Source organism: Streptomyces sp. x-80 (assembly GCF_046549095.1).
GTDB classification, from domain to species: Bacteria; Actinomycetota; Actinomycetes; order Streptomycetales; family Streptomycetaceae; genus Streptomyces; species Streptomyces celluloflavus.
This window is the reverse complement of record NZ_JAJPWM010000009.1, coordinates 223463-280509: the sequence shown is the minus strand read 5'-3', so window position 1 is coordinate 280509 and position 57047 is coordinate 223463. Positions and strand designations below refer to the sequence as shown.

The window sequence follows — 57047 nt, the reverse complement described above, 5'->3', positions numbered from 1 at the left end:
GCATCTGCCCGCCGGGCCCTCGGCCACGCTCCCCGTGGTACCGCCCGACGCCCAGCCGGCCGAGCCGCCCGCGGAGTACACGCCCACCGAGCGCGACCTCCCGGTCATCGGCGCGGGCCGTACGGACACCCTCATCGACCGCCCGGCCGCCGGCCTCGTACCGGCGCCGGAGACGGAACCCGAGGTGCCCGACGGGCCGGGCCCGCTGTATGTCGTCGGCGATGTGCACGGCTTCTACGAGGAGCTGCGCGAGGCCCTGGCCGCCGAAGGGCTGATCGACGCCGACGGCGACTGGTCGGCCGGCAACGCCCGGCTGTGGTTCCTCGGCGACTTCACCGACCGCGGCCCGGACGGCATCGGCGTCATCGATCTCGTCATGCAGCTCTCCGCCCAGGCCGCGGCGGCCGGCGGCTACTGCAAGGCCCTGATGGGCAACCACGAACTGCTGTTGCTGGGGGCCAAGCGGTTCGGCGACACCCCCGTCCAGTCCGGCGCCGGTACCGCCTCCTTCCAGGCCGCCTGGCTGCTCAACGGTGGCCAGAAGACCGATATGGACCGCCTGGAGGACCACCACCTCCAGTGGATGGCCCGGCTGGATGCCGTGATGGAGGAGGACGGGCATCTGCTCGTGCACTCCGACACCACCGCCTACCTTGAGTACGGCGACTCCATCGAGGACGTCAACGACACCGTCCACGAGGTGCTGACGCGCAGCGAGGCCGACGAAGTCTGGGAGCTCTTCCGCAAGTTCACCAAGCGGTTCGCCTTCCGTGACGACGCCGGGGCGCAGGCCGCCCGGGAACTCCTGGACGCCTACGGTGGCGAGCGCGTCGTCCACGGCCACAGCCCGATCCCGTATCTGCTGGGCGAGGTCGGCACGGAGGACAGCGAGAACGAGGGCGTCGCCGTCGACGGTCCGCATGTCTACGCCGACGGGCTGGCCATCGCGATGGACGGCGGAGTGACGATGGCCGGAAAGCTGCTGGTCGTTCAACTCCCCCTGAATGACTGAGCGTTACCGGGGCAGGTATACGCAAGGTCGGCAGGTGATCGGCCGGGTGCGCGGTGAGGCGAAAACCGGTCGTGGCCGGTACTGATTTCCCCACTCCCTGTCGCCCCGTGCCGGAGGCGCTCTACCATCGGTCCATCCGTAGCAGGCTCTCCGCCCATTCCGCCCAGTGCCGGCCGCTGTCGGCCGGCATGGCCCTACGGAGCATCGGGGGATGCAGATGAACAGCGCTTCACACCTGCTGAGCGAGGATCGCGAGGAATTCGCACGCATCCTCGATGACGCGCTGCGTACCGCCGAATACCGGCCGGAGGGCGTGCTCTCCGACGCGGGTCAGCACCTCAGTACCGAACAACTGCGCGCGATGGCCCTCGATGCGACGGCCACCATCGCCGCCTGCGCGGCGGCCGAATACCAACGCTACGTACAGCTCCGTGCCGAGCTGCGCGATCCGGCGTCCGGACCGGAGTGCGCCGGAGTGCGCCCAGGCCGCGAGGAAAGAGACCAGCCATCCGGTGGCCCGGCCGGTCCGGCCACGGCGACCGCCACCACCACGGCGACCGGGACGGCCGGCGCGGGGGTGGGCGCCATGGTCTCCGTCCTCGCCCCGGTCCTCGCGGGCATCGCCGCCGTCCTCTTCCTCCTCTTCGGCTACCTCCTGCGCGCCCTCGGCCCTGGACACACCATGGCCCAGCCGCTGATCAGCGTCGGCTGGATCTTCGCGGCGCTGGCCGCCGTGGGCTCCCTCCTCGCGATGGGCGGCCTGGTCGTCACGGCCCTGCGCAACGGCTCCGCACAGCCCGCCGCGCAGGACGGACCGGCGGCGGACCTCGACCGCGCCCGGGACGCCTGGCGGCGCGCCCTCCTGGTACGCGGTCTGCTGCCGTTCCTCCGCCGGGCGCTCACCGGTCCGGCCCCCGGCCCGGTCCCCTCCGGCTCACGCCGCGGACCTGGTCAAGGGGCAACCGGGAGCCGCATCCCGACCCTCGGCTACTCCCGCCCCGACTTCACCAGCCCGGACAGCGGCCCGGCCGGACCACACCCCCGTTACGCCAGCCCGGACTTCACCAGCCCGGACTACGGGGGCCCTGACCACCGGCCCGAGTAGCGCCCGAAGACGCCGGACGGCCCGACGTCGCCGCGCGGGACGGTGACGTCGGGCGGGACGGTGACGTCGGGCGGGTCCCCGGCGTGGCGGTGGGTCAGTCCGCGATCGGCAGATAGACGCGGTTGCCGGCCGCCGCGAACTCCTTCGACTTCTCGGCCATACCGGCCTCGGGGTCGATCGCCAGGTCGCCGCCGTGTTCGCGGCGGATGTCCTGGGAGATCTTCATCGAGCAGAACTTCGGCCCGCACATCGAGCAGAAGTGCGCCGTCTTCGCCGGTTCGGCCGGGAGCGTCTGGTCGTGGAAGGAGCGGGCCGTGTCCGGGTCGAGGGCCAGGTTGAACTGGTCCTCCCAACGGAATTCGAAGCGGGCGTCGGAGAGGGCGTCGTCCCAGTCCTGGGCGCCCGGGTGCCCCTTGGCCAGGTCCGCCGCATGGGCCGCGATCTTGTACGTGATGACGCCGGTCTTGACGTCGTCGCGGTCGGGAAGTCCCAGGTGCTCCTTGGGCGTGACGTAGCAGAGCATCGCCGTACCCCACCAGGCGATCATCGCGGCGCCGATACCGGAGGTGATGTGGTCGTAGGCGGGCGCGATGTCGGTGGTCAGCGGGCCGAGCGTGTAGAACGGGGCCTCTTCGCAGATCTCCTGCTGAAGGTCGATGTTCTCCTTGATCTTGTGCATCGGGACGTGTCCCGGGCCCTCGATCATCGTCTGGACGCCGTGCCGCTTGGCGATGGTGTTCAGCTCACCGAGCGTACGCAGCTCCGCGAACTGCGCCTCGTCGTTGGCGTCCGCGATGGAACCGGGGCGCAGGCCGTCGCCGAGGGAGTAGGTGACGTCGTAGGAGGCGAGGATCTCGCTGAGCTCCTCGAAGTGCGTGTAGAGGAACGACTCCTTGTGGTGTGCCAGGCACCAGGCGGCCATGATCGAGCCACCGCGCGAGACGATGCCGGTCTTGCGGCGGGCGGTGAGCGGGACGTAGCGCAGCAGCACGCCGGCGTGCACCGTCATGTAGTCGACGCCCTGTTCGGCCTGCTCGATGACGGTGTCCTTGTAGATCTCCCAGGTCAGCTCCTCGGCCTTGCCGTCGACCTTCTCCAGGGCCTGGTAGAGGGGGACGGTGCCGATGGGGACGGGAGAGTTGCGCAGCACCCACTCGCGGGTGGTGTGGATGTTGCGGCCGGTGGACAGGTCCATGACCGTGTCGGCGCCCCACCGGGTGGCCCAGGTCATCTTGTCCACCTCCTCCTCGATGGAGGAAGTGACCGCGGAGTTGCCGATGTTGGCGTTCACCTTCACCAGGAAGTTCTTGCCGATGATCATCGGCTCGATCTCCGGGTGGTTGACGTTGGCGGGGAGCACGGCACGGCCGGCCGCGATCTCGTCACGTACGAACTCGGGCCGGACGTTCTCGCGGAGGGCCACGTACTCCATCTCCGTGGTGATCTCGCCGCGTTGGGCGTACGCGAGCTGGCTGACCGCGGCGCCGTGCCGGCCGCGGCGCGGCTGGCGGGGGCGGCCGGGGAAGACCGCGTCGAGGTTCTTGAGGCCGCCGCGCGGTGAGGTGTGCTTGAGTCCGTCGTCCTCCGGGCGCGGCGGGCGGCCCGCGTACTCCTCGGTGTCGCCTCGGGCGATGATCCAGTTCTCCCGCAGCGGGGCGAGTCCGCGGCGTACATCGGTGTCGATCTGGGGGTCGGTGTACGGCCCGGATGTGTCATAGAGCGTCACATCCTTGCCGTTGGTGAGGTGCACCCGCCGGACCGGGACCCGGAGGTCGGGGCGCGATCCGGCGAGATAGCCCTTGTGCCAGCCGATCCTCGCTCCGGTGCCGTCGGCGGCGCTTTCGGGCGTGCGTGCATCCTTCAGAGTCATGAGACCCAACTCCCTACGCCGGCATTACCCGGTAACAGGTTCGGCGGTCGACGCAGCGGCTTCCGTGGGTGGCGTACCGGCGTCGGCCGGACGTCCCCGCGGAGGTCAGCGCCCTCTCAGCCCGGTGCTCCGAGCTCCCGCGATTGCAAAGGTGCCACCCACCGTAGCGGCCGGTGCGGCACGATGAACAGGGGGCCCCATGAGTTCTTGCGATGATCGGGCGGTGAGCAGTCCTGAGCCCCCGTCCCACTCCCCCGCGCATTCTCATGCGCACGGCCACGCGCCCGCCGCGCCTGTTTCCCGGCATCTGCGCAAGGTGATCGCGGCGGTGCTGATCCCGTTCGCGGCGGCGGTGGTGGTCGGTCTGGTCGTGCTGTGGCCGGGCGGCGCGCCGGCGCACAAGCCGTCCGGCGTCGGCTTCGACCAGCCCCTGGAGAAGGCCAGAGTGGTCAAGGTGGACGAGGTGAACTGCGCGGACGTCCACGCCGAGCAGCAGCAACGGCCGGCGTCGCCGGGCGGACAGCCGCCGGGCACGGGCGGCGAGCGGGACACGAAGTGCGAGCGGGCGACGATCAAGGTCACGACCGGCGACAACACCGGGCGCACCTTCCAGACGGTGGTGACGCCGGACGCCTTGCGGCACTACACGGCCGGGCAGGACGTGGTGGTCGCGTACTCCCCCAAGGCGCCGAAGGATCTCCAGTACGCGGTCAGCGATGTCGACCGGACCGTTCCGATGTGGGTACTGGCCGGGATCTTCGCGTTCGCGGTCGTGCTCGTCGGCCGGCTGCGCGGGGTGCTCGCGCTGGTGGCGCTGGTGGCAAGCTTCGGGGTGCTGACGCTGTTCATCCTCCCGGCGGTCCTCAAGGGCTCCGATCCGCTGGTGGTGGCGGTCATCGGCGGCAGCGCGATCATGCTGATCGCGCTCTATCTGTGCCACGGGCCGACGGCCCGGACGTCGGTGGCGGTGCTCGGCACCCTGGCATCGCTGCTGCTGATCGGTCTGCTCGGGTCGGTGTTCATCGACTGGGCGCTGCTGACCGGCAACACGGACGACCTGACCGGGCTGGTGCACAGCCTGTACCCGGGTATCGAGATCCACGGTCTGCTGCTGGCGGGGATCATCATCGGGTCGCTGGGGGTGCTGGACGATGTGACCGTCACCCAGACCGCGGCGGTGTGGGAGCTGAAGGAAGCGGACCCGACGGCGGGTTGGCGCAAGCTCTACGGAGCGGCTATGCGGATCGGGCGCGATCACATCGCGTCCGTCGTGAACACCCTGGTGATGGCCTACGCGGGCGCCGCACTGCCCTTGCTTTTGCTGTTCTCGATCGCACAGAGCGGTATCGGTACGGCCGCCACGAGCGAGGTGGTCGCGGAGGAGATCGTGCGCACGCTGGTGGGCAGCATCGGACTGGTCGCGTCGGTGCCGCTGACGACGCTGCTCGCGGCGCTGGTCGTCTCGGCGGACCGCACGGCGCCGGGCGGTCCGGGCCCCACGGAGATACCGGGTCCGCCGGCGGAAGCCGTGGGCGCCGTGGCTGGACGGTCCGGGCGGCGCGGAGCACGCGGCAAGCGCCGTAAGCGGTGAGTGCCGTACGGGAGTGTGTGCCGTACGGGAGTGACGTGACCGGCTGGGCCGGCCGTTGCGGAGGGATCAGCCGGCCGGGGCCTCCGTAAGGATGCGGTCCAGTACGGCGTCCAGGGTGTCGCACACCTCCTCCTCGCCGAGCGGGACCAGCCGGTCCGTACGGTCCAGGAAGGCGACCAGTGGTGGCGCGCTGACCCTGAACAGCGCGCGCTCGGCACCGACTTGGAGACTGATGAAGACATCACTGAGGTACTCGGCGGAGGACGGTTCGATGCGCACATCGCCCTCACCGGACGGCCGACTCAGCCCGTCCAGCAGCAGTTCGCGACTGAAAGTCCAGGTCACGGGCACATCGCCGGGGAGATCGAAGGTTAGACGGATGGCGTACGGATCAGCACTGTCGAAGTCCAGCTCCACCGGGATCCGGAACGCGAGCTCCTCCGAGACGAGGAAGCTCATGATCACTTCTGCCTGAACTGTGTCGTTCATCAACCACTGCCCCGCACTTGAAATCGGAGATGGCCGGGAATCGTCCCCCGAAGGCCCATTGACGCCATCGTCTGTCACGTGCAAGCAGATCACAAGGAGTGAGTTTTCAGATACTGATAGAGAAGGCGAGTGTCGTTAGCGTCTTCTCCGCCATTCTTCGTAGTCGATTTGTGACGGAACGCAACCGGTGCGCCTCGTCCACGGGCAGCGAAACCGCCAATGTGGCGGCGGCCGCGCCGACTTGGATGGGTATGGCGGAGCACACCGTGCCCAGCGCGTATTCCTGGTACTCGTAGGCGACGTTCCCACGGCGTACCGCGTCCAGGCGGTGCAGCAGATCGTCCTCCGACCGCACGGAGAACGGCGTTATGGACTGCACGGGATGGCGCGCCAGATGCTCCTTCCTGGACGCGTCGTCGAGCTGCGCGAGCAGGCACTGCCCCATCGCATGGGCGTGTGCGGTGGTGCGGAAGTCCACCCACTCCTCGACCGGTGGCCGCTCCGGGTCGTCGGACACCGCCACCACCTCCACCTCGCCCGCGCGGTAGACCGCGAAGTAGACCGCGGCGTCCAGTTTCCGGCCCGCCACGGCCAACACCTCGGCGATATGGGCGCGTTGCCTGCGCAGAGCGCCGGCCTGACCGATGGAGTCGGCCGCCTCGCCGAAGACGAAGACGCCGTTCTCGCGGCGCAGATAGCCCTCGTGGGTCAGGGTCCGCAGCAGGTGATAGGTGGTCGGGAGGGGCAGGCCGGCTTCTCTCGCGAGCTGCTTGGCGGGCGCCCCGTCGGCATGCGCGCCCACCGCCTCCAGCAGGCGGAGCGCGCGCTGCACCGATCCGATCAGAGTGGGAGGGGAAGTGGATTCGCCGTTCACGTCTGCCAACGCCAACCCCCAGGTCCGATCGCCGCGGGGCACGGGACCCCCGGCGCGGGAACTGCTCCCGCACCGCGCGCGTCTCCCAGGCCCCCATCGACGACGTCCGCCCGGCCTCGCCACACTCGCTATTTTCCGGAATGTCAGCATCCGGAAGACACCGCGAACCGCACTCTAACTCGGCTGGTCGAGGCAGTAGGCCGAATGGCTTGCGAGTTAACTCACCTGGCTCATTTCTTGGCATCCGGTGACTTGGTGGAGCATCGCGTACGCACTCGGTGATCAATTGGCGGCCCGCGGAGAGCGCCGGCGGCCCCGTCCGGAACGCCGGCCGGCTCCGCGAGGACCCCCAACAGCGGTCGTACGGAGCGCCGGACGGCCCGCCGGGAACGCCGATGCCCCGCTCCGGAGGCGGAGCGGGGCATCGGTCGGGATCCGGACAGTGTCGGTCGGACGGTGTCCGTCAGGCGGCGTGCACCGGACGGCGCCGGCCGGCGTCGCGGCTCACCAGTCGCTCTTCGACGAGGACGAGGAGGAGCCGGTGAACCGACGCACCAGATAGATCACTCCGGCGATCAGCGCCGCCGCGATCAGCACCTTGAACAGCACGCTGATCAGAAAGCCGAGCGCGGTGGCGAGCAGGCCGCCGAAGACGACGATCAAGATGACGGGCACCACGACCCACGTGACCCACCACGGAAGCCCTGCGAATATCCCCTTACCAGCCACTGCTCTGCCCTGCTTTCTCTGTCAGTCGCGTCGATGCCGCCGACCGCGTCCCTGCGCGTTGGCCGCGTCGTCTGTCCGGTTCCCCCTTCACCATCGATGCTAGGGCGCCGCGAGCCGCTTCGGGGCCCGCGCAGCCCCGGCCCGCCCCTGACCCTTCCCCTACGGGTCCCGGGGCCGGCCCTCATTTCTCGGGCGGAGAGAAGACCACCAGGACCCGCAGATCCTCGCTGATGTGGTGGAACTTGTGGGCCACGCCGGCCGGCACATAGACGACGCTGCCGCGCGCCACCGACTGCGTCTCCATCCCGACGGTGATCGCCGCCCGGCCGCTGACCACGAGATACACCTCGTCCTGGGCATGCGGCTGTTGCGGATCGGTGCCGCCCGCGTCCAGCGCGTACAGCCCGACCGACATGTTCCGCTCCCGGAGGAACTGGAGATACGCGCCGTCGTTGGCGGCCCGCTCCGCCTCCAGCTCGTCCAGCCTGAAAGCCTTCATCCGTTCGTTCTCCTCGAAGTGTCCGTCGCGTCTGGGACGATCTCACCATGAAGCATTTTCTGGTCAAGACGCTGGCCAACGCCGCGGCGCTCGCCGTGGCCATCTGGCTGCTCAAGAACATCACGCTGACCGGTGACAACACTGGCCGCAAGGTGCTGACGCTGATCGTCGTCGCGCTGATCTTCGGGCTGGTCAACTTCATCGTCAAGCCCGTGGTCAAACTACTGGCCTTGCCCCTGTTCATCCTCACGCTCGGCCTGATCACGCTCGTCATCAACGCCCTGATGCTGCTGCTGACGTCCTGGCTCGCGGACAAATTCCACCTCGCGTTCCATGTACAGGGCTTCTGGACCGCGGTGCTCGGCGGTGTGATCATCTCGGTCGTCTCGTGGGCGCTACACATGATCCTTCCCGACCAGGACTGAGCAGGACTGAGCAGATGAGCCCCTCCTTCCGCGTCTGCTTCGTCTGCACCGGCAACATCTGCCGCTCGCCGATGGCCGAGTCCGTCTTCCGCGCCCGGATCGCGGACGCCGGGCTCGGCGATCTCGTCGAGGTCGGCAGTGCGGGCACCGGCGGCTGGCACGAGGGGGAGGGAGCCGACCCGCGCACAGTCGCCGTACTGCGCGCGGGTGGCTACGAACACACCCATACCGCCCGGCAGTTCCGGGCCTCCTGGTTCGACCGGCTGGATCTGGTCATCGCGCTGGACTCCGGACATCTGCGCACCCTGCGCCGCCTGGCCCCCACCGCTTCGGACGCCGCCAAGGTCCGTCTGCTGCGCTCCTACCGGGCGGGCGGGGCACCGGCGGGCGACCCGGACGTGCCGGACCCGTACTACGGCGGGTCCGCGGACTTCGAGGAGTGCCTGGAGATGATCGAGGCGGCGAGCGACGGCCTCCTGGCGGCGGTCCGCGCCGCGGTCACCACCGGAGAGCCAGCGCCCGGAAGGCCGGTATCCGGGGACACGCAGCACCCGCCGCACGGCGCACCACCCACAGAAGACGCAGGATGAGCAGGAGCAGCACCGTTCAACGGGCTCAACAGGTTCAACCGGCTCAACAGATTCACCAAGTTCACCAGGTTCACCAGGAGCGAGGAGAGCGCATGACGGGCGACGGCACGCGTGTCGTACGGGCCGGGCTTCCGGAGCCCGCCGCCTACGAACCGGCCCTCCCCGGGCCGGTCTTCGCGGCCCACTTCCACCTCCCGGGCGACGCCGTCGGCCCGTATACGTACGGCCGCGATGGCAACCCCACCTGGACCCGGCTGGAACAAGCCATCGGTGAGCTCGAATCGCCGGACGAGGCCGCGCACACCGTCGCCTTCGCCTCCGGGATGGCGGCGATCACCGCCGTCCTCTTCTCCCAGCTGCGCTCCGGCGACATGGTGGTGCTCCCCAACGACGGCTACCAGCTGCTGCCGGCCGTCCGCACCCGCCTGGAGAGCTACGAAATCGAGGTCCGTACGGCGCCCACCGCGCACGACGCACAGCTCGATGTGCTGGACGGCGCCCGGCTGCTGTGGATCGAAACGCCCTCCAACCCCGGTCTGGACGTCTGCGACATCCGCCGGCTGGCCGAGGCCGCGCACGCCCGCGGCATCCTGGTCGCCGTCGACAACACCCTCGCCACCCCGCTCGGCCAACGCCCCCTCGACCTCGGCGCCGACTTCTCGGTCGCCAGCGGCACCAAGGCGCTGACCGGCCACGGTGATGTCCTGCTGGGCTATGTCAGCACCCGCGACGCCGCGCTGGCCGATTCCGTACGGCTGTGGCGCAAGACGGTCGGCGCGATCCCCGGCCCCATGGAGAGCTGGCTCGCGCACCGCTCGCTCGCCACCCTGGCGCTGCGGGTCCGCCAGCAGGCGGTCGGCGCGCTGGCGCTCGCCGAGGCGCTGCGCGACCGCCCCGAGATCACCGGTCTGCGCCACCCCGGTCTGCCCACCGACCCCGCCCACCCACTCGCCGTACGGCAGATGCGCCCCGGCCGCTTCGGCTGCGTGGTGTCCTTCGCACTCCCCGACCATGCGCATGCGGAGCGGTTCCTGGCCGCGCTGACGCTGGTGGACGACGCGACGAGCTTCGGCGGTGTCCGGTCCACCGCCGAGCGGCGGGCCCGCTGGGGCGGCGACGCCGTACCGGAGGGCTTCATCCGCTTCTCGGTCGGCGTCGAGGATCCGGCGGATCTGGTCGCGGATGTCATCAACGCGCTGGACTCGGCAGCACGGAACGGGTGACTCCGGCGGAACGGACTGGTTCGGGCCGGAAGGTTCGTCCGGGCCGGAACAGCTGATCCGGGCCGGAAGAGTCGTTCAGGCCGGCACGACTTGTCCGGGTCGGAATGGCCGATCCGGGCCGGAATGGCTGGTCCGCCCTGAACGACTGCCGGGGTATCGGGCTCCGGCCGAAACTCACCGGCGCCGGCCGGAGTGGCTGCTGGAATGTCCGGATCCGGCTCCGACTGCCCGGCGGACGGCCTCGTCACCGCACGAATCCGGCCGGCAGGGTATCCCCCCTCGTCACCCTGCCGGCCGCGGTTCACGGTGCAACGAACCGCTCAACAAAGGCTAGTTGACTCAGCGTCAGTGTCCAATCACGCTAGCGACACAGCCCTATCGACAAATTTATGGCGGCCGCGGCCAGGCTTCCGAGGGGCGCAGGAGGTACGCAATGGATCTGGCTCTGCTGCGCACCTTCCTCACGGTGCACCGGGCCGGCTCCCTCACCCGCGCCGCGGTGCTGCTCGGCCTCTCCCAGCCCGCGGTGACCAGCCAGATCCGGACACTGGAGCGCCGGCTGGGGCGCCCGCTCTTCCTGCGCAACGCCCGCGGTGTCACCCCCACCACCCTCGGCGACGAACTGGCCCACAAGGTGGCGCCGCATCTCGACGCCCTCACCGAGATCACCGAGGCCGGTCTGGACGAGGGGTCCGCCACCCGCACCCTGCATCTGGCCGGGCCGCCGGAGTTCACCGCCGAGCGCGCACTGCCCGCGCTGTCCCCGCTCATCGCCCAGGGCCTGTCCATACGTACCGCGTTCGGGCCCGCCGAGGAGTTGCTGACCGGCCTCGCCGCCGGTCACCACGATCTGACCGTCACCACCGCCCGGCCGCGTGGCGGGCTGCTCAGCGCCACCCCGCTGTGCGACGAGGAGCATGTACTGATCGCCGCCCCGCACTGGGCGGACCGGCTGGGCGGACCGGACGCGCTCCGGGCCGGAGGGGTCCGCCTGCTGGATCCCGTACCGCTCGTCGAGGTCCACGAGAGCCTGCCGCTGATCGCCCGCTACTGGTCGGCGGTCTTCGATGCCCGGCCCGCCGCCTCCGCCGCCGTCATCGCCACCGACCTCCGGGCGGTGCTGGCCTGCGTCGCGGCGGGCGCCGGGCTCGGCGTGCTGCCCCGCTATCTGTGCACCGAGGCGCTGGGCAGCGGCCAGGTAGTCGCCCTTCTCGACCCGCCGGTCCCCCCGCTGCGCACGTATTTCCTGGTCGTACGGACCGGGACGCTCGGCCGGCCGCACATCGCGCGGGCACACGACTGGCTGCTGCGGACGGCCGCCGACTGGTGAACCGGGGTGCGAAGGGGGAGCCGCGAAGGGCACGGAGGGCGCGAAACAATATGCGGCACGGTGTAGTGGTGTGTGGCGATATGGCGTGGGTCGTGGGTTTCGTAGGGTCCTGACTGCGGCATCTGTCCCGTATGACCGTACGGCCAGTCGTAAAACGTACCGCCCGCGCGATTCTGCTCGACGGCGCGGACCTCGTACTGATCAAGCGCACCAAGCCGGGCCGGGCACCGTACTGGATCACCCCGGGCGGCGGGGTGGAGCCCGCGGACGCCACTGTCATCGACGCCCTCCACCGCGAGCTGGACGAAGAGCTGGGCGCGAAGATCGCGGACGTCGTGCCGGTGTTCGTGGACACCGTCGAGCACTTCAGCGACGGCGGGGTGGACGGCGTCAAGGTACAGCACTTCTTCGTCTGCCGACTGGAGTCGATGGACCCCGCACGCCGGCACGGCCCCGAGGTCGAGGAGCCCTGTGGCGAGTACGAGATCGTGCGGGTGCCGTTCACCCGGGTCGGGATCGCCTCCGTCGAGGTCGTACCGCTCTCACTGCGGCACTATCTGGACGGCAACATCGAGGGTGTACGGGCCATGCACGCCCCCGACTTGGGCTGAACCCTCCTGTTCAGCGGAACGAGCCGCGAGGCCCGGGGGCCTCGCGCCTGCGCCGGCACCTTCAGCGGCTGCGGAATGTGCTCGGCGCGGTGGACGTACGCCTCTTCGGCCTCAACCGTTACCCACAGCTGAGCGCGCCGACCGGGGGCCGGGCCGACCGGCAGCACGGGGTGGCTCAGGCGCGGCCCCTCTTCCCGCCTCGGCTGCCCCCGGCCGTCGACGTGCGGCCCGGCCCGGTCCGGTCTCCGCTAGTGGTATCCCGTCGTGACCAGTTCTTCCACCGCGTCGTGCCGGATACGGTCGGACGGGATGCCGACCCCCAGCAATGCGTCCACACCGCTGCGGATCAGCCCTGGCGGCCCCGAAAGATAGGCGTCGTACTCCCGCCACGGCCCGTATCGGCGTACGACGTCGGGGAGTTGCCCGCTGACGCCGTTCGTCCTGCCCCGCACCGCACCGGTGGCGACGACCGGGCGGACCGAGAGCCAGGGGTGGACCTGTTCCAGGCGCAGCATGGTGTCGATGTCGTAGAGGTCGTAGTCGCTGCGGGCGCCGTAGAAGACCTCGACGGGTCGCCGGATGCCGCGTTCCGCCACGTCCTCCACCAGGGCCTTGATGGGCGCGATGCCGGTGCCGCCGCCCACGCACAGCAGGCCGTTGCGAGTGGTGTGATCGACGGTCATCGAACCGCCCGGTGCGCCGAGCCGGATGATGTCCCCGGGGCGGGCGCGGCGGACCAGGGCGTTCGAGACCCAGCCGGCCGGGACCGCCTTGACGTGGAACGAGAGCAGACCGTCGGAACGGGGTGCGGCGGCGAAGGAGTAATGCCGCCAGACCCGTGGCCACCAGGGCGTTTCCACGGTGGTGTACTGCCCGGCGAGGAAGGGATACGGCTGGTCGGGGCGGACGGTGACCACCGCGGTCTCCGGCGTACGCAGCTCGTGCGCGACGACCTCGGCCTGCCACCAGGCGGGGGCGACCGCCTCGTCCTCGGCGGCCGCGTCGATCATGATCTGCGAGACCGTGGTGTAGGCGCGCACCCACGCGGCCTCGGTCTCCGCGCTCCAACTGGACGTGGCATGGCGCGAGAGCGCGCCGAGCAGGCATTCGCCGACCGCTGGGTAGTGGCCGGCGAGAGTGCCGTATTTGCGGTGCCCGCGGCCGAGATGCGAGAGGTACTCGGTGAGTATTCCGGCGTCATCGACATGCTTGGCGGCGGTGACCAGCGCCTTGAACAGCCGGTCACGCTGGACATCCATCGCGGCGGGGAACATCACCCGCAGCTCGGGATGGCGCACGAACAGCAGCGCATAGAAGTACGAGGTGACTTTGTCGGCGGCCGGCTCGATTTCGGCCATGGTGCGACGGATGAGGATCGCGTCTGGAGAGGCGGGGGCGGCGGCAGTGGCGGACGAGACCGCGGCGGTGAAGGAGTCCAGGGTGGGCTCGGGGGCCGGACGACGTGCCGCGGGGGCGGGGAGCCGCTGCTCGGGGACGGGACGATCTATGGGGGGTATGGGGGACGTGGGAGACGCGTGGGACGGGGGTTGCTGTCTCCGGTGGTCCTGCGGCTCGCGCGGTTCTTGTGGCTCACGCCGCTCGCGCGGCTCTTCGGGCGAATTCTTCAGCGGCGTGAACCAACCCCAATCGCCACTGCTGTCGTCGGAAGAGCCGCTATCGGCCGTCGCGGTGGTCGGAGCGTCCATGGTCTCTGCCTCGCCTCGAACGTCTTTTGGTTGTCGTCATTTCGCACTTCCGCGGATCGGAAGGCCCTGCGATTCCCCCACCCCGCTTCTGAATCAATGCGCGATCGACTCAAGCCGTTCCAGCAAAACCTAATGAAGCGGGCAAACTCCATAAAGTCCCGATGATGGGGACAGAGACCACCTCGGTAACATGCCATCCAGACTCACCACGACGGAAACATGGCAAGAAGTCCGTCTTTCAAGGGTCATCCCGCCACTACACCGGCAGGTTTCACACACCCTTCGCAGACCCACGAAAGCACTCACCTCCACCGATCCTGCTGCGGCCTCACCGGCAGCAGCTGAAACCACAATCCCTGAGCCGAGAACTCTCCACGGATTCCCGCATTCCCGCCTTGCCGCATTCCTGCATTCCTGCATTCCTGCATTCCTGCAATCTGATGTCCCCGACCCTCCCCACAGCACGCGTTCTCAGCACCTACCGCGGACGAATCGACCGTGGACTGCCTGAATTACGGGCCGGTACGGACCAGTTCGTATGCCTCCCGCAAATCACGCCCCGCATACGCATATGAGGCCAGGTCACTGACATGGTGATCCGCGTTCACGGCCACCGATGCCGGTACCGCGGCGAACAGATCGGTGTCCGACATGGAGTCCCCGTACGCCACGCAGTCGGCCCGGGTCAGTCCGTATCGCGCGCAGAGTTCGTCGGCGATCCGTACCTTCGCCGCTGACGAGAGGATGCCGGCCGGCACCACCCGCTCCCGGATCGGCACCGCGGGCCAGCGCGAACCGCACGCGGCATCCGCGCCCCACGCCAGCAGCCGTTCGACGAAGAAGCTCGGCGAGAGCGAGATCACCGCGCACCGCTCGCCGCGTGCCCGTATGTCCGCCCAGACCTCCTGAATTCCGGCCAGCCACGGTGCGCTCTCGAAGGCAGCCGCCACCTGCGGTTCGGTCAGCTCGGCGGCCCATAGATCGCACGCCAACTGGGCGAACTCCGGCGGCGTCAGCTCGCCCGCCGCGAACCCGCGTTCCAGCTCGTCGATCTCCCGCTCCAGCCCGAGTTGCCGGGAGATCTCGACGGCGGCAGCAGATCCGTAGAGCAGGGTCCCGTCCATATCAAACAGATGCAGCTTCCCCATACGCCGGAGCCTAAGACGCCTGGTGGTCGAAAGCACGCACGAGCCCGCAGGAGGGTGCGGGGACGACGGAGGCAACGGAGGAGGGTGCGAGGGAAGGAGCAGGAGTGACTTGGACATGTGCAGCAGTGGCTTCGGAAGGTGCAGGAGTGGCTTCGGCACCGGCCTGCCCCGCTCGGACCCCATACGTACTCAGTCCCGCGTACCTGCGGACACTCCCGCCGTCAGATGCCTCACGAGTCACCGCGCACCACCGTGGAGCGCATGCCCCGCCTCAGCCGTCCCGCCCGCCGGGCCCCCCTCGTCGTCCATATCGCCGTCTCTGTCGGCTGGTTCGGGCTCACCCTCGGGCTGCTCACCCTCGGGCTGCTCGCCCTGAGCATCACCGGCTACACCACCGGCCCCCCGCGATGGCGGCGGTCGCCTACCGCGCGATGAAGGTCTTCGGTAGCTGGCGGGTGCTCCCCATCACCCTGGCGTCGCTGGTCAGCGGACTCGGACTGGCTCTGGGTACGTCGTGGGGGCCGGCCAGGTACCGCCGGTTCCACACCAAGTTCTGGCTGACCCTGATCACCGTGCTGTTGCGGTCTTCCTGTTCCGGCCAGGCATCAACCGCCTCGCGGCCGAGGCCGCCGCGGGCGTACCGCCCCCCGACATCACCCTCCTCGTCGCGCCCTCGGTCGTCACGGTCACCTACCTCTTCCGCACCACAGTCTCCGTCCTCAAGCCCTGGGGACCGACCAAACGCGGCAGCCGACTGCGCGCAGCACAGCAGCACAGTCGGCAGAGGTCCGCGAACGGGGACGTCGGAGTAGCTCCGACGAGTACGGGATGTACTGGATGTACGGGATGGCGAACGGCAACGAGAACGAACGCGGGAGCGGGCCTACGGCGCGAGCATTCGTCGGCGGCGGGCCCCCGTCGGATCAGCGGTGACGGGGCGGCCTGTTCGAAGAGGGCGGCCGGTTGTCAGGAGGCGGACCCTCGCCGGCAGTCCCGGGACCGCCGTCAGACGAGCTGTGCCTCCGCCCGTGCCTCGGTGGCGATCCGGTGGTCCTGCTCCGGGGTGCCGCCGCCGAAGCCGATCGCGCCGATCAGCCGGCCGTCCCGGTGGACCGGTACGCCGCCCGCGATGAAGAGCAGCGGCCGGTCCAGCGCGGTGGGCAGGGTGTGGAAGGGGCCATCGGGCCGTACGAGGTCCACGAGGTCGGCGGTCGGCGCGTCCAACTGGAGCGCGGTGTACGCCTTGCGGGTGCTGGTCTCGCCCGAGATCAGCACCGCCTCGTCGTGCCGCCGGAACCCGAGCAGCTGACCACCCGCGTCCAACACGGTGACGCTGCCACGTACCCCGAGGCCATCGGCGGCCCGACGAGCGGCCTCGATAAGGACATCCGCGTCACCGGTGGTGAGGGGACGCACGGTGGGGATGGCGGTGGTGTGGGCGGTGGTGCTCATGGGGTGGTGCTCCTTGTGATCTCGTCAGCGGCGATACGTACTGATCAGTGGTCGGTACCTACTGGTCAGTGGTCGGTACGTACGGAACCGGAGGGAGTTCGATCCGTACTGGACGGTGGTCGGTACGTAGGGGAACTGAAGGGAGTTCGGTCCGTACTGGACGGTGGTCGATCTGTATGCGTCGAGAACCTCTGCGTAGTGGTCAGCAATTGGCCCGTACTAGTCGGCGACCAGCACAGCCTCATCGGCAGCCACGACGGTGCCGCCCGCGGCCGGCACCCGCCCGCCGCCCGTTGAGCGCCGCTCCAGGGCGGACGCGATGAGCGCCACACCTAGCGCCGCGACGGTCATCAGCGCGCCGACCCAGTTGGGCGCGGTGAAGCCGAGTCCGGCCGAGATGACGAGCCCGCCGAGCCAGGCGGCGAGCGCGTTACCGAAGTTGAAGGCCGCGATATTGCCCGCCGAGGCGAGCGTCGGCGCCGCGGCGGCCTGGTCCATCACCCGCTTCTGCAACGGCGGCACGGTCGCGAAGCCGAAGGCACCGATCAGCGCGATGGTGATCGTCGCGGCCACCTTGTTGTGCGCGGTGAACGTGAACGCGGCCAGCGCGAGTGCCAGGCCGGTCAGCGACACATAGAGCATCGGCATCATGGCGCGGTCGGTGAAACGGCCGGAAATCAGGTTTCCGACGACCATGCCGAGGCCGAAGACGGCCGTCAGCCAGATGACGGAGGACGGCGCGAAGCCGGTCACCTCGGTCATCATCGAGGCGAGGTAGGTGACGGCCGCGAAGACACCGCCGAAGCCGAGGACCGTCATCAGCATCGCGAGACCGACCTGCGGGTTGCGGAAGACCGCCAGCTCACGGCCGATCGAGGCGGCCGCCTTCGCCCGCTGCGCCGGTACGAGCTTGACGACGCCCAGCAGGCCGATCACGCCGAGCGCGGCAATGGCGAAGAAGGTGACTCGCCAGTCGAACCGCTGGCCGAGCATGGTGCCGACCGGTACGCCCACCACGTTGGCGAGGGTCAGTCCACTGAACATCAGCGAGATGGCGGCGGCCCGCTTCTCGGGGGCCACGACATCGGCGGCCACCAGAGCGCCGATGCCGAAGAACGCGCCGTGTGTGAAGGAGGAAACGATCCGGCCGAGCAGCACGATGCCGAAAACAGGCGCCACGGCCGTGAGCACGTTGCCCACGATGAACAGCCCCATCAGCAGCATCAGCATCTGCTTGCGGGTCAGCCGCGTTCCGAGGGCGGTCATCAGCGGCGCACCGATCACCACTCCCAGCGCGTAGACGGTGGTCGCGTAGCCGGCCAGCGGGATGGAGACACCGAAACCGGCCGCCATATCGGGCAGCAGGCCCATCACCGCGAACTCGGTCGTTCCGATCCCGAAGGCGCCGATGGCGAGCGCCAGGAGAGCGAGAGGCATGACGGGCGGTCCCTTCATATGGTTGCATACGACCCTTGTAGGCGTTCACAATAATTGCAGACGCCGACTAATTGCAAACGCGGGCTATTTCAGAAGTGCCCTATCCTGGTTCGTGCGACCCATGAGGAGGTCTTCGATGACGCGGCAGACGCATGAGACGCCACCGGCAACGCCTGTTCTCCAGCAGGTGCCCGCACCCCAGGACGGGCCCGACCTCCCGACGGGCCCCGCCACCACCACCGCGCCCGGACGTCCGGTGCCACGGTCGGCACCCGCCCGTGGACTCGCCCAGGGCTGGTGCGCGCTCTCCGCGCTGCACGGCCGGATCGAGACGCACATCGAGCGCGCGCTACAGGCCGGGCACGATCTCAGCGTCAGGGAGTTCTCGGTCCTCATGGCGCTCAGCGAGCAGCACGACGGACCGGGCGGCCATCTGCGGATGCACCAGGTCGCGGACTCCGTCGTCCTCAGCCAGAGCGCCACCACGCGCCTGGTCACCCGCCTTGAGGAACGCGGACTGCTCGCGCGCTATCTCTGCCCCGACGACCGACGCGGCATCTACACCAACGTCACGCCCGATGGGCTCGCGCTCCTCGCCCAGGCCCGCCCCACCCATGACAGCGCCCTGCGGGAAGCTCTCCAGAACGCCGCAAAAATCCCCGAGTTGGCCCCGTTGGTCACCGCCGTCGAGACCCTCGTCCCCCCGGCATAACGCCCTCGTACGGCTATCGGGCACCGGCTGCCGGGTACGGACGCCAGGCGCGGCCGCCGGGCACGGCCGTACGTCTCCACGGCTGTGTACGGCGCCGCGCGGGCACCGCATAAAGTCGCGCCCATGAGCGATATCGAGATACGCCGCGCCACCGAGGCCGACCTGCCCGCCATCGTCGCGATGCTGGCCGATGACGCACTGGGCGCCGCCCGCGAGTCACCGGACGATCTGACGCCGTACCGCGCCGCGTACGAGCGGCTGGCCACCGACCCGCATCAGCACCTGATCGTCGCGGTCCGCGAGGAACGTACGGTCGGCACCCTCCAGCTCACGGCCATCCCCGGCCTCTCGCGGCGCGGCGCCACCCGCGCGATCATCGAGAGCGTTCGGGTTCACACCGACGAGCGGGGCAGCGGCCTGGGCACCCAGCTCATCGAATGGGCGGTCGCGGAATCCCGCTCACTCGGCTGTCAGCTGGTGCAGCTCACCTCCGACGCGACCCGCATCGACGCCCACCGTTTCTACGAGCGCCTCGGCTTCGAAGCGTCCCACCTGGGATTCAAGCTCCAGCTCTGAACTCCCCCGCGCCTCCTCCCCCCCTTCTCCTCCCTCCGCCTCCGTCCCCTCTCCAGCTGCCGCTCCCCCGCTCCTATTGCTCCGTCTTCGCGCTGTCGCTGGTACGGACCCGCGCCCGGTGCGCCTTCTGGCGGCACGCTCCGCCGCAGTACCTCGCGGGCCGGCCGGTACGGGCCACCGTGACCGGCCCGCCGCACACCGCACACCGGGTTTCGTTATGTTCCGGCCCACGGATCGGAAGTTTCGTTACGTCGTGGCGCGCCCGAAGCCCCTCGCACATCAGCGCCGTCATCCGGCCCGGCACCCCTGTCGAACCCCCCGTGCCCATCCGCCGCCGCTCCATCGACAGACAACCGGCCAGCAGCGCACGGACATCATCCAGCTCGACGTCCATCCTTACCGCGCCGGCCTGCTGCGCCCGTACCAACAGGACGCCCAGGGCCTCGCCGAAGTCCCGCCCGGACCCCGAAACGCCCTCGAATCCCCTCTCCCCGGACGCCTCCAGCGCATCGCACAGGGCCTTGTTCTCGGCGGCCAGCCGAACCACCGACGCGAGGAAGCGAAAGAAGACGCCGCCCGGATCCCCGGCATCGGCCAAATCCTTCGCGGTATCGGTGAAGAGCTGGATCCGGTCCGCGACCGCCGCATGGAACAGGGCTTCTTTGGACGGGAAATGTCGGTACACCGTCCCCGCACCGACCCCGGCACGACGTGCGATCTCCCCGAGCGGAGCCCCCAACCCCTGCTCCTCGAAAGCAGATCGGGCCGCCTGAAGCACCAGCGCCCTGTTACGCCGCGCATCCGCCCGAGAGGGAGCTGAACCGCCGCCCGACATCCGCAATCCTCCTGAGACCGGCCACCACCACGACAGAGCACACCCAGAATCGAAACGGGCTACTCGTTCCGATTCTATGGGAGCTTTAAAACATGCGTGCGGATAGCCACTCTGGGTTCATCACGGCGCTGGAAGCGGTTGCTGCATTGGGAGGCTGATACGACCCTGGGAGCGGTCGCTGCTTGAGGAGCAGTCGCTGATGGGGGAACGGTCACGATGTCGGGGACATCCATGAGCCCCGAAGCGGTCGCGATGCCGAAGAAGGCCACGGCGTCGGGGACGGTCACAACGCCGCGGAACGGCCACAGCGCTCGAAGCAGTCGAGCCCCCGGACCCTCCAGATCCCTGAGATGCCATCACCTCAGCATTCCGAGATTCCGGGATTCCACATTTCCGGGATACGTTCCGCACTTCCGAGATACCCAGGCGCCGAATCCCCTCACCCCCATCCTCAAATCCCCTTCAAGCAACGTCAGTTGGGGCCCAGCCAAGCGGCTGATGCACCCCTACCCACCCCCATCACCACCCCACCCCGTTTCACGTGAAACAGAGCCAAGCCACCCGCCCTCGCCGCCACGACCACGGACCTCGCACCACCAGCAGCACACGCACCAGACCAATCAGGACGCCGCCACGCCAACGCACCAACGCAAAGGGGTGGGGCCGTGTTTCACGTGAAACACGGCCCCACCCCGGGACCTGCGCGGCGCCACCGGTCAGCGCGCGGCGGGTACCTCATTCCATGCCTCTTCGGCCGCCGTGGCCGCCGCGTCGCCATCGGCATCCATGCCCACTGCCCGCAGACCGGTGGCCAGCGCCGCCAGCGAGGCCAGCACCACATCGCGGTCCGCGGCACGGCCGTAATGGTTCACCCGGATCATTTCCTTGGTCAGTGCACCGGCCGCGGCTTGCACCGGCACCGAGCCGTCGGCGCCGAGCGCGGCGGACACCACCTCGCGGGCATCCAGGCCCACCGGCGCGCGGAGCGTCGTCGCCGCCGGCGCCGCGTCCTCGTCACGGATCACGTACGGCACCAGCCCGCCGAGCGCCCTCACACCCGCACGGAGCGCCCCGGCAGCCGCACGGTGCCGTGCGATGACCGCATCCAGCCCTTCGTCCTCGATACGGTCCACGGCCTGCTCCAGGGCGAGCATCTCCAGCTGCGCCGGAGCGTGCGGCAGGGCAGAGCGCCCGCCGTCGATCCAGCGCTCCTTCCAGTCCAGCAGCGAGAGGTAAGAGCGTCGGGGAGCCTGCTCATTGGCCGCGATGCGCTCCCAGGCGCGGGCGCTGACCGAGACCGCAGAAACACCGGCAGGTCCGGCCAGCGCCTTCTGGCCACCAATCACGCACAGGTCCACGCCCCACTCATCGGTGAGCAGCGGCTCGGCACCCACCGAAGCGACCGCGTCCAGCATCAGCAGCGCACCGTGCGCACGCACCACCGCGCCGATCTCGGCAACCGGGTTGGTGTTGCCGGTCGCCGCCTCGGCGTGCACCAGGCTCACAAAGTCGATCTCGGGGTGCTCCCGCAGCGCGTCCGCCACCTGCTGCGGGCTGACCGCGCCCGTAAAAGGCGCGGTGATCGTGACGACCTCGGCGCCGCAGGACCGCAGCCAGCCGCCGAACGTCTCGCCGTACGGGCCGGTGATGATGTTGAGCGCGGTACTGCCGGGCCGTACGGCCGACCGGATACATGCCTCCAGCGGCAGCAGCGCCTCGCCCTGCATCGCCACCACATCACAGCGGGTACGCATCAGCGCTGCGACCTTGTCCTCGATCCGCGCGAAGTGGGCTGCGCCGAGCGGCGGCAGGTCGAGCAGAACCGGGGCATCGGCATTCGCAGTCACGGCAGTCACAGTGGCCTTCCAGCGGTAGCGAGCCGCATGATGGGGCGGCTCCTGACATCTGGATCGACTGTACGTCCGCCCACCGCGTCCCCGCCGTATGGTCCCGGCCACAGCTCTCGCCCCGGACTCCGGCTCCACAGACCGGCCGTGCGGCGCTCGCTCAGACCCGCCAGCCCTCCACATCCACCCCGCCGGGCACCGGCCCGGCGGGCTCGTACGGCCCACGAGTGAAGATGAACGTCCCCAGATCCAGATGATCCGCCGAGCCGTCCTCGGTACGCACCACCCGCAGCGTCTCCCCCGCGTAGTAGCCGTCCAGGCCGGTCCATGTGCCGTCGGGCTCCGCCCGGAAGCGTGAAGCGCGCCCCGGCCCCGAGAGCGGTACGAGCTCCAGTGCGCGGTCGGCACGCAACCGCAGCGCGAACGGGTTCGCTCCCCAGTACCAGGGTCCGGTGAGCGCCAGCAGATCCTTGTCCAGGGGGCCGGGCAGCGGGCGCCACGGCTCCGGGATCCGCGGTTCGCGGTCGGCCACGATCTCCAGAAGATCTCCGGCCACCGCACCGATCGCGGTTCCCGAGGTGCAGTTGGCCAGCGCGATCCCGGCGAGGTCCTCCTCGGTATCGACCCACAGGGCCGCCAGGAACCCCGGCATCGACCCGGTGTGCCCTGCCAGCCGGCGCCCGCTCCGCGCCCCTTCGGCGCCGCCCGCCCGCCCTCCGTTCCGTCGCACGAGCTGAAGCCCCAGCCCATAGCCCGCGTCCCAGCCGTCATGCTCCGGCGGCACCGCCGGCGTCCGCATCTCGTCGAGGCTCGCCGCGCTCAGTACCCGCTCATCGCCGCGCAGCAAGAACGCCGCCCACCGGCACAGGTCGTCCAGCGTGGACCACAGCTGCCCGGCCGGCGCCATCAGTCCGGTGTCCTGAGCGGGTTCGGGAAGCAGGGCATCAGCCCATGGGTGCACCGCCCAGCCGTCCGCGTGCGGCATCAGCGGCCGGAGCGTCGTGCGCCGCATGCCCAGCGGCTCCAGCACTTCGCGACGCAGCACCTCGCCCCATGCCTCGCCGTCCCGAAGCCGTTCGACGAGCGCGCCCAGCAGGGCATACCCGGTGTTGGAATAGTGGTGTCGCCGTCCGGCCGGAAGGCGCTGCGGCCGCTCACCGAAGAGGTCGGCCGGTTCGGGCCGCAGCTCGCCCGCTGTCCGCTCCCACCACGGCCCCCGCGGTTCCGCCGCCAACCCCGAGTTGTGTGCGAGCAGTTGGGCGATCGTCGCCTCCGGTACCGGAGTGTCCTCCACGTACCTGCCGATCGGGTCCGCCAGCCGCAGCAGCCCCGCATCCCGCAGCCGCAGCACCATCACGGCGACAAACGTCTTGGTGATCGACCCGATGCGGTACTGCACATCGCTGTGTGGTTCCTCCCCCGCCACCGAGCCCCGGGCCCCCGTCCAGACCGGTCTCCCGCCGCGGACGACCGCGCCCATCATCGAGGGCGCCCGCCCCTCGGCCTGCCCGATCGCCAGCCTGCGCAGCAACGCCCGCCGGGTCTGCGGCATCAGTTCCGCGATCGCATCGGGCCCATCGACGGTCCCCGTCGGCCCGGTGGCGGGGATCCGCGCCGCCTCCCTCACGGCGGGGGCCCCGGCCACGTGCGGCTCGGGCTCGTGGGACTTCGCGGACGGTGCGATGGTCATGGCGCTCCTCGACGGCGATCAAGCTCATGGACAGGCGATTGCCCGCCACCGATCACCCTCTACCGGCCACCGCCCCCGACGCCAGAGCCACCCGCCCATCCGTCCAGCCGCTGGCCCGCCCACCGAGGACGGCCCCATCGCTTTCCCCCACCACCTCACCGCAACACGGCCGACCCGATCACCTCGCCGAGCGCCGTCTGCTCGTCCTCCGGGAGCCTGCGCGCCGCATGCACCATGTGCAGCGCGGTCCGCAGCCGCAGCCGGTCGTCGTCCGTTCCGAGGTACCCCAGATAGGCCGGGAGTGTCAGTCCGAGCACCTGGAGCTCGGCCCGCGCACACCACCGCGCCAGCAGTTCGCCGATCCGCTCATCGACGGCCCATGGCCCGGCCTGCCCACCAGCGCCTTCGCCCGCTGCCGCCACCGCGACTTCCGAACCCGGTACCACCGTCTCCGCAGCCGCAGCCGCAGCCGTGCTACGCAATCCCGCCGCGACGGCGAACCGGTTCCAGTCGCCGTACTGCCCCTCGGGTATCTCGGACACACACTCGGCGGCCCGGACGAAACAGGCGTGTGCCAGGTCGAGTTGGCCGAGCTTCTGGTACGTATGGCCGATGTTCACGTACAGCGACGGATAGAAGCCCCGTACCCGCTCATCGCCCACCAGGTCAGCGCGATCCAGGCATTCCTGGTTCCAGCGGAGCGTCTCTTCGGTCGAGCTCTGATGCCGCGCGAGATAGTGCGCGGCGATGCACGCCTCATAGTCGTCGGCTGCGATGTCCCAGGCCCGCCGGAAGAGCGCGTGCGCCGCGTCGGCCCGGCCGTCCGCCTCCGCCCGCATCCCCTCGACGCACAACCGCACCACCGGAAGCGCCGGATCCATCCGCGTGCCGCTCTCTTCAGCCATCAGCCTCTCCCCTCCTCAGCCATCGGTACGGCCGGCGCCGGCACGTCACGCACCGGCATCACCAATGTCGTGAAACTTCCCTGGTCAGCCGAGCGGACCACGACGGGCCGGTCCGCCGAAGCGATCTCCAGCAGCACATCGGGACCCACGCCGGCCTCCAGTGCCGGCACAAGTACGGCCGGATCAAAGGCGATCCGCAGCGCCGGTCCCGTACAGACCGCACGCAGCCGGACGGTGTCCCGATCCCCGCCCGCCACTTCGAGTTCCGTCCCGGTCTTCCGTGGTCCTGCCGCGTCATCCGCGCGGACGGTGCACGACACCGCGCCGGCCCGCCCGTCGATCGCGTCCCGCAGCCCGCCCCGGTCGGTGATGATCCGGTGTCGCCCGGCCGTCAGCCCCTCCAGCATCAACCGGTAATCCGGAAACTCCCCGCACTCCCCGCGGATGCTCCACCCAGCGCCCTCGTCCTCCCACCGCGCCGGGAAGTCCTCCACGCCCCGCAGCCGAACCCCCGCGCCGGCCTCCGTCCCCGCCCCTTCCTCCTCCGCACACTCCACCTCGACCGTCCCTTGCCGTACGGCCCAGTCCGCCAGCCCCCGCGCCGCGGCCGCGTCGATCAGCGCCCGCCGCGGCCCGCCCTCGAAGTCCGCGGACCGCAGTACCCGCACCGCCAGTCGGTAACGGTCCGTGGCCACCAGCCGTACCTCGCCGTGGACGAGTTCGAGCAGCACACAGCCCAGTACCGGAAACTCCTCACGCGCCGCACCAGCGGCCACCGCGGGCGCCACCTGCCGTACCGCGCCGGCGAGTTCGGCGCCCCCGATCCGAGCCTGCGCCCGAACCCGCCCGCACCCCGTCTCCCCCACCACTTCACTCAGGAACCCCTCCAACACTTCCTGCGCCGCGCTGGCCGACCGCCGCGTCCGCTCCAGATGCCCCCGCAGCACGCCACGCGCCGCGTCCCCGGGCCCGTCCAGTACGACCGCGACATCCACCAACGCCAGTCCGGCCTCCCGCAACCGCCGCAGCCGCACCGCCCGCCCGCGCTGACCCGCCGCGTAGTGCCGATACCCCGTCGTCGCGTCCACCCGAGCCGGCCGCAGCACCCCGCAGTCGTCGTAAAACCGCAGGGCACTGGGCGTCAGCCCGACTCGCCGGGCAAACGCGCCAATGCTCAACAGCTCTTCGGTGTCGTCCATGCACGCGATTGTCGGCCTTCAACCAACCTGAAGGTCAAAACCCTCCACCCGCCCAAGCGGCCCCACCGGACCACCTGACTCGGGCGATCCGGTGGGGCACCGCAGCCCAGCTTTCGGAAGCCGGGACCGCAATGCAGCCGGGATCACCCTTCTCCGGCGGTTCGGCCGACTCACCAGGCAACTGCCAGCGACCGGGAGCGGCAGTGGATACCGATCCTCGTCCCACCACAGCTCCCCGCCATCCGTCGGCTGCAAAATGGTCACGACCAGGGACGACGGCAGCCACCCACTGGCTCTCCGGATCCGACGAAGAGCGCGATACCGGTACGTCGCCCTCGCCCACGAGAGCACCAGTTCCTGCCCCTGCCACTCCTGCTCCTGCCACTCCAGCCCCGTGCAGGCAACCATCTGCCCGTCGAAGAGATACGGGCTCCGGGCCACCGCCTCATCCCAGATGCGGTTCATGGCGAGCAGTTCCTCGGGCGACACTCACGGTGCCGGGGTTTCGACCAGGCGGAGTCGGTGAACGCCCAGAACTTCCACACCGGACTGGGGCAGTAGCTCAGTCACCGGCTCATGCTGGCACGTCAGGCGACAGCAGGCTCCCGAACGGACAGCTGATCGCAGCTGCGGAGATGGCTACGGACCGCTACCACCACGGACGGGCTCCCGGATTCGCGTGTGCGCTGCGCGCTCTCGGCCGGCACTACGCATGCACTACGTACGCACTGCGCATCAAGCCGCGGAACCTGCCCTGTAAGGACCGGAGAGATTCGAGCAATCCGCCTGCATCGTTGCGGTAGTTCAGCAACCGGACAGTCCTCCCGACCCTGGAAGTTGAGCACCAGGACGAGGTGGCCGCGCATAGATCCGGCCCCGTCGGCTTTCATCACCGCTGGTCAACAGGACGGCTGCTGAAGTAGGGCACCACGTGCTCGACTACTGCTGAGATACGGGCTCGACTGCTGAACTAAATCAGCCCCTACAGCCCTCCCTCACGTCTGCGCCATGTCCACGAACCGCGAGTAGTGGCCCTGGAACGCCACGGTGATCGTCGCAGTGGGGCCGTTACGGTGCTTCGCCACGATCAGGTCGGCCTCACCCGCGCGTGGGGACTCCTTCTCGTAGGCGTCCTCGCGGTGCAGCAGGATCACCATGTCGGCGTCCTGCTCGATCGAACCGGATTCACGCAGGTCGGAGACCATCGGCTTCTTGTCCGTACGCTGTTCGGGGCCACGGTTCAGCTGAGAGAGCGCGATGACCGGAAGCTCCAGTTCCTTCGCGAGCAGCTTGAGGTTTCGGGACATGTCCGAGACCTCCTGCTGACGGCTCTCGGCGCGCTTCGAGCCGCCGGACTGCATCAGCTGGAGATAGTCGATGACCACGAGCTTCAGCTCGTTGCGCTGCTTGAGCCGGCGGCATTTCGCGCGGATCTCCATCATCGACAGGTTCGGCGAATCGTCGATGTACAGCGGAGCGGCCGAGACATCCGGCATCCGCCGCGCCAGCCGCGTCCAGTCCTCGTCCGTCATGCTGCCGGACCGCATGTGGTGCAGCGCCACCCGGGCCTCGGCGGACAACAGACGCATCGCGATCTCGTTGCGCCCCATTTCGAGCGAGAAGATCACGCTCGGCAGATTGCTCTTGATCGAACAGGCCCGCGCGAAGTCCAGCGCGAGCGTCGACTTACCCATGGCGGGACGGGCCGCGATCACGATCATCTGGCCCGGGTGCAGACCGTTCGTCAGGGAATCCAGGTCGGTGAAGCCGGTGGGTACGCCGGTCATCTGGCCCTGGCGCGAGCCGATCGCCTCGATCTCGTCGAGGGCGCCCTCCATGATGTCGCCGAGCGGCAGATAGTCCTCGCTGGTCCGCTGCTCGGTGACGGCGTAGATCTCCGCCTGGGCGCTGTTGACGATCTCGTCGACGTCGCCGTCCGCGGCGTATCCCATCTGCGTGATCCGGGTGCCGGCCTCGACCAGCCGGCGCAGTACGGCCCGTTCGTGGACGATCTCCGCGTAGTACTCGGCGTTCGCGGCCGTCGGCACGGACTGAACGAGGGTGTGCAGATACGATGCGCCGCCGACCCTAGCGATCTCCCCGCGCTTGGTCAGCTCCGCCGCGATGGTGATGGGGTCGGCCGGCTCACCCTTGGCGTACAGATCGAGGATCGCCTGGAAAACGAGTTCATGGGCCGGGCGGTAGAAGTCGTCGCCCTTGAGTACCTCGACGACATCCGCGATGGCGTCCTTGGACAGCAGCATGCCGCCGAGCACCGACTGCTCGGCGTCCAGGTCCTGCGGGGGCACCCGCTCGAAGCCACCGGCCCAGGAGCCGCCGTCATCGTCGCCGCGGTCCTGGCGGTCACCGCGGCCGCGGCCCTTGCCCTCGCCGCGGCGGGAGCGGGCGGCCGGCAGTCGGTCGCTCGGACCGGAGTCCGCCCAGGGGTCCTCCACGGGCTCGGGCATGCTCACCCCGGCACCTCCTCCCGTCCGCGACGCGGACCTTGCTGTGCCCTTCTTTCTTACGGCACAGCTCTGACAATCGAGACGCCCGACTCCGGTTACGGCGCGTCGAGTTCAGACGGTTCCTCAGGCCGGAACAGGCGGCGGGCGCCGGACTACGGTAGGCCCGTGGAGGCCGTCCGCCAATCTGGTTATCCACAGGCCATGTGGATGACGGCCCCATAGCTGTGGAGAAGTCCCCAGAACCTGTGCACGGCACGGGGGAAACATCTGTGGACAAGCACACAATCACTCCACCCTCATGCCTCTGACCTGCACTTTTCTCATCCATAGGCTGTGGGGGAGAAAAACTTCTGCAACCTGTGCAAGATCGCGACAAACGACGTGGAGAAGGCAGCCCCACACGGCGGAAAGTAAGGATCACTAGGCATTTGCATCACTTACCTGTGGAAGATTAGATTGAGTCCATGTCACAGGCTCCCGCGACACCGCGGCGCACCAACCGTCGCCACGACCGCGAGATCATCGCGCTCGCCCTGCCCGCCTTCGGCGCACTGGTCGCGGAACCCCTCTTCGTCATGGTCGACAGCGCCGTCATCGGGCACCTCGGCACCCCCCAGCTCGCCGGTCTCGGCATCGCCGCCGCGCTGCTGACCACCGCCGTCTCCGTTTTCGTCTTCCTCGCGTACGCCACCACCGCCGCGGTCGCCCGCAGGGTCGGCGCCGGCGATCTCACCGGAGCCATCCGCCAGGGCATGGACGGTATCTGGCTCGCCCTGCTCCTGGGTGCCGCCGTCATCGCAGTCGTGCTGCCCACCGCACCGTGGCTCGTCGAGATATTCGGCGCCTCCGGCACCGCCGCCCCGTACGCCACGACCTACCTTCGCATCAGCTCGCTCGGCATACCCGCGATGCTCGTCGTGCTCGCCGCCACCGGCGTGCTCCGCGGCCTCCAGGACACCAGAACCCCGCTGTACGTCGCCATCGGAGGATTCTCCGCCAACGCCGTACTCAACGTCGCCCTGGTCTACGGCGCCGGCCTCGGCATCGCGGGCTCCGCCTGGGGGACCGTCATAGCCCAGTGCGGCATGGCCGCCGTCTACCTGACCGTCGTGGTCCGTGGCGCCCGGCGGCACGGCGCCGCGCTGCGCCCCGACGCCGCGGGCATCCGTGCCTCCGCCCAGGCCGGTGTGCCCCTGCTCGTCCGCACTCTCTCGCTGCGTGCCGTACTGATGATCGCCACCGCGGTCGCCGCCCGACTCGGCGACGCCGAGATCGCCGCCCACCAGATCGTGCTCACCCTCTGGTCCCTGCTGGCGTTCGCCCTGGACGCCATCGCCATCGCCGGGCAGGCCATCATCGGGCGCTATCTCGGAGCGGGCGACCGGGACGGCGCCAAGGCCGCCTGCCGACGCATGGTCCAGTGGGGAATCGCCTCGGGCGTGGTCCTCGGCGTGGTGGTCGTGCTCGCCCGGCCGGCCTTCATCCCCCTGTTCACCTCCGACCCCGCGGTACAGGGACCGCTGCTCACCACTCTCCTGGTCGTAGCCGTCACCCAGCCGGTCTCCGGCATCGTCTTCATTCTCGACGGCGTCCTGATGGGCGCCGGGGACGGTCCGTACCTGGCCGGGGCGATGGTGGTGACACTGGCCCTGTTCGCGCCGGTGGCACTGGCCGTGCCCGCCCTGGGCGGGGGGCTGGTCGCGCTGTGGTGGGCGATGGCTCTGATGATGACCGTGCGCATGCTGACGCTGTGGCTGCGTACCCGCTCCGGCCGGTGGATTGTGACGGGAGCCTCCCGTTGAACCATCCCGGAATCCCGAACACATGTTGATAATGACCGTGTGCGCCCGCTCGCCAGAAAAACCATCCTGCCCCTGACCATGATCATCGTCGGGGCAACTGTCGTGGTGGGCTACGCCGCCGAGGAAACCGATACGGCCAGTGTCGGCCGCAGCAGCTTCGGAAAGTCCGGCGACTCCGACGACTCCGACCAGTCCCCGCCGGACCAGGAGCCCTCCGCGACGGCCCCGGCCGACGACGGCAACGCGTACACCCCACGCCGCACCGAACAGAACGCCCGGATCGGCGCGATCTTCGACAAGGACGACTCCGGCGATCACTTCTGCACCGCCAGCGTGGTGCAGAGCCCCGGCCGGAACATGCTCATCACCGCGGCACACTGCGCCTTCGACAGCGACGCCGGGTCCACGATCGACAACCTCGTCTTCGCCCCCGACTACCGCAACGGCGACGAACCCACCGGTCTGTGGAAGGTCAAGAAGGTGATCGTCGACGACCGCTGGATCAAGTCGAACGACGAGAACGCCGACGTCGCCTTCCTCGTGCTCGACAGCAAGAATGGCAAGGAAATCCAGGACGTGCTGGGCGGCAATACCCTCGGCATCGACCGGGGCTTCAACAACAAGGTCAAGATCACCGGCTATCCCACCAGCCGTAACACGCCCATTACCTGCCAGAACCGCACCACGAAGTTCAGCGACACCCAGCTGCGGATCCAGTGCACCGACTTCGAGGGCGGCACAAGCGGCAGCCCCTGGCTGGCCGACTACGACCCCAAGAGCCACACAGGCACGGTCATCGGCGTCCTCGGCGGCCATCAGGGCGGCGGCGACGAGGACGATGTCTCCTACGCCGCGTACTTCAACGACGAAATCGCCAAGCTCTACAAGCATGCCCAGGACGAGGACTGAGAGCGGACCTGCCCACCGGCACACACAGCAAAGGGCCGCACCCCGTCTCCGGGATGCGGCCCTTCAGCATTGTGCTGCGATTACGCGGCGACGACCTCGACGCCGAGCTTCGCAACGACCTCGGCGTGCAGACGCACGGAGACCTGGTGCGCGCCCAGGGTCTTGATCGGCGTACCGAGCTCGACGCGACGCTTGTCGACATCCGGGCCACCGGCAGCCTTGATCGCCGAGGCGACGTCGGCCGGGGTGACGGAGCCGAACAGGCGGCCCGCGTCGCCGGCGCGAACGGCCAGCTTCACGTTGACGCCCTCAAGCCGGCCCTTGACCTCGTTGGCCTGCTCGATCGTGGCGATCTCGCGGATCTTGCGACCGCGACGGATCTGCTCGACGTCCTTCTCGCCGCCCTTGGTCCAGCGGATCGCGAAACCACGCGGGACCAGGTAGTTACGGGCGTAACCGTCCTTGACGTCCACGACGTCGCCGGCGGTGCCGAGGCCGGAGACCTCGTGGGTGAGGATGATCTTCATGATTCGGTCACCCTTCCCTTATCGCGCGGTGGACGTGTAGGGCAGCAGCGCCATCTCACGGCTGTTCTTCACGGCCGTCGCGACGTCACGCTGGTGCTGAGTGCAGTTGCCGGTGACCCGGCGGGCACGGATCTTGCCGCGGTCGGAGATGAACTTCCGCAGCAGGTTCGTGTCCTTGTAGTCGACGTAGGAGATCTTCTCCTTGCAGAACACGCAAACCTTCTTCTTAGGCTTGCGAGCAGGCGGCTTCGCCATTGTCTCTCTCCAGTGAGTTCAAGAAGTTTGTGCTGACGCCCCAAGGCCCCTGGTCATTTCACAGCCCTGTTTCACGTGAAACAGCGCGGAGACGAGCCAGCTGTACGGACCTAGAAGGGCGGCTCGTCCGAGTAGCCGCCGCCGGAGCTACCGCCCCAGCCACCACCGTTACCGCCACCCTGCTGGCCACCGCTGGCAGGAGCGCTGGTCGCCCACGGGTCGTCGGCGGGAGCACCGCCGCCGCCCTGCTGCTGACCGCCGCCGGGGCCGCCGCCCCAGCCGCTGCCACCCTGGCCGCCACCGCCCTGCTGACCGCCGCCGAAGCCGCCGCCCTGACCACCGCGACCACTCGTCTTGGTGATCTTGGCCGTAGCGTTCTTCAGGCTCGCGCCCACTTCCTCGACGTCGAGCTCGTAGACCGTGCGCTTCACGCCCTCGCGGTCCTCGTACGACCGCTGCTTGAGGCGGCCCTGCACGACCACGCGGGTACCCCGCGTGAGGGACTCGGCGACGTTCTCCGCCGCCTGACGCCACACCGAGCAGGTCAGGAACAGGCTCTCGCCGTCCTTCCACTCATTGGTCTGACGGTCGAAGGTGCGGGGAGTGGACGCGACGCGGAACTTCGCGACCGCCGCACCGGACGGGGTGAAGCGCAGCTCGGGGTCGTCGACAAGATTGCCGACAACCGTGATGACGGTCTCGCCTGCCATTAGGGGAACCTCTCGGCGGGTGTGCTGCTGGCTGCTGGTGTTGCTGCTACTCGAACCCGGTTACCGCTGGACGCTGTCGCGTTCAGTGGGTCTCGGGACGGAGGACCTTGGTCCGGAGGACCGACTCATTCAGGTTCATCTGACGGTCGAGCTCCTTGACGACCGCAGGCTCGGCCTGGAGGTCGATGACCGAGTAGATGCCCTCGGGCTTCTTGTTGATCTCGTACGAGAGACGACGACGGCCCCAGGTGTCGACCTTCTCGACCTTTCCGTTGCCCTCACGGACGACGGAGAGGAAGTTCTCGATCAGCGGGGAGACAGCGCGCTCCTCGAGATCGGGGTCGAGGATGACCATCACCTCGTAGTGACGCATGTAGAACCCACCTCCTTTGGACTCAGCGGCCACGGTCGTTCCGTGGCAGGAGGGTCATGATGCGTTCCGCGCTGAGCCGGTCCGGATCATCCGGACAGACATGGGCGCAGACCGTACACAGTACCTCCCCTGGGGCTCCCGGTTGAAATCCGACCGGTCCACCCCCCAATCTGGAACAGAACGGGTGTGAGCGGCGTTACAGTGCGCCGCCCTGTCATCGGAGGTGCCGCATGGCACAGGCAGTACGGACCCAGCGGAGTCTTCTCGCGCTTCTCAACAGCGACGGCAAGGCTCATCCCGTCGAGAACACCATGGTCGCCGTGACGGTGGCCCTCGGCGCGATTGCCATCTTCACCACCTTCTCCCACAGCCTGCACCTGGTCAGTTCCTGGGCCGGTCTGCTCGGGATCTTCGCCGGCATGTGGGGCCAGTTCATCTCCGCGACGACCGGTGAGCGCTTCCTGCTGATCATCGGACTTGGAGCATCGGCCGTCGGCTTCTTTATCGGCATGGCACACGGCGGGCTCTTCGGCGGTGTACTCGGCTAGCCCGCGAGTGCGCGTACGGGCCCGCTCCCGTACGTCTGAACGGGGCGCTCCCCAGTAGGCTTCGGCGCGAGAGCCGGAGCCCCGACCATGGGGACACACCTGCCGAGGAGCGCCCCGCATGACCCTGACCCTGAGGACCATCAGCCGAGAGCAGCATCTGGGATACATCCAGAGCCTGCCCGCGGCCAGCCACATGCAGGTCCCGGCCTGGGCTGACGTCAAGGCTGAGTGGCGCTCGGAGAGCCTGGGGTGGTTCGACGCGAATGGCGAGCTGGTCGGTGCCGGCCTGGTCCTCTACCGCCAGCTGCCCAAGATCAAGCGCTACCTCGCCTACCTCCCCGAGGGGCCGGTCATCAACTGGTTCGCACCAAACCTGGAGGACTGGCTTCAGCCGATGCTCAAGCACCTGAAACAGCAGGGTGCCTTCTCCGTAAAGATGGGCCCGCCGGTCATCATCCGGCGCTGGGACTCCACGGCGATCAAGTCGGGTATCCAGGACCCGGACGTCAAGCGCCTGCGGGATGTCGAGGCAACCCACATCGAGCCGCGCGCCTTCGAGGTCGCCGACCGGCTGCGTCGGATGGGCTGGCAGCAGGGCGAGGACGGCGGTGCCGGGTTCGGCGACGTACAGCCGCGCTACGTCTTCCAGGTGCCACTGGCCAACCGCTCCCTGGAGGATGTCCACAAGGGCTTCAACCAGCTGTGGCGCCGCAACATCAAGAAGGCCGAGAAGGCCGGCGTCGAGGTCGTCCAGGGAGGCTTCAACGACCTGGCCGAATGGCAGCGGCTCTACGAGATCACCGCGGAGCGCGACCACTTCCGGCCGCGGCCGCAGAGCTACTTCGAGCGGATGTGGCAGGCCCTCAACTCCGAGGACCCCAACCGCATGCGGCTCTACTTCGCCCGCCACGAGGGCGAGAACGTCGCCGCCGCCACGATGCTGATCGTCGGTGGCCATGTCTGGTACTCCTACGGCGCCTCCGCCAACCACAAGCGTGAGGTCCGGCCGTCCAACGCGATGCAGTGGCGGATGCTGCGCGACGCCTACGCGCTCGGTGCCACGGTCTACGACCTCCGCGGCATCAGCGACTCCCTGGACGAGAACGACCACCTCTTCGGCCTGATCCAGTTCAAGGTCGGCACGGGCGGGCAGGCGGCGGAGTACCTCGGCGAGTGGGACTTCCCGCTCAACAAGTTCCTGCACAAGGCGCTCGACATCTACATGTCGCGCCGCTGACCGCTTCACCTCACCCCTTCGTATCCCCGATACACCCCAGCCACGAGAAAGGTTCCGGGCACGGCCATGGCGCTCACCCTCTACGTCGACACCGCGCGCTGGCGGGCGCATCAGCAGAGCGTTCTCCAGCAGTTCCCCGGGCTGGTCCCGGTCTGCAAAGGCAACGGTTACGGCTTCGGCCATGAGCGCCTCGCCGATGAAGCCACCCGCCTCGGCTCCGACATCCTCGCGGTCGGCACGACCTACGAAGCGGCCCACATCAAGGACTACTTCAGCGGCGACCTGCTCGTCCTGACCCCGTTCCGGCACGGTGAGGAACCGGTGCCGCTGCCCGACCGGGCGATTCGTTCCGTCTCCTCGGTCGAGGGCGTTGGCGGCCTGGTCGGCGCCCGCGTCGTCATCGAGGTCATGAGCAGCATGAAACGGCACGGCGTCTTGCCGGATGACCTGCCGAAGCTGGCCGCGGCCATCGAGGACGTCCGGCTCGAAGGCTTCGCGATCCACCTGCCGCTGGACCGGACCGATGGGTCCGACGCGGTAGAGGAGGTCATCGGCTGGATGGACCGGCTGCGCGCCGCCCGCCTCCCGCTGCACACCATGTTCGTCAGTCACCTCAAGGCCGCCGAACTCGCCCGGCTCCAGCAGCAGTTCCCGCAGACTCACTTCCGTGCCCGTATCGGGACCCGGCTCTGGCTCGGCGACCACGAGGCGACCGAGTACCGCGGCTCGGTGCTCGACGTCACCCGCGTCGCCAAGGGCGACCGTTTCGGCTATCGCCAGCAGAAAGTGGCCTCCGACGGCTACTTGGTCGTGGTGGCCGGCGGCACCTCGCACGGTGTCGGTCTGGAGTCGCCCAAGGCGATGCACGGTGTGATGCCGCGCGCCAAGGGCGTGGCCCGCGCCGGCCTGGCAACTGTCAACCGCAATCTCGCGCCCTATGTGTGGGCTGGCAAGCAACGCTGGTTCGCGGAGCCTCCTCACATGCAGGTGTCGATCCTGTTCGTCCCGGGGGACGCTCCCGAGCCGCAGGTCGGCGAGGAACTGGTGGCCCACCTGCGGCACACCACCACGCAGTACGACCGCCTCGTGGAACGCTGAGCCGGCCGAGCGCCCCGGCTTTTCGGAACGTCATGGGCCCGGTGCCGCCGAGATGTCTGCGGCACCGGGCCCATGTGCTTACGTGCCGTCCACGGCTCATTCCCGTACGGAGCCCCAGCGCACTTCTGGCGCACCCTCGAAGTGGGCCGCGTGCCGCGGCTCGCGATACGCCTGCCCGAGCACGAACACATCGGGTGCCCCGTCCAGGACGCCGCCCGACGGATCATCGTCGCCATCCCTCCGGATCACATCGCGCTCCGGCATCAGGATGTCCCGTACGACCACGGCACACAGGTAGAGGGTGCCCAAGAGGTGCACAGCGATGACCAATTGGTAGCCCTCCAGCGGCAGCCCCTGATGCTTGTCGCCGTTCCCCGTATAGGCGAGGTACATCCAGATGCCCAGGAAGTACATCACCTCGCATGCCTGCCAGATCAGGAAGTCCCGCCAGCGTGGCCGGGCGAGTACCGCGAGCGGGATCAGCCACAGCACGTACTGCGGCGAGTAGACCTTGTTGGTGAGAACGAAGAGGGCGACAACCAGGAATGCCAGCTGCGCGAAGCGTGGCCGACGCGGGGCGTAGAGAGTCAGCAGCGCGATGGCACCACAGCCCAGGATCATCAGCAGCATGGCGTACGTGTTGACGTCCGCAAGAAGGTTCCCGGTGCGCTGCGAGATCAGCAGCCAGACCGAACCGAAGTCGATCGGCCGCTCCTGGCTGAAGGTGTAGAACTTCGCCCAGCCCTCCCGGATGTGGAATCCGGACGAATCGTGGACGATCATCACCGGCACGTTCACCACAAGCCAGGCCACCACTGCGCCGGCCACGGTCTTCCCGTATGCGCGCCAGGCTCCCGAACGCCAGCACAGCATCAGCAGCGGCCCCAGCAACAGCACCGGGTACAGCTTCGCCGCGGTCGCCAGCCCGATCAGCACGCCGGCTGCCAGCGGGCGGCTGCGTGACCACACCAGCATCCCCGCCGCGGTCAGAGCAACCGCCAGCAGGTCCCAGTTGATGGTGGCGGTGAGGGCAAAGGCAGGTGCCAGGGCGACGAGGAGTCCGTCCCAGGGGCGTCGCCGGTGGGTGCGGGCCACGCACACCACGATGACCGCGGCGCAGACCAGCAGCATGCCGGCGTTGACCAGCCAGTAGACCTGCTCCCGGTACTGGATCAACCCGCTGTGCGGAGTCATCCAGGAGGCGACCTCCATGAAGGCGCCGGTCAGCACGGGATATTCGAGGTAGTTCATCTCGCCGGGCAACCGGTCGAAATAGGGGATCAAGCCGTCGGCAAATCCCCGGCCCGTATAGAGATGCGGGATGTCGGAGTAGCAGGCATGCGTGTACTGGCTCGTGGCGCCGAAGAACCAGCCGCTGTTGTAGCAGGGCAGCTTCTGCACCATGCCGAGCGCGAACATACCGATGGTGACGAGCGCGATGATCCGGACGGGCGTCAGCCAGCTCGTACCGAGCAGCGCGCGACGGCCGATCGGCCCTCCGATCAGCTCGCTCCCGGCCGCCGCCACCTCATCCCGCCTCGTCGGCCGCACGGGCTCGTCCTGTCGCACGCTCGTCATGGCCCCATCCTGCCGCACAGACCTCGGACGACCATGGCGAAGCCCCCGCCCGGACAAGTCGGGTCGGGGGCCTCGTAGCGCCTGTTTCACGTGAAACAGGCGCTGTTTCACGTGAAACAGTCGGCGATCACGGGTGGTGTTTACCGCCGGGGCCTCCGAACAAGCCTCCTGCGGTATCTCCGCTGCCGCCGTTGGTCGGGTCAGGGGGCGGGCTCGACTCGCCGCCGGTACTGCCGCCCGGTGCGCCTCCGGTACTGCCGCCGCTGGTGGTCGTGCCACCACTGGTGCGGCAGTGCACGTCCCATTCGGCGCAGGTCTCGGTCGGGGTGGGAGAAGACGGCGTGTAAGACGGGGTCGCGGGGGGGCTGGGCGTCCCGGTCGGGGCCTTGGACGGCGGCGGTGTCGGCGGTGCCGTCGGCGGGGGCGGCGGCATGCCCTCCTCGTCCGCACGCTGGCCGATGGGTTCGGCAGCCGGGAACGGCGCCGATGGGACTCCCTTCATGGCCTGCAACATGTACTCGGTCCACACCTCGGTCGGCAGAGCACCACCGTGAATCGAGTCGAAACCGCCGACCCCGTTCATGGACAGCTGGCGCGGATTCTTCGGGTCCTCACGGAACATCGTGACGGCCGTGGAGAGCTGCGGGGTGTAGCCGACGAACCAGGCCGACTTGTTCTCGTCGGTGGTACCGGTCTTACCCGCCGCCGGCCGACCCAGCCGCTGCGCGTCCTTGGCCGTACCGTTCTGGATGACGTTCTCCAGCACCTTGGTCACATTGTTGGCGATCTTCGGGTCCATGGCCGTCTCCTGTTTGGGCTTGTCAAAGCCCGGCAGGTCCTCACCCTGGAACTTCACCGCGGTCACCGAATACGGCTCGACCTTCGTCCCCGACTTGGCAAAGGTTCCGTAGGCGTCGGCCATGCGGATCGCGCTCGGCGTGGAGGTGCCCAGTGCGAAGGAGGGGTTGAGACTCTTGTCGAAACTGCTCTCCGAGATTCCGGCGGCTTGCGCCATGTCCCGCACCTTGTTCATCCCGACGTCCATGCCGAGCTGGACGAACGGGGTGTTGACGGACTGCTCCATCGCCTTGACCAGGGAGATGTAGCCCCAGGGATGGTTGCTCTCATTCACCTGGTAGAACGGCGTGTTGTCCTTCTTCAGGACGTAGTTGCCGTCTCGGTCCTTCACCTTGAGATGGTCGTTGCCGTTGTATTTGCTCTCCGGCGAGATCGGCTGACCACCGCTCGCCTTCGTCCCGTCCTTCATCGCCGCCGCAAGGACGAACGGCTTCCAGGTCGAGCCGACCGGTACGCCGAAGGTGTCGGCGTTGTTGCTGAAGTGGCCCTTGTCGTAGCCCTCGCCGCCGTACAGGGCGACGATCTTGCCGTCTCCCGGCACCACCGAGGCGGCACCGAACTGAACGTATTGGTCCTTTTCCCGCTTCTCCGGGTCGATGTATTTCTTGTCGACCTTCTTCACGGCAGTGGCGAGGTAGTCGGTCTTCGCCTTGTCGAAGGTGGTCTGGATCTGGTAACCGCCCTTGTCGAACCGCGCTTCGCTGATGTCCGCGTGCTTGAGGACGTACTTCTTCGCCGTATCCATCAAGTAGCCGATCTGGCCGGCCTTGCTGGCCACCGGCTTCGGCGGATCGGGCATGGGGAACTTCTGGTACTTGTCCCGCTCGGTCTTTGTCATCAGCCCCGTGTCGACCTCTCGGTCGAGAACCCAGGACCAGCGGTCCTGGGCACGCTTGGTGTTCGCCGCCCTCGAGGAGTTCGGGCCCGTACCACCGGCCGGGTCGTACAGGTCGGCGCCCTTGAGCACAGTCGCCAGCAAGGCGCTCTCGTCCGGCTTCAGATCGAAGGCGTTCTTGCCGTAGTACGCCTGAGCCGCCGCCTGGATTCCGTAGGCCCCTCGCCCGTAGTAGCTGGTGTTGAGGTAGCCCTGCAAAATCTGCGGCTTGCCTACTTTCCAACCCACCTTGATCGAGATGAAGAGCTCTTTGAACTTCCGGTCGAGGGTCTGCTTCTGACTCAGCATCGCGTTCTTGACGTACTGCTGAGTGATGGTCGACCCGCCCTGGGTGTCGCCACCCTTGGCCATGTTCAGCAGCGCGCGGCCGATACCCACGGGGTCCACACCCGAGTCCGACTTGAACGAGGCGTTCTCCGCGGCGATCGCCGCATTCTGCATCGAGACCGGAATGTCGGCGATCTTGACGTTCTGCCGGTTCGTCTCACCATCCCGGGCCATGACATCGCCATTGGACCAGAGGTAGACATTGTTCTGCTGCTTGGCGGCGGCGTTCTCGTCGGGAACCTGCACCAACGCCAGTGCTATGCCTGCGGCGCCGACGATCAGGCCGGCAAAGCCGATACACAGGGCGGTGACCAGCTTCCAGGACGGCACGAAGCGACGCCAGCCGACGCGGTTGTAGCGCGGGTAGTCGATGAACCGCTTCTTGCCGGGCTTTCCGCTGCCACGGCCGCGGCCTCGCCCTCCCTCAGGACCACTTCCGCCGCCACCTGCGCGGCGCCCTCCGCCCCCATTCCCACCGCCGGACGCCATCGCCGCGGTATCGGAGGCCCGCCGACGGCCACCACGCTGGGCGGCCCGGCGGGCCTCGGCCCGTCCGCCGGACGGCCGTTCCTGGCCATCCGGTTCGGAGTTGGGCGCAGGATCGGTCGCGGAGCCGCGCGAAGGCGCAGCTCGACGCCCCGACGATTGTTGTGCGGCGCGTCGGGCCGCGGCACGTCCACCACCTTGTGGCTGCGGCGGTTTGCGACGGTGCTCGCTCATGGAACGGATACTCCTCGGGCAGGCGCGCTATCTCGTCGCCTGAAGGCGGCAGTTATCTTCAGGTCCCCCCGATGCACGACCCGCACCTGACTAGCGAGCCGCACCGCACCGGAAACGGCGACGCCACATCTGGGCCCATGGTTCCCGGCAATCTGCATGCCGCACAGACTACGCAGGGCCAAAACCTGCCCAGGGTTGAAATTCCCTCCAAATCAGTCAGGTTGGGTAGTACGAATCGGTGATGTGACGCCGTTCACCGTCCCCCCACTTGTTCCGCCCAAGCGGCCGTTCTATCGTCTGGATGTATCGCTTCGATACATCAGCACGACATAAAGAGCGGCCGAAGACAGGGAGGCGAAGGATGAGCAGACGCTCCGGCGTCCTTGAGTTCGCCGTCCTCGGCCTGCTCCGTGAGTCCCCGATGCACGGCTATGAGCTGCGGAAACGGCTCAACACCTCGCTCGGGGTCTTCCGTGCGTTCAGCTACGGCACCCTCTACCCCTGCCTCAAGACACTGGTCGCAAGCGGCTGGCTCATCGAGGAGACGGGCGGTGCCTCGGACGGCGCACCCGCCGCGGCGCTGACAGGGCGCCGGGCGAAGATCGTTTACCGACTGACCGAAGCAGGAAAAGAGCACTTCGAGGAACTGCTCTCCCACTCCGGCCCGGACGCGTGGGAGGACGAACACTTCGGCGTCCGCTTCGCCTTCTTCGGCCAGACATCGCGGGACGTACGGATGCGCGTGCTGGAAGGCCGCCGCAGCCGGCTGGAGGAGCGCCTCGAAAAGATGCGCACATCGCTGGCCCGCACCCGTGAGCGGTTGGACGACTACACCCTCGAACTACAGCGCCACGGCATGGAGTCCGTGGAGCGCGAGGTCCGTTGGCTGAACGGGCTCATCGAGAGCGAGCGCGCCGGGCGCGATCAGCGCGCGCCCGAGCCCGCCGAGCGGGACAAGAAGGACTCTCCAGGAAACACGGGCGGCCTGCCCCGGCACCGGGGTGGTACCCGGCCGGATCCGTCCGATGACACCACCACATGAGGTCCTGCGCAGCAGGAGCTCATCGACAACACAGGGAGCAACCGGAATGGGTTCGGTACGCGTAGCCATCGTCGGCGTGGGCAACTGCGCCGCCTCGCTGGTACAGGGCGTCGAGTTTTACAAGGATGCCGACCCGAACAGCCGCGTGCCCGGCCTCATGCACGTGCAGTTCGGTGACTACCACGTGCGTGACATCGAGTTCGTGGCCGCCTTCGACGTCGACACCAAGAAGGTCGGCCTCGACCTCTCGGACGCCATCGGCGCCAGCGAGAACAACACCATCAAGATCTGTGACGTGCCGGACGCCGGCGTGACGGTCCAGCGGGGCCACACTCTCGACGGTCTGGGCAAGTACTACCGCATGACCATCGAGGAGTCCGAGGAGACTCCGGTCGACATCGTCCAGGTCCTCAAGGACAAGCAGGTCGACGTCCTGGTCTGCTACCTCCCTGTCGGCTCCGAAGACGCCGCGAAGTACTACGCGCAGTGCGCCATCGACGCCAAGGTCGCGTTCGTCAACGCTCTCCCGGTCTTTATCGCCGGCACCAAGGAGTGGGCGGACAAGTTCACCGCTGCCGGTGTGCCGATCGTCGGTGACGACATCAAGTCCCAGGTCGGCGCCACCATCACGCACCGTGTGATGGCCAAGCTCTTCGAGGACCGGGGAGTCATCCTGGACCGCACGATGCAGCTGAACGTCGGCGGCAACATGGACTTCAAGAACATGCTCGAGCGCGAGCGCCTGGAGTCCAAGAAGATCTCCAAGACGCAGGCCGTCACCTCCCAGATCAGGGACCGTGACCTGGGCGAGGACAACGTCCACATCGGTCCGTCGGACTTCGTGGCCTGGCTGGACGACCGCAAGTGGGCCTACGTCCGTCTGGAGGGGCGCGCCTTCGGTAACGTCCCGCTCAACCTCGAATACAAGCTTGAGGTCTGGGACTCCCCGAACTCCGCCGGCGTCATCATCGACGCGCTGCGCGCTGCGAAGATTGCCAAGGACCGGGGTATCGGCGGTCCGATCCTCTCGGCGTCCTCGTACTTCATGAAGTCGCCGCCGGTGCAGTACTTCGACGACGAGGCGCGCGAGAACGTCGAGAAGTTCATCCAGGGCGACGTCGAGCGCTGAGCCGCCGCCGCATCGTCCGATCGCAGGCCCCCGGGTATTCCGCCCGGGGGCCTGCGGGCTGTGTGAGGCTGTGCACCATGCATGCTGTGCGCGATCTCCGCGTATTACTCCGTCTGCGCGACTTCCGTTCGCTCCTCGCCGCACGGCTTCTCTCCCAGGCGGCTGACGGCGTCTTCCAGGTCGCGCTCGCCGCCTTCGTCGTCTTCTCACCCGAGAAGCAGACCTCACCTGCGGCCATCGCCTCCGCCATGGCGGTCCTGCTGCTCCCGTACTCCCTCCTCGGCCCCTTTGCCGGCGTACTGCTCGACCGGTGGCGGCGCCGACAGGTCCTGCTGTACGGCAATCTGCTACGGGCTCTGCTGGCCACCGGGACAGCTGCGCTGGTCGCGGCTGAGGTCCCCGACTGGCTCTTCTATGCCTCGGCGCTGTCCGTGACCGCGGTGAACCGCTTTGTCCTGGCCGGACTTTCGGCCGCGCTTCCTCGTGTGGTCGACGGCGGGGAGCAACTCGTCATGGCCAATTCCCTGTCTCCGACGGCCGGAACACTCGCCGCGACGGCCGGCGGCGGGCTTGCCTTCGTCGTCCGGCTCGTCGGCGCGGATGGGAACGCGGTCATCGTGCTGCTCGCTGCCGCGTTGTATCTCTGCTCGTCCCTCACCGCCCTGCGCATGACGCCGGATCTCCTCGGACCTGACCCCGGGATGCTCCAACCTCGCCTGGGAGAAGCCCTGTTGAGTACCGCGCGCGGACTTGTGGAGGGCCTGCGTCATCTCGCGGGACGGCGCAGACCTGCCCGTGCCCTCGCCGCAATGACCGTGGTGCGCTTCTGCTACGGAGCGCTGACCGTCATGGTGCTGATGCTGTGCCGATACTCCTGGGCGGACAACGAGTCCGGTGGCCTGGCCCTGCTCGGGATCGCCGTCGGGGTGTCGGGAGCGGGCTTCTTCGCGGCTGCTGTCGTCACCCCCTGGGCCATCTCCCGGTTCGGCACGTCAGGCTGGATCGCATGCTGCGCCGCCACAGGGGCGGTGCTGGTCCCTGCTCTCGGCCTGTTCTTCGCTCCGGAACCGATGCTGGCCGCGGCGTTTCTGCTCGGCCTCACCACGCAGGGGACAAAAATTTCCACGGACACGGTCGTTCAGTCATCGGTCGATGATGCTTTCCGCGGCCGGATCTTCGCCATCTATGACGTTCTGTTCAACGTCGCCTTCGTCGGCGCCGCTGCGGTGGCGTCTCTCATGCTGCCGCCGGACGGAAGGTCGGCTGTTCTGCTCATCGTGGTGGCGGGCCTCTATGCGGCCGTCGTAGCGGCACTGGTCCGCTTCAGGCACCGTGGAACTCCCGCTCGCCCGACGACGCCGCAGCTGCCGTAGCGGATTCGTATGACCAGGTACGTTACGGGGCGTCGATCACGTGCAAGAGTCGCAGCAGATCCAGGGGGACTTCCGTGACCACACCACCTCAGGGGCAGAGCCCGTACGGACCGAATCCGTACGGTCAGAACCCGTACCCACAGGCCCCCACCGATCCAAACGGACAGCCTCAAGGTGGGCCGGCTCCACAGGGTGGTCATGCCTATCCGCAACAGGGCGGTGCACCGTACCCGCCACCGCAGCAGAGTGTGCCGTACCCGTACCAGGGCAACCCGTACCCGCAACAGGGACCGCCTCCGCAGCAGCCGTACGGCGGACCCGGCCCCGGACCGACGCCCCCTCCGTCCGTTCCTCCGCAGGACACCGTGGGGAAGAAGATCACCCGTGTGTTGCTGACCTTCGTGATCATCGGCGTGGTGATCGGCGGACTGGTCGGCTTCAACTCCGTCTGGAACAGCATCTTCGGTTCCGACGCTCAGAAAGCTGCGGTCGGTGACTGCATGCAGAACAAGGGCACCGCGTCAGACCCCAAGATGGAGTCCGTGGACTGCGGCTCATCGGCCGCGACCTATCAGGTGTCGGAGGTGCATGACGACACCTCCGACATCTCCGTCTGCGATAAAAAGTACTCCGCGTACACCGAGAGCACCGGGGGTCGTCGGCACCGCTCCAGCGTTGTGCTCTGCCTCACCCACCTGAAGTAGCAGCGGCAGCGGTGCCGTGTTTCACGTGAAACACGGCGCTTGGTCGGCTGCCGGTTTCACGTGAAACGTCAGCCCTGTGCCGCCCACCACTCCTTGAGAGCAGCAACCGCCGCATCCCGCTCCATCGGGCCGTGCTCCAGTCGCATCTCGAGCAAGTGCTGGTACGCCTTCCCGACCTGCGGCCCCGGGGCGATACCGAGGATCTTCATGATGTCGTTGCCGTCCAGGTCCGGGCGGATGGCATCCAGCTCTTCCTGTTCCTGGAGCCGGGCGATCCGCTCCTCGAGCCCGTCATAGGCGCGCGACAGAGCGTTGGCCTTGCGCTTGTTGCGGGTGGTGCAGTCCGACCGTGTCAACTTGTGCAGCCGTTCCAACTGCGGGCCGGCGTCACGTACGTACCGGCGGACCGCCGAATCCGTCCATTCACCCATCCCGTAGCCGTGGAAGCGCAGGTGCAGCTCCACCAGCCGCGAGACGTCCTTGACCAGGTCGTTGGAGTACTTCAGCGCGGTCATGCGCTTCTTGGTCATCTTCGCCCCCACCACCTCGTGGTGGTGGAAGGAGACACGACCGTCGTTTTCGAATCGCCGCGTCTTCGGCTTCCCGATGTCGTGCAGCAGGGCCGCCAGCCGCAGCACCAGATCAGGCCCGTCCTCTTCGAGGCCGACCGCCTGGTCCAGGACCGTCAGTGTGTGCTCGTAGACGTCCTTGTGACGGTGATGCTCATCACGTTCCAAGCGCAGCGCCGGCAGCTCCGGCAGCACCTGGTCGGCCAGCCCCGTCTCGACGAGCAGCCGCAGCCCCTTCAGCGGGTGCGCGGCCATGATCAGCTTGTTCAGCTCGTCCCGTACCCGCTCCGCAGAGACGATCTCGATGCGCTCCGACATCGCCTTCATCGCGGCGATGACCTCGGGGGCGACCTTGAAGTCCAGCTGGGCGGCGAAGCGGGCGGCGCGCATCATCCGCAGCGGATCATCGGAGAACGACTCCTCCGGCGTCCCCGGGGTCCGCAGCACGTGCGCTGCCAGGTCTTCCAGGCCATCGTGCGGGTCGACGAACTCCTTCTGCGGCAGGAGCACCGCCATGGCATTCACCGTGAAGTCCCGGCGGGCCAGATCCCCCTCGATGGAGTCGCCGTAGGACACCTCGGGCTTGCGGGAGGTCCGGTCGTACGCCTCGGAGCGGTAAGTCGTCACCTCGATGTCGAACGAGCTCTTCTTGCAGCCGACCGTGCCGAAGGCGATGCCGACCTCCCATACCGCGTCCGCCCACGGCCGGACGATCCTCAGGACGTCCTCGGGCCGGGCATCGGTGGTGAAGTCCAGGTCATTGCCGAGCCTGCCCAGCAGCGCGTCCCGTACTGAGCCGCCGACCAGGGCAAGCGTGAACCCGGCCTCCTGGAAGCGGCGGGCCAGGTCGTCCGCAACGGGGGACACCCGCAACAGCTCGCTCACGGCACGGCGCTGCACATGGCTCAGCGCGTTCGTCGAATGCGGAGTCCGCGCGGACTGCGGGGCGGGGATGTCATTGTTGGCGTTCGGCACAACAGAACAGGGTACGTGGCCGCGCTGCGCGAAGCGTCACCTTAATAAGGGGACAGGCGCCCGGCCCGCTGCCCCGCGATCATGTGGAGCAGTCCGCGGCACTACGTCACAGCGGGCCTCGTTACCATTCGTGGACGCACATTCCGACGACCACTGACGACGACGAGGGACGGGCGAGCGCGTGGCCGAGGCGGCAGGGTTCCAGGGGACTGAACGGCCGCGCGGTCGATGGCTGCGCAGGACCGCGGCACTGGTCACCGGAGTGCCCCTGCTCGTGGGGCTGCTCCAGGTCCCGCACGCCCCCTCCGCGCAGGCGGCCCCGACGGGCTCCCGCACGGTCGACGTCACCATTGATGCGGTGTCGCCGCCCACCCCCGCCAAGGCCGACACGGTCACGCTCTCCGGCACGCTGACCAACGACGGAAATTCCACGGTCACCGACGCCCATCTCGACATGCGCCGCGGCCCGTCGATCAGCGACCGCAGCTCCATCGACAGCGCGGCCAGGCGCACCGGCTACTCGCCCGGCGCGGACGGCCCGGAGATCGAAGGGCACAGCCAGAAGATCGACAAGCTGGAACCAGGTGTCAGCCGGCCCTTCGCCCTCAGCGTGCCGGTCAAGGACCTCGATCTCGGCGACAACGGTGTATATCAGCTCGGCGTCTCTCTCTCCGGGCGCACCCAGGCCGCGCCCTCCGAGCAGGTACTCGGTATCGACCGGACCTTCCTGCCCTGGCAGCAGGCCGATACCGACAAAAAGACCCAGCTCACCTACCTGTGGCCGCTGACCTCCCCCACGCACCTCACCGCCGAGACCATCGCCGACGCCCAGCAGACACCGGTCTTCCGCAACGACGACCTCGCCGCGGAGATCGCGCCCGGCGGACGGCTCCAGCAGATGGTCGCGCTCAGCAAGAATCTGCCGGTGACCTTCGTCATCGATCCCGATCTGCTCGCCACGGTCGATGCGATGACCAAGTCGTACAAGATCGGCGGTCCGGACGGCCCCACGGGCAAGAACCAGGCGGTCGCCAAGCAGTGGCTGAACGACCTCGAAGACGCGGTGAAGACGCACGAGGTCGTCGCGCTGCCCTTCGCCGACCCCGACCTGGCCTCGCTCGCCCACCACGGCAAGAGCGTGCCCAGCGCACTCAGCCACCTGGGTCCGGCCACCGAGCTCGCCGCGAGGACCGTGGACACGATCCTCGGTGTCAAACCGCGTACCGACTTCGCCTGGCCCGTAAACGGAGCGATCGACTCATCGATCGTCGATGTCGCCACCTCGGCGGGTGCGCACAACGTCATCACCCGCAGCGACAGCCTGACGGAGTCCGGCGGGCTGTCCTACACCCCGACGGCGGCCCGGCCGATCGGTAGCGGCAACACCGCCATCGTCGCGGACGAGGGGCTCTCCCGGGCCTTCGAAGGCGATATGTCGCAGGCCGGGAATGCCACGCACGCGGTCCAGGAATTCCTCGCCCAGACCCAGATGATCAGCCTCCAGGAGCCGGACCGGCAGCGCAGCATCGTCGTCGCACCGCAGCGCATGCCCTCGGTCAGCCAGGCGCACGCGATGGCCACCGCGCTGCGGGCTCTGGAGTCCGGACGCTGGATACAGCCGCTGAACCTCAGTGGGGCGGCCAAGGCCGAGCCTGACCCGGTGGCCTCCCGCAGTGTGCCGAGCCGTGCCGCCTACCCGGCCGCACTGCGCAAGCAGGAGCTTCCGGCGGATGCCTTCCGGCAGATCCAGGACACGCAGTCCGCACTGGACGACTTCCGGGTGATCCTGTCCCAGCCGGAGCGCGTGGTGACCCCGTTCGGCAGCGCCATAATGCGCGAGATGTCGACGCAGTGGCGGGGGGACGCCGGAGGCGCCGCCGCGTTCCGCACCTCGGTCCGGAGCTACCTCGACAGCCTGACCAAGAAAGTGCACCTGATCCAGAAGTCGGAAGCGACGCTCTCCGGGCGCAGCGCGACGATCCCGGTGACGGTCCAGAACAACCTCCTCCAGGGCGTCCAGAACCTCACGCTGGAGCTGAGCTCGTACCAGCCCAACCGACTGGATGCGGGCGAGGCGCAGCAGATCAAGGTGGACGGCGGGCACAGCCAGTCGTTCAAATTCGACACCACGGCGAACGCCAACGGTCCCGTGCGGGTGAAGGCCCAGCTCTATGCCGCGGACGGCAAGCCGTACGGTGACCCGATGACCTTCGAGGTGAACGTCACCGAGATCACCGCGACGGTCATGCTCGTCATCGCGGGCGGCGTACTGCTGCTCGTCCTCGCCGGCGTGCGGATCTACCTCCAGCGCAAGCGCGCCGCGTCCCGACGCAGCGAGGACGGTCCGGACGGCGCCGATGACGGCGAAGGCACGGACGGCGACAACGGTGGCACGGACGGCGACAAGCCCGAGCAGCCGAGTGACCCCACGCCGGACACCGGTTCGGAAAACACGGACCCGTCCGGCTCAGGTGAGAAAGTGGACCGTTGATAGATGGCGGGGCCGGATGGCCGGGGACGGATGAGGTGGGGCAGCGATGAATGCGCCGTACGACGGTGACCGCGGCCGGGGCGCCGGTGGCGATCCCACGGAGCCGGTCCCTCCGACGCCCCAGGTGCCCTCGGCCCAGGATCCCTATGTCCAGGACGCGTACCGGAACAATCCGCACCGTACTCAGGATCCGACGGCTCAGGATCCGGTCGCCGAGGCGCTGTACGACCGCGCCGCGCACCCTCCGCCGCCTCCGGGGCCGGCCCCGCAACCGCTCTATCAACAGCCTCCCGCGCCACAGCACACCCCCGACCCGCAGCTGTGGGCTTCGCCTCCGCCGCCCGAACCGCAGGGCCCGACCCGCCATCTCCCGTACGGCGACGCTGCCGCGACGACGCAGTTCGTGGGCGTCGACGATCTGATCACGCAGGCCGCCGACGAGCGCCCCGAGCCCGATGCCTTCGCGCATCTCTTCCGGGACCAGCAGCAACGTCCCTACGAGCCGCAGCGCCCCACGGTGCCCGCGTCCGGCCCTTCCGCAGTCGGCGGAGAGCCGGGGACAGAGGCGGTATCGCAGCAGTCCGCGCCAGCGCCGGAGCCCGCACCCGTGGCGGTAGCCGGTAAGTCTTCCGGTGGTCGTGCCTCCAGCCTGCTCAAGTCCAGCGCGCTGATGGCTGCCGGCACGATGGTGTCCCGCCTCACCGGTTTCGTCCGCTCGGCGCTGATTGTCGCCGCGCTCGGTGGTGCCGTGCTCGGTGACTCCTGGCAGGTCGCCTATCAGCTGCCGACGATGATCTTCATCCTGACCATCGGCGGCGGTCTGAACTCCGTCTTCGTCCCCCAGCTCGTGCGGGCGATGAAGGAGGACGAGGACGGTGGCGAGGCATACGCCAACCGGCTGCTCACGCTGGTGGTCGTGATCCTCGGCGCGCTGACGGTGCTGGCAGTATTCGCCGCGCCGCTCCTGGTGAAACTGGTCTCCTTCGACATCTCACGCGATCCGGCGGCCAATGAAGTCGCCGTCGCGTTCACCCGCTACTGCGTGCCCACGATCTTCTTCATGGGCCTGCATGTCGTGATGGGACAGATCCTCAACGCCCGTGGCCGCTTCGGCGCGATGATGTGGACCCCGGTCCTGAACAACATCGTCATGATCGCCACTTTCGGCCTGTTCATCTGGGTCTACGGCTCCGCGAAGACCTCCCACATCGGCGTCACCACCATCCCCTCCGAGGGCATCCGCCTGCTGGGGATCGGCACGCTCCTCGGTCTCGTCGTCCAGGCGCTGGCGATGATCCCGTACCTGCGCGACGCCGACTTCAAGCTGCGGCTGCGCTTCGACTGGCGCGGCCACGGTCTGGGCAAGGCCGCCAAGCTCGCCAAGTGGACCGTGCTGTTCGTCCTCGCCAATCAGGCGGGCGTCCTCGTCGTCACCCAGCTCTCCACCTGGGCCGGCAACACCGCCGCCCAACAGGGCCACCCGGGCACCGGCTTCATCTCCTACGCCAGCGCGCAGTTGATCTGGAACATGCCGCAGGCGATCATCACCGTCTCCGTGATGGCGGCGCTGCTGCCGCGGCTGGCACGGTCCGCCCATGACGGCGACACGGGAGCTGTGCGGGACGACATGTCCCAGGGACTTCGTACCTCCGCGGTCGCCATCGTCCCGATCTCGTTCGGCTTTCTCGCCCTCGGCATCCCGCTGTGCACGCTGGTCTACGGCTCGTCGGGCGCCGGCATTCCGATGGGCTACATGCTGATGGCCTTCGGTGTCGGCCTGATTCCGTTCTCGGTGCAGTACGTCATTCTGCGTGCCTTCTACGCGTACGAAGACACCCGCACCCCCTTCTACAACACGGTGATCGTCGCGGCAGTCAACGCCGCCGCCTCCGCCCTCTGCTTCCTGCTCCTGCCCGCCCGCTGGGCCGTGATCGGCATGGCGGCCTCCTACGGGCTGGCGTACATCATCGGCGTGGGTGTGGCCTGGCGCCGACTGAGCAAGCGGATGGACGGCGACCTGGACGGTGCGCACATCGTCCGGACGTACGCGCGGCTGGCCGGGGCGAGCATTCCGGCCACGATCGTCTCCGGTGCCGTGGTGTACGGCATCATGCAGGTGCTCGGCAGCGAGTTTCTCGGCTCGCTCGCCGCCCTGATCGGCGGCTGTGTCGCACTTCTGGCCGTCTTCTACGTCGCCGCTCGCAAGATGCGGATCGAAGAACTGAACGCCCTGGTCGGCATGGTCCGAGCCAAGCTGGGGCGCTGAGCGGGCACAACCATCGCCTGCCACCGTGTGTCGTGCATAGTGGCGGACTGTGGGCACAATTGTCTTGGCTCATTGAGCCTGCATCGGATGGGGAGGCAGGAACGACGGTGGCGGAACGGAGCACGGCTGCCGTCGACGTGGCCGACACGAGCGGTGAGGAACCGCTGACCGCCAAGGCGGGTAAGGCCACGGACGACGGTGCGGAGGCCGAGAAGGTATCCGGCACGGAAAAGGACGCCGCACGCAATGACGAGAGACGTGCCACGGCGCCCGAAGCGGAGCCGCCGGAGCTGCACAGCGGCCATAAGCTCGCCAGACGTTACCGTCTTGAGGAGTGCGTCACCCGTCTGGACGGATTCAGTAGCTGGCGTGCGGTCGACGAAAAGCTGCGCCGGGCCGTCGGCGTACACATCCTGCCGGCCGACCACCCACGGGCCCGCCCGGTGCTGTCCGCCGCCCGTTCCTCCGCGCTTCTCGGTGACCCCCGGTTCGTCCAGGTCCTCGACGCCGTCGAGGAAAACGATCTCGTTTACGTCGTCCACGAATGGCTGCCGGACGCCATCGAACTCTCTGCCGTGTTCGCCAACGGCCCGATGGAGCCGCACGACGCCTACCAGCTCGTCAACCAGATCTCGCAGGCCATGGCTGCCGCGCACCGCGAGGGCCTGTCGCATCTGCGGATCACCCCCGGCTCGGTGCTGCGTACGGAGTCCGGGCAGTACCGCATCCGCGGTCTCGCCGTCATGGCCGCGCTGCGCGGTATCACCTCCGAGCACCCCCAACGCACCGACACCGAGGCGATCGGCGCGCTCCTGTATGCCGCCCTGACCCAGCGCTGGCCGTACGAAAGCGACGCCTACGGCCTCTCCGGCCTGCCTAAGGACGTCGGTCTGATCGCTCCCGACCAGGTACGGGCAGGAGTGCACCGCGGGCTGTCCGAGCTCGCCATGCGCGCGCTGGTCAATGACGGTGCCACGGCGTCCCGCCAGGAACAGCCGTGCACCACCCCGGAGGAACTGGCCAAGGCCGTCGCGGCGATGCCGCGCATCCGGCCTCCCGAGACGGCCTTCTCCACTCCGCCGCCCTACCAGCGCACGGGCTTCCAGCAGGGCACCTACGGTCAGCCGCAGTCCCGCACCGGCCGGTCGGCACCACCCGTTCCCCTTCCGCCGCCTCCGCTCCAGAGCCGTACCGGCAAGGCGCTCAAGTGGTCCGTCTCCGCGCTGCTGATCGCGGCACTGGGGCTGGGCAGCTGGCAGCTGGCGGACACGCTGCTCAAGCGGGAAGGCGAACACGAGGGCTCGGGCAACTCACAGGCGGAGAACAACCTCCCGAAGAAGCACGTCAGCAAGCCGCTCAAGATCGTCGACGCCGCCGAGTACTACCCGGACGGCAAGCCGCAACACCCCGACCAGGTACGGGACACCTACGACGGGAACCCCAGCACCTACTGGCGCAGTGTGAGTTATCTCGAGGGACCGGACCTGAATCCGGCCTTCAAGAAGGGCGTGGGCATCGTCTACGACCTCGGCCCGGAGCAGCAGATAAGCAGCGCGTCGATCGGGCTGCACTACGGCGGTGATCACACCACCGTGACGTTCTACGCGGCCAATTCGCTCTCCTCGTCGGAGCCGCTGAGTTCTATGCGGAAACTGGGCACAACCCAGACTTCGGAGACCACAGCGAAGATCAAACTCAAAGAGCCGACGAAGGCACGCTACGTCCTCATGTGGATCACCGCGATGCCCCATTCGGAGCGGGACGAGTACAGCGACAGCGGCTATAAGCAGGGTGTGACAGAGGTTTCCTTCGCCAGCTGACTGGGGGGCAGTGTGCTCGGCGACCGCCGGCGGCGAAGTCTTCCGTGCCGGCCACTGGACCGGCCCTCCCCGGTCTGCCCCACGATGGTCGTGTCGGAGAGTGTCCAGCGCGACCGTCATCGCATCTCAAAGGATGGCCTTCACCCGCCGTAGTCATCAATTTCACCACCTGGAGCAACCGGAATTCCGTACCGCGCCGGACAGCGCGACCAAGCCGAGTTCCCTGATACGCAGCCATGGGAATTTCGCGGCCCCCTGTGCACTGGCTCCACCGCTCAAGAACGACACACTTCGACCATCTGATCCGCCCGAGCTGCGCTTGGGCGGATCATTTACTTTCGTAGCACGGCGGGCTTCAATGGGACGCGAGATCAGGTAGCTATGGCCGGGGGCCCGTGTCCACCGAGAGCGATGAGGTTTCGACACCGACCGACGCCGATCTCCTCGCCTTGCATGTGAAAGGCGACCCCGCTGCCTTCGGGGAGATCGTCCGACGACACCGCGATCGACTCTGGGCGGTGGCGATCCGCACTCTCGGTGATCGGGAAGAAGCCGCCGACGCCGTCCAGGACGCCTTGGTCTCCGCGTATCGTGCGGCCCACACTTTCCGCGGCCAATCAGCCGTGACGACCTGGTTGCATCGCATCACGGTCAATGCCTGTCTGGACCGGGCCCGTAAGGCCGCCTCCCGACGCACCTCGCCCATCGCCGACACCGAGCACCTCGAACAGTTTCTTGAGCCGCACGAATCCGCCGCCATGCCTGCTGAGCGCCGGGATCTGCACCGTGAGCTGCTCGGCGCGCTGCGCACACTCCCTGAGGAGCAGCGCGCCGCTCTCGTGCTCGTCGATATGCAGGGATACCCGGTCGCCGAAGCCGCCGAGATCCTCGGTATCCCGACCGGCACGGTGAAAAGCCGCTGTGCACGGGGCCGTACCCGGCTTCTGCCCCTGGTCACCCATCTGCGCACCGACAACGGGGATAGCAGAGCCAGAAGCGGGGGAAGGAACCCGGCGCAGGGGACATCCGTCCCACCGACGGCAGGACCGCATGACACAGGTGCCGTGAAGGGCGGAGGTGGGCGAGCGTGACGTCGACGACCGACACCGGTGAGCACCCGGAGGTCTCCGAGATCTCCGATCTCACGGATGGCCTGCTCTCACCGTCCCGTACCGCTGAACTGCGCCACCATCTCGCGGACTGTGCGCTGTGCGAAGACGTCTACGCTTCGCTGGAGGAAATCCGGGGTCTGCTCGGCACGCTCCCGGGCCCGTCGCGGATGCCGGCCGATGTCGCCGGGCGCATCGATGCCGCGCTCGCTGCCGAGGTCCTGCTCGACTCCACTCTGCCCGCCGGCGAGACGCTGGTTTCACGTGAAACGGCCACAGCGTCCGCCCCGGTTTCACGTGAAACCGAGTCCGGTTCACCCATCGTCAGCGCAGCGCCCGGCCGACCGGGCAGGCGGCCACGGGGTGCACCCGGGCCAGGCCGTCAGACCTCAGGGGGCCGCAGGACCCGCTTGCGACGCTGGCCCCGGGTCCTGCTCGGCACCGCAGCAGCCGCAGCGGTGTTGGGCGTCGGTGGCATCCTGATCCAGAACTCCACCGTTGATGGCAGCCAGGGAAGCGCTCCGGTCCGGCACTCCCCGGCCACCGAAAAGAGCACGGGTGGTTCAGCTGGACTGACCTCCGCGACCCTCGGGGCGCATGTCCACGACTTGCTCGCCTCCAAGGGGTCACGGAAGTCTCCGGATATCGGTACCCGAAGCTCCCCCGAGACTCCTCTGCGTGGCCATGCCGACACGGTCCCGTCATGTGTGCGCCAGGGCATCGGCCGTACGGAGGCACCGCTCGCATCCAGTCACAGCGTCTACGGTGGAGAGGACGCCTACCTCGTCGTACTGCCGCATCCGTCCGACCCCTCACGCGTCTCGGCGTATATCGTCGCTTCCTCCTGTGTCTCCGCCACTCCGCCTGCTCCCGGAAAAATTTTGCTCACCCACTCGTACCGGCGAGACTGAGCGACGGGATGTGCGCTGTGGCACTCCGGGAATGCCCGGCCCGTAGGATCCGTTGGGTGGGGTGAGAGTTTCGAGAGAGCCCCCAGCAAGCAGTCGGCAGAGACAAGGAAGACACCCGTGAGCGACGTCCGCAACGTGATCATCATCGGCTCCGGGCCCGCGGGCTACACCGCAGCGCTCTACACCGCCCGCGCGTCCCTGAAGCCACTCGTCTTCGAAGGTGCCGTCACCGCCGGCGGTGCGCTGATGAACACCACCGACGTGGAAAACTTCCCCGGGTTCCGCGACGGCATCATGGGTCCGGACCTCATGGACAACATGCGCGCCCAGGCCGAACGCTTCGGAGCTGAGCTCGTACCGGACGACATTGTCTCGGTCGACCTCTCCGAGGAGATCAAGACCGTAACCGACACCGCGGGCACGGTGCACCGGGCGAAGGCCGTCATCGTCACCACCGGCTCGCAGCACCGTAAGCTCGGCCTGCCCCGCGAGGACGAGCTGTCCGGCCGCGGCGTCTCCTGGTGCGCCACCTGTGACGGGTTCTTCTTCAAGGAGCAGGACATCGTCGTCGTCGGCGGCGGCGACACCGCGATGGAAGAAGCCACATTCCTCTCCCGCTTCGCCAAGACCGTCACGATCGTTCACCGTCGCGACACCCTGCGGGCGAGCAAGGCAATGCAGGAGCGTGCCTTCGCCGACCCGAAGATCAAGTTTGTGTGGGACAGCGAGATCGCCGAGATCCACGGCGAGAACAAGCTTTCCGGTCTGACGCTGCGCAATGTCAAGACCGGCGAGACGTCCGAGTTCCCGGCGACCGGCCTGTTCATCTCGATCGGCCACGACCCGCGGACGGAACTGTTCAAGGGCCAGCTGAACCTGGACGACGAGGGCTACCTGAAGGTCGAGTCGCCGAGCACGCGTACGAACCTGGCGGGCGTCTTCGCCGCCGGTGACGTCGTGGACCACACCTACCGGCAGGCGATCAGCGCAGCAGGCACGGGCTGCTCCGCAGCCCTCGACGCCGAGCGGTTCCTCGCGGCGCTCGCCGATGGCGAAACCGCCGGTGAGCCGGCGAAGGTCGCTTCCGTCTGACCTCGCACCCCCGCTTTCCCACTCACCCACGCAGTAAGGAGATTGCCATGGCCGGCGCCACGGTAACCGTGACGGACGACAACTTCGAAGAGGTCGTCCTCAAGAACGACAAGCCCGTCCTGGTCGAGTTCTGGGCCACCTGGTGCGGCCCGTGCCGCCAGGTTGCCCCGTCCTTGGAGGCCATCGCCGCCGAGCACGACGAGATCGTCATCGCCAAGCTGAACACCGACGAGAACCCGGCGACCACCGCCAAGTACGGCGTCATGTCCATCCCGACCATGAACGTCTACCAGGGCGGCGAGGTCGTGAAGACCATCGTGGGTGCCAAGCCGAAGGCCGCGATCCAGCGGGATCTGGCGGACTACCTCGTCTGAGGCACGCCACGACGTTTCACGTGAAACGGGCCCGTCCCTTCAAGGGGGCGGGCCCGTTCTCTGTTCGCTGCCGCTACAGCGGCCGCAGGGCAGGTTCCTTCTGGACGGCACCCAGCAAGCGGTCGAGGGCCAGCTCCACATCTTCCTTCCACGAGATCGTGGTCCGCAGCTCCAACCGCAGCCGCGGGTACCGCGGGTGCGGACGTACGGTCTTGAAGCCCACCGCGAGAAGGTGATCGGCAGGCAGAACACACGCCGGCCCGTTCCACCGAGCGTCTCCGAAGGCTTCGATGGCCTTGAAGCCGCGCTGGATGATGTCCTTGGCTACCGTCTGCACCATCACTCGCCCAAGCCCCTGTCCCTGATAGCCGGGGAGCAGCCACGCGGTGAGCAGCTGTACCGCATCCGGCGACACCGGGCTGGTGGGAAAGGCCATGGACCGCGGGACATAAGCAGGCGGGGCATACATCACGAACCCGACGGGCACATCGTCGACATAGACCACCCGCCCGCAAGATCCCCACTCCAGCAGCACTGCCGAGATCCAGGCTTCCTTCTCAAGCTCGGGTCGGCCCGCCTTTACTGCGGCTTCGCCGCTGACGGGGTCGAGCTCCCAGAAGACGCAGGAGCGGCAGCGCTTGGGGAGATCCGGAAGGTTGTCCAGCGTGAGTGGTACGAGCCGTCGGCCCATGAAGCCAGGTCCTCACTTCCCTCGCCGGCCGCACCGCGGAACGCCGTCAGCGCCGTCCGTTCTCTGAGCAGACCACCAACGAACCCTCCGAGGACTGCGAGGCAGAACCCCGCTGCCCACGTTCCGGTGCGGTTCACCGATCGCATGGCCCTCTCCTCGATGTGAGGTGTCTCCACGTGGATGCGTGCCATACCCGATCGCATCGTATCCACCCTTTACGGGCGCGGGTAGCGCCCAGAGAGCAAAGGCGGGCCGTGTTCCGGTATGGACTCCAGAACACGGCCCGCTCTTGAGCCAATGCGGTCGGCTCAGCTTTCGTCGTCACCTTCCTGAGTCAGCGA

Annotated in this window: 50 protein-coding genes, 2 pseudogenes and 1 riboswitch (2 of these 53 running past the window's edge); of the genes and pseudogenes, 27 read left to right on the top strand and 25 right to left on the bottom strand. The window is 68.3% G+C overall.

The window, feature by feature from the left end:
* Together ACLJWH_RS20700 and ACLJWH_RS20695 are read left to right on the top strand one after the other, a co-directional pair.
* Positions 1–1012, top strand: partial view of a metallophosphoesterase gene (locus ACLJWH_RS20700; RefSeq protein WP_411143199.1) — the 3' portion only. 137 nt of this gene lie to the left of the window's left edge; only the last 1012 of its 1149 coding nucleotides appear in the window; the start codon falls outside the window, past its left edge; its stop codon occupies positions 1010–1012.
* A 211-nt stretch (positions 1013–1223) separates the two neighbouring features.
* Positions 1224–2117 (top strand): hypothetical protein, encoded by an 894-nt coding sequence (locus ACLJWH_RS20695; RefSeq protein WP_411143198.1) that lies wholly within the window; start codon positions 1224–1226, stop codon positions 2115–2117.
* A gap of 94 nt (positions 2118–2211) precedes the next feature.
* Here ACLJWH_RS20695 and thiC read toward each other — a convergent pair whose 3' ends face one another.
* Positions 2212–3987, bottom strand: coding sequence for a phosphomethylpyrimidine synthase ThiC (gene thiC, locus ACLJWH_RS20690; protein ID WP_411143197.1), 1776 nt, complete (start codon positions 3985–3987; stop codon positions 2212–2214).
* Positions 3981–4138, bottom strand: a riboswitch (TPP riboswitch). It overlaps the preceding gene by 7 nt.
* Before the next feature lie 48 nt (positions 4139–4186).
* On the opposite strand from thiC, the gene ACLJWH_RS20685 reads away from it, so the two are divergent.
* Positions 4187–5578, top strand: a complete 1392-nt coding sequence (locus ACLJWH_RS20685) for a YibE/F family protein (protein WP_411143196.1) — start codon at positions 4187–4189, stop codon at positions 5576–5578.
* Positions 5579–5644: 66 nt separating this feature from the next.
* On the opposite strand, the gene ACLJWH_RS20680 is transcribed toward ACLJWH_RS20685, so the two are convergent.
* The 5 genes and pseudogenes from ACLJWH_RS20680 to ACLJWH_RS20660 form a co-directional block, all read right to left on the bottom strand.
* On the bottom strand, positions 5645–6067 hold the full coding sequence (locus ACLJWH_RS20680; RefSeq protein WP_411143195.1) for an SsgA family sporulation/cell division regulator: 423 nt from the start codon (positions 6065–6067) through the stop codon (positions 5645–5647).
* A 106-nt stretch (positions 6068–6173) separates the two neighbouring features.
* On the bottom strand, positions 6174–6950 hold the full coding sequence (locus tag ACLJWH_RS20675) for an IclR family transcriptional regulator (protein WP_411143194.1): 777 nt from the start codon (positions 6948–6950) through the stop codon (positions 6174–6176).
* A 454-nt stretch (positions 6951–7404) separates the two neighbouring features.
* Positions 7405–7479, bottom strand: a pseudogene (locus ACLJWH_RS20670) (hypothetical protein); the annotation flags it as partial.
* Positions 7446–7670 carry a DUF5326 family protein gene (locus ACLJWH_RS20665; RefSeq protein ID WP_052860830.1) on the bottom strand — a complete coding sequence of 75 codons (225 nt, stop codon included), beginning with the start codon at positions 7668–7670 and terminating at the stop codon, positions 7446–7448. The gene ACLJWH_RS20665 and the pseudogene ACLJWH_RS20670, both read right to left, overlap by 34 nt.
* A gap of 181 nt (positions 7671–7851) precedes the next feature.
* Entirely contained in the window at positions 7852–8169 is a 318-nt protein-coding gene (locus tag ACLJWH_RS20660; RefSeq protein ID WP_052860831.1) for a cupin domain-containing protein, read from the bottom strand.
* A 47-nt stretch (positions 8170–8216) separates the two neighbouring features.
* On the opposite strand from ACLJWH_RS20660, the gene ACLJWH_RS20655 reads away from it, so the two are divergent.
* The 5 genes from ACLJWH_RS20655 (at position 8217) to ACLJWH_RS20635 (ending at position 12348) form a co-directional block, all read left to right on the top strand.
* Positions 8217–8594, top strand: a complete 378-nt coding sequence (locus tag ACLJWH_RS20655) for a phage holin family protein (protein ID WP_411143193.1) — start codon at positions 8217–8219, stop codon at positions 8592–8594.
* A gap of 14 nt (positions 8595–8608) precedes the next feature.
* On the top strand, positions 8609–9184 hold the full coding sequence (locus ACLJWH_RS20650; RefSeq protein WP_411143192.1) for a low molecular weight protein-tyrosine-phosphatase: 576 nt from the start codon (positions 8609–8611) through the stop codon (positions 9182–9184).
* Positions 9185–9276: 92 nt separating this feature from the next.
* Entirely contained in the window at positions 9277–10407 is a 1131-nt protein-coding gene (locus tag ACLJWH_RS20645; RefSeq protein ID WP_411143191.1) for a cystathionine gamma-lyase, read from the top strand.
* A gap of 433 nt (positions 10408–10840) precedes the next feature.
* A complete protein-coding gene (locus ACLJWH_RS20640) occupies positions 10841–11737 on the top strand; it encodes a LysR family transcriptional regulator (protein WP_411143190.1) in 897 nt (298 codons plus the stop codon).
* A gap of 131 nt (positions 11738–11868) precedes the next feature.
* The gene (locus ACLJWH_RS20635) at positions 11869–12348 is read left to right on the top strand and encodes an NUDIX domain-containing protein (protein WP_411143189.1); all 480 of its coding nucleotides are present in this window, start codon (positions 11869–11871) and stop codon (positions 12346–12348) included.
* A gap of 248 nt (positions 12349–12596) precedes the next feature.
* On the opposite strand, the gene ACLJWH_RS20630 is transcribed toward ACLJWH_RS20635, so the two are convergent.
* On the bottom strand, positions 12597–13706 hold the full coding sequence (locus ACLJWH_RS20630; protein WP_411143188.1) for a globin domain-containing protein: 1110 nt from the start codon (positions 13704–13706) through the stop codon (positions 12597–12599).
* Between the two features lie 860 nt (positions 13707–14566).
* Complete coding sequence (locus ACLJWH_RS20625; RefSeq protein ID WP_411143187.1) at positions 14567–15202, bottom strand: HAD family hydrolase; 636 nt, start codon at positions 15200–15202, stop codon at positions 14567–14569.
* 261 nt (positions 15203–15463) lie between these two features.
* Between ACLJWH_RS20625 and ACLJWH_RS20620 the strand changes: the two are divergent.
* Positions 15464–15971 (top strand): annotated as a pseudogene (locus ACLJWH_RS20620) (DUF2269 domain-containing protein); the annotation flags it as partial.
* Between the two features lie 236 nt (positions 15972–16207).
* On the opposite strand, the gene ACLJWH_RS20615 reads toward ACLJWH_RS20620, so the two are convergent.
* Both ACLJWH_RS20615 and ACLJWH_RS20610 read right to left on the bottom strand, forming a co-directional pair.
* Positions 16208–16654, bottom strand: coding sequence for a GlcG/HbpS family heme-binding protein (locus tag ACLJWH_RS20615; RefSeq protein ID WP_411143186.1), 447 nt, complete (start codon positions 16652–16654; stop codon positions 16208–16210).
* A 219-nt stretch (positions 16655–16873) separates the two neighbouring features.
* Positions 16874–18091: an MFS transporter gene (locus ACLJWH_RS20610; RefSeq protein ID WP_411143185.1), complete on the bottom strand. Its 1218-nt coding sequence runs from the start codon at positions 18089–18091 to the stop codon at positions 16874–16876.
* Positions 18092–18227: 136 nt separating this feature from the next.
* Between ACLJWH_RS20610 and ACLJWH_RS20605 the strand changes: the two genes are divergently transcribed.
* Positions 18228–18803: a MarR family winged helix-turn-helix transcriptional regulator gene (locus tag ACLJWH_RS20605; protein WP_411143184.1), complete on the top strand. Its 576-nt coding sequence runs from the start codon at positions 18228–18230 to the stop codon at positions 18801–18803.
* 123 nt (positions 18804–18926) lie between these two features.
* Positions 18927–19379, top strand: a complete 453-nt coding sequence (locus ACLJWH_RS20600; protein WP_411143183.1) for a GNAT family N-acetyltransferase — start codon at positions 18927–18929, stop codon at positions 19377–19379.
* Positions 19380–19452: 73 nt separating this feature from the next.
* Here ACLJWH_RS20600 and ACLJWH_RS20595 read toward each other — a convergent pair whose 3' ends face one another.
* The 6 genes from ACLJWH_RS20595 to dnaB all read right to left on the bottom strand — a co-directional run bounded on the left by ACLJWH_RS20595 (position 19453) and on the right by dnaB (position 28323).
* Positions 19453–20157 (bottom strand): TetR/AcrR family transcriptional regulator, encoded by a 705-nt coding sequence (locus tag ACLJWH_RS20595; protein ID WP_411143182.1) that lies wholly within the window; start codon positions 20155–20157, stop codon positions 19453–19455.
* A gap of 773 nt (positions 20158–20930) precedes the next feature.
* Entirely contained in the window at positions 20931–22070 is a 1140-nt protein-coding gene (locus tag ACLJWH_RS20590) for a pyridoxal-phosphate-dependent aminotransferase family protein (RefSeq protein ID WP_411143181.1), read from the bottom strand.
* Positions 22071–22221: 151 nt separating this feature from the next.
* The gene (locus tag ACLJWH_RS20585; RefSeq protein WP_411143274.1) at positions 22222–23613 is read right to left on the bottom strand and encodes a serine hydrolase domain-containing protein; all 1392 of its coding nucleotides are present in this window, start codon (positions 23611–23613) and stop codon (positions 22222–22224) included.
* Between the two features lie 293 nt (positions 23614–23906).
* On the bottom strand, positions 23907–24656 hold the full coding sequence (locus ACLJWH_RS20580; RefSeq protein ID WP_411143180.1) for a hypothetical protein: 750 nt from the start codon (positions 24654–24656) through the stop codon (positions 23907–23909).
* Complete coding sequence (locus tag ACLJWH_RS20575; protein ID WP_411143179.1) at positions 24656–25855, bottom strand: MerR family transcriptional regulator; 1200 nt, start codon at positions 25853–25855, stop codon at positions 24656–24658. The genes ACLJWH_RS20580 and ACLJWH_RS20575 overlap by 1 nt, the downstream gene beginning before the upstream one ends.
* A 995-nt stretch (positions 25856–26850) precedes the next feature.
* Positions 26851–28323 carry a replicative DNA helicase gene (dnaB, locus tag ACLJWH_RS20570; protein WP_411143178.1) on the bottom strand — a complete coding sequence of 491 codons (1473 nt, stop codon included), beginning with the start codon at positions 28321–28323 and terminating at the stop codon, positions 26851–26853.
* Between the two features lie 464 nt (positions 28324–28787).
* Here dnaB and ACLJWH_RS20565 point away from each other — a divergent pair, with 464 nt between their 5' ends.
* Entirely contained in the window at positions 28788–30125 is a 1338-nt protein-coding gene (locus ACLJWH_RS20565; protein WP_411143177.1) for an MATE family efflux transporter, read from the top strand.
* 39 nt (positions 30126–30164) lie between these two features.
* Complete coding sequence (locus ACLJWH_RS20560; protein ID WP_411143176.1) at positions 30165–31034, top strand: trypsin-like serine peptidase; 870 nt, start codon at positions 30165–30167, stop codon at positions 31032–31034.
* Between the two features lie 80 nt (positions 31035–31114).
* Here the strand turns inward: ACLJWH_RS20560 and rplI are convergent, their stop codons facing one another.
* The 4 genes from rplI to rpsF all read right to left on the bottom strand — a co-directional run bounded on the left by rplI (position 31115) and on the right by rpsF (position 32899).
* Positions 31115–31561 (bottom strand): 50S ribosomal protein L9, encoded by a 447-nt coding sequence (gene rplI, locus ACLJWH_RS20555; protein ID WP_411143175.1) that lies wholly within the window; start codon positions 31559–31561, stop codon positions 31115–31117.
* A gap of 18 nt (positions 31562–31579) precedes the next feature.
* On the bottom strand, positions 31580–31816 hold the full coding sequence (rpsR, locus tag ACLJWH_RS20550) for a 30S ribosomal protein S18 (RefSeq protein WP_003978893.1): 237 nt from the start codon (positions 31814–31816) through the stop codon (positions 31580–31582).
* A 110-nt stretch (positions 31817–31926) separates the two neighbouring features.
* Positions 31927–32526: a single-stranded DNA-binding protein gene (locus ACLJWH_RS20545; protein WP_411143174.1), complete on the bottom strand. Its 600-nt coding sequence runs from the start codon at positions 32524–32526 to the stop codon at positions 31927–31929.
* 82 nt (positions 32527–32608) lie between these two features.
* Complete coding sequence (gene rpsF, locus ACLJWH_RS20540) at positions 32609–32899, bottom strand: 30S ribosomal protein S6 (RefSeq protein WP_003978891.1); 291 nt, start codon at positions 32897–32899, stop codon at positions 32609–32611.
* 230 nt (positions 32900–33129) lie between these two features.
* Here rpsF and ACLJWH_RS20535 point away from each other — a divergent pair, with 230 nt between their 5' ends.
* From ACLJWH_RS20535 to ACLJWH_RS20525, 3 genes are all read left to right on the top strand, one after another.
* Entirely contained in the window at positions 33130–33447 is a 318-nt protein-coding gene (locus tag ACLJWH_RS20535) for a hypothetical protein (protein ID WP_411143173.1), read from the top strand.
* Between the two features lie 118 nt (positions 33448–33565).
* Complete coding sequence (locus ACLJWH_RS20530) at positions 33566–34684, top strand: lipid II:glycine glycyltransferase FemX (RefSeq protein WP_411143172.1); 1119 nt, start codon at positions 33566–33568, stop codon at positions 34682–34684.
* Between the two features lie 66 nt (positions 34685–34750).
* On the top strand, positions 34751–35782 hold the full coding sequence (locus ACLJWH_RS20525; protein WP_411143171.1) for an alanine racemase: 1032 nt from the start codon (positions 34751–34753) through the stop codon (positions 35780–35782).
* A gap of 96 nt (positions 35783–35878) precedes the next feature.
* Here the strand turns inward: ACLJWH_RS20525 and ACLJWH_RS20520 are convergent, their stop codons facing one another.
* Both ACLJWH_RS20520 and ACLJWH_RS20515 read right to left on the bottom strand, forming a co-directional pair.
* Positions 35879–37360 (bottom strand): glycosyltransferase family 87 protein, encoded by a 1482-nt coding sequence (locus tag ACLJWH_RS20520; protein ID WP_411143170.1) that lies wholly within the window; start codon positions 37358–37360, stop codon positions 35879–35881.
* 127 nt (positions 37361–37487) lie between these two features.
* Positions 37488–40160 carry a transglycosylase domain-containing protein gene (locus ACLJWH_RS20515; RefSeq protein ID WP_411143169.1) on the bottom strand — a complete coding sequence of 891 codons (2673 nt, stop codon included), beginning with the start codon at positions 40158–40160 and terminating at the stop codon, positions 37488–37490.
* 361 nt (positions 40161–40521) lie between these two features.
* On the opposite strand from ACLJWH_RS20515, the gene ACLJWH_RS20510 reads away from it, so the two are divergent.
* From ACLJWH_RS20510 to ACLJWH_RS20495, 4 genes are all read left to right on the top strand, one after another.
* Positions 40522–41202 (top strand): helix-turn-helix transcriptional regulator, encoded by a 681-nt coding sequence (locus ACLJWH_RS20510; RefSeq protein ID WP_411143168.1) that lies wholly within the window; start codon positions 40522–40524, stop codon positions 41200–41202.
* Between the two features lie 46 nt (positions 41203–41248).
* Positions 41249–42331, top strand: a complete 1083-nt coding sequence (locus ACLJWH_RS20505) for an inositol-3-phosphate synthase (RefSeq protein WP_411143167.1) — start codon at positions 41249–41251, stop codon at positions 42329–42331.
* Positions 42332–42408: 77 nt separating this feature from the next.
* Positions 42409–43704, top strand: coding sequence for an MFS transporter (locus tag ACLJWH_RS20500; RefSeq protein WP_411143166.1), 1296 nt, complete (start codon positions 42409–42411; stop codon positions 43702–43704).
* 365 nt (positions 43705–44069) lie between these two features.
* A complete protein-coding gene (locus ACLJWH_RS20495; RefSeq protein ID WP_411143165.1) occupies positions 44070–44408 on the top strand; it encodes a hypothetical protein in 339 nt (112 codons plus the stop codon).
* A gap of 68 nt (positions 44409–44476) precedes the next feature.
* Here the strand turns inward: ACLJWH_RS20495 and ACLJWH_RS20490 are convergent, their stop codons facing one another.
* Positions 44477–45952 carry a CCA tRNA nucleotidyltransferase gene (locus tag ACLJWH_RS20490; protein WP_411143164.1) on the bottom strand — a complete coding sequence of 492 codons (1476 nt, stop codon included), beginning with the start codon at positions 45950–45952 and terminating at the stop codon, positions 44477–44479.
* A gap of 181 nt (positions 45953–46133) precedes the next feature.
* Between ACLJWH_RS20490 and ACLJWH_RS20485 the strand changes: the two genes are divergently transcribed.
* The 7 genes from ACLJWH_RS20485 (at position 46134) to trxA (ending at position 56015) form a co-directional block, all read left to right on the top strand.
* Positions 46134–48443 carry a DUF6049 family protein gene (locus ACLJWH_RS20485; RefSeq protein WP_411143163.1) on the top strand — a complete coding sequence of 770 codons (2310 nt, stop codon included), beginning with the start codon at positions 46134–46136 and terminating at the stop codon, positions 48441–48443.
* 46 nt (positions 48444–48489) lie between these two features.
* Positions 48490–50709, top strand: coding sequence for a murein biosynthesis integral membrane protein MurJ (gene murJ / locus ACLJWH_RS20480; protein WP_411143162.1), 2220 nt, complete (start codon positions 48490–48492; stop codon positions 50707–50709).
* A 107-nt stretch (positions 50710–50816) separates the two neighbouring features.
* Positions 50817–52529: a protein kinase family protein gene (locus ACLJWH_RS20475; RefSeq protein ID WP_411143161.1), complete on the top strand. Its 1713-nt coding sequence runs from the start codon at positions 50817–50819 to the stop codon at positions 52527–52529.
* A 395-nt stretch (positions 52530–52924) separates the two neighbouring features.
* A complete protein-coding gene (gene sigM, locus ACLJWH_RS20470) occupies positions 52925–53620 on the top strand; it encodes an RNA polymerase sigma factor SigM (protein WP_411143160.1) in 696 nt (231 codons plus the stop codon).
* Positions 53617–54549 carry an anti-sigma factor family protein gene (locus ACLJWH_RS20465; RefSeq protein ID WP_411143159.1) on the top strand — a complete coding sequence of 311 codons (933 nt, stop codon included), beginning with the start codon at positions 53617–53619 and terminating at the stop codon, positions 54547–54549. Before sigM ends, ACLJWH_RS20465 begins: the two co-directional genes overlap by 4 nt.
* A gap of 117 nt (positions 54550–54666) precedes the next feature.
* Positions 54667–55641 (top strand): thioredoxin-disulfide reductase, encoded by a 975-nt coding sequence (gene trxB / locus ACLJWH_RS20460; RefSeq protein ID WP_052857280.1) that lies wholly within the window; start codon positions 54667–54669, stop codon positions 55639–55641.
* A gap of 47 nt (positions 55642–55688) precedes the next feature.
* The gene (gene trxA, locus ACLJWH_RS20455; protein WP_052857281.1) at positions 55689–56015 is read left to right on the top strand and encodes a thioredoxin; all 327 of its coding nucleotides are present in this window, start codon (positions 55689–55691) and stop codon (positions 56013–56015) included.
* A 73-nt stretch (positions 56016–56088) separates the two neighbouring features.
* Here the strand turns inward: trxA and ACLJWH_RS20450 are convergent, their stop codons facing one another.
* Together ACLJWH_RS20450 and ACLJWH_RS20445 are read right to left on the bottom strand one after the other, a co-directional pair.
* Complete coding sequence (locus ACLJWH_RS20450) at positions 56089–56706, bottom strand: GNAT family N-acetyltransferase (RefSeq protein WP_411143158.1); 618 nt, start codon at positions 56704–56706, stop codon at positions 56089–56091.
* A 308-nt stretch (positions 56707–57014) separates the two neighbouring features.
* Positions 57015–57047: the final stretch of a ParB/RepB/Spo0J family partition protein gene (locus tag ACLJWH_RS20445; RefSeq protein WP_411143157.1), read on the bottom strand. 1065 nt of this gene lie beyond the right edge of the window; only the last 33 of its 1098 coding nucleotides appear in the window; its start codon lies off the right edge, out of view; the stop codon is at positions 57015–57017.

Excerpts from the sequence above, each read along its gene's own strand:
- ACLJWH_RS20695 (WP_411143198.1), top strand. The coding sequence starts at position 1,224 with ATGCAGATGAACAGCGCTTCACACCTGCTGAGCGAGGATCGCGAGGAA.
- thiC (WP_411143197.1), bottom strand. The coding sequence starts at position 3,987 with ATGACTCTGAAGGATGCACGCACGCCCGAAAGCGCCGCCGACGGCACC.
- ACLJWH_RS20685 (WP_411143196.1), top strand. The coding sequence starts at position 4,187 with ATGAGTTCTTGCGATGATCGGGCGGTGAGCAGTCCTGAGCCCCCGTCC.
- ACLJWH_RS20680 (WP_411143195.1), bottom strand. The coding sequence starts at position 6,067 with ATGAACGACACAGTTCAGGCAGAAGTGATCATGAGCTTCCTCGTCTCG.
- ACLJWH_RS20660 (WP_052860831.1), bottom strand. The coding sequence starts at position 8,169 with ATGAAGGCTTTCAGGCTGGACGAGCTGGAGGCGGAGCGGGCCGCCAAC.
- ACLJWH_RS20655 (WP_411143193.1), top strand. The coding sequence starts at position 8,217 with ATGAAGCATTTTCTGGTCAAGACGCTGGCCAACGCCGCGGCGCTCGCC.
- ACLJWH_RS20650 (WP_411143192.1), top strand. The coding sequence starts at position 8,609 with ATGAGCCCCTCCTTCCGCGTCTGCTTCGTCTGCACCGGCAACATCTGC.
- ACLJWH_RS20645 (WP_411143191.1), top strand. The coding sequence starts at position 9,277 with ATGACGGGCGACGGCACGCGTGTCGTACGGGCCGGGCTTCCGGAGCCC.
- ACLJWH_RS20640 (WP_411143190.1), top strand. The coding sequence starts at position 10,841 with ATGGATCTGGCTCTGCTGCGCACCTTCCTCACGGTGCACCGGGCCGGC.
- ACLJWH_RS20635 (WP_411143189.1), top strand. The coding sequence starts at position 11,869 with ATGACCGTACGGCCAGTCGTAAAACGTACCGCCCGCGCGATTCTGCTC.
- ACLJWH_RS20630 (WP_411143188.1), bottom strand. The coding sequence starts at position 13,706 with ATGGCCGAAATCGAGCCGGCCGCCGACAAAGTCACCTCGTACTTCTAT.
- ACLJWH_RS20625 (WP_411143187.1), bottom strand. The coding sequence starts at position 15,202 with ATGGGGAAGCTGCATCTGTTTGATATGGACGGGACCCTGCTCTACGGA.
- ACLJWH_RS20615 (WP_411143186.1), bottom strand. The coding sequence starts at position 16,654 with ATGAGCACCACCGCCCACACCACCGCCATCCCCACCGTGCGTCCCCTC.
- ACLJWH_RS20610 (WP_411143185.1), bottom strand. The coding sequence starts at position 18,091 with ATGCCTCTCGCTCTCCTGGCGCTCGCCATCGGCGCCTTCGGGATCGGA.
- ACLJWH_RS20605 (WP_411143184.1), top strand. The coding sequence starts at position 18,228 with ATGACGCGGCAGACGCATGAGACGCCACCGGCAACGCCTGTTCTCCAG.
- ACLJWH_RS20600 (WP_411143183.1), top strand. The coding sequence starts at position 18,927 with ATGAGCGATATCGAGATACGCCGCGCCACCGAGGCCGACCTGCCCGCC.
- ACLJWH_RS20585 (WP_411143274.1), bottom strand. The coding sequence starts at position 23,613 with ATGCCGCAGACCCGGCGGGCGTTGCTGCGCAGGCTGGCGATCGGGCAG.
- ACLJWH_RS20580 (WP_411143180.1), bottom strand. The coding sequence starts at position 24,656 with ATGGCTGAAGAGAGCGGCACGCGGATGGATCCGGCGCTTCCGGTGGTG.
- ACLJWH_RS20575 (WP_411143179.1), bottom strand. The coding sequence starts at position 25,855 with ATGGACGACACCGAAGAGCTGTTGAGCATTGGCGCGTTTGCCCGGCGA.
- dnaB (WP_411143178.1), bottom strand. The coding sequence starts at position 28,323 with ATGCCCGAGCCCGTGGAGGACCCCTGGGCGGACTCCGGTCCGAGCGAC.
- ACLJWH_RS20565 (WP_411143177.1), top strand. The coding sequence starts at position 28,788 with ATGTCACAGGCTCCCGCGACACCGCGGCGCACCAACCGTCGCCACGAC.
- rplI (WP_411143175.1), bottom strand. The coding sequence starts at position 31,561 with ATGAAGATCATCCTCACCCACGAGGTCTCCGGCCTCGGCACCGCCGGC.
- rpsR (WP_003978893.1), bottom strand. The coding sequence starts at position 31,816 with ATGGCGAAGCCGCCTGCTCGCAAGCCTAAGAAGAAGGTTTGCGTGTTC.
- ACLJWH_RS20545 (WP_411143174.1), bottom strand. The coding sequence starts at position 32,526 with ATGGCAGGCGAGACCGTCATCACGGTTGTCGGCAATCTTGTCGACGAC.
- rpsF (WP_003978891.1), bottom strand. The coding sequence starts at position 32,899 with ATGCGTCACTACGAGGTGATGGTCATCCTCGACCCCGATCTCGAGGAG.
- ACLJWH_RS20535 (WP_411143173.1), top strand. The coding sequence starts at position 33,130 with ATGGCACAGGCAGTACGGACCCAGCGGAGTCTTCTCGCGCTTCTCAAC.
- ACLJWH_RS20530 (WP_411143172.1), top strand. The coding sequence starts at position 33,566 with ATGACCCTGACCCTGAGGACCATCAGCCGAGAGCAGCATCTGGGATAC.
- ACLJWH_RS20525 (WP_411143171.1), top strand. The coding sequence starts at position 34,751 with ATGGCGCTCACCCTCTACGTCGACACCGCGCGCTGGCGGGCGCATCAG.
- ACLJWH_RS20520 (WP_411143170.1), bottom strand. The coding sequence starts at position 37,360 with ATGACGAGCGTGCGACAGGACGAGCCCGTGCGGCCGACGAGGCGGGAT.
- ACLJWH_RS20515 (WP_411143169.1), bottom strand. The coding sequence starts at position 40,160 with ATGAGCGAGCACCGTCGCAAACCGCCGCAGCCACAAGGTGGTGGACGT.
- ACLJWH_RS20510 (WP_411143168.1), top strand. The coding sequence starts at position 40,522 with ATGAGCAGACGCTCCGGCGTCCTTGAGTTCGCCGTCCTCGGCCTGCTC.
- ACLJWH_RS20505 (WP_411143167.1), top strand. The coding sequence starts at position 41,249 with ATGGGTTCGGTACGCGTAGCCATCGTCGGCGTGGGCAACTGCGCCGCC.
- ACLJWH_RS20500 (WP_411143166.1), top strand. The coding sequence starts at position 42,409 with ATGCATGCTGTGCGCGATCTCCGCGTATTACTCCGTCTGCGCGACTTC.
- murJ (WP_411143162.1), top strand. The coding sequence starts at position 48,490 with ATGAATGCGCCGTACGACGGTGACCGCGGCCGGGGCGCCGGTGGCGAT.
- trxA (WP_052857281.1), top strand. The coding sequence starts at position 55,689 with ATGGCCGGCGCCACGGTAACCGTGACGGACGACAACTTCGAAGAGGTC.
- ACLJWH_RS20450 (WP_411143158.1), bottom strand. The coding sequence starts at position 56,706 with ATGGGCCGACGGCTCGTACCACTCACGCTGGACAACCTTCCGGATCTC.